The organism is Enhydrobacter sp., assembly GCF_030246845.1.
In the GTDB taxonomy this organism is placed as follows: Bacteria; Pseudomonadota; Alphaproteobacteria; order Reyranellales; family Reyranellaceae; genus Reyranella.
Genome location: NZ_CP126889.1, coordinates 5084488 through 5140894 on the forward strand (window position 1 = coordinate 5084488; position 56407 = coordinate 5140894).

52 protein-coding genes (2 of these 52 running past the window's edge) are annotated in these 56407 nt (G+C 67.7%); 28 read left to right on the top strand and 24 right to left on the bottom strand.

Annotated features, from left to right (window positions below):
- Nucleotides 1–485 carry the beginning of a cation:proton antiporter gene (locus OJF58_RS25290; protein ID WP_300780632.1) on the bottom strand. The gene continues 2026 nt to the left of window position 1, outside the view, so only the first 485 of its 2511 coding nucleotides appear in the window; its start codon is at nucleotides 483–485; the stop codon falls past the left edge of the window.
- Nucleotides 486–551: 66 nt separating this feature from the next.
- Here OJF58_RS25290 and ruvX point away from each other — a divergent pair, with 66 nt between their 5' ends.
- Nucleotides 552–1028: a Holliday junction resolvase RuvX gene (gene ruvX / locus OJF58_RS25295; RefSeq protein WP_300780633.1), complete on the top strand. Its 477-nt coding sequence runs from the start codon at nucleotides 552–554 to the stop codon at nucleotides 1026–1028.
- On the opposite strand, the gene OJF58_RS25300 is transcribed toward ruvX, so the two are convergent.
- A complete protein-coding gene (locus OJF58_RS25300; protein WP_300780634.1) occupies nucleotides 1029–1364 on the bottom strand; it encodes a hypothetical protein in 336 nt (111 codons plus the stop codon).
- 76 nt (nucleotides 1365–1440) lie between these two features.
- A complete protein-coding gene (locus OJF58_RS25305; protein WP_300780635.1) occupies nucleotides 1441–2091 on the bottom strand; it encodes a TIGR02466 family protein in 651 nt (216 codons plus the stop codon).
- 44 nt (nucleotides 2092–2135) lie between these two features.
- Between OJF58_RS25305 and OJF58_RS25310 the strand changes: the two genes are divergently transcribed.
- Both OJF58_RS25310 and OJF58_RS25315 read left to right on the top strand, forming a co-directional pair.
- On the top strand, nucleotides 2136–2732 hold the full coding sequence (locus OJF58_RS25310; protein ID WP_300780636.1) for a YceI family protein: 597 nt from the start codon (nucleotides 2136–2138) through the stop codon (nucleotides 2730–2732).
- Nucleotides 2719–3279 carry a cytochrome b gene (locus tag OJF58_RS25315; protein ID WP_300780637.1) on the top strand — a complete coding sequence of 187 codons (561 nt, stop codon included), beginning with the start codon at nucleotides 2719–2721 and terminating at the stop codon, nucleotides 3277–3279. Before OJF58_RS25310 ends, OJF58_RS25315 begins: the two co-directional genes overlap by 14 nt.
- 3 nt (nucleotides 3280–3282) lie before the next feature.
- Here the strand turns inward: OJF58_RS25315 and OJF58_RS25320 are convergent, their stop codons facing one another.
- Nucleotides 3283–4368 (bottom strand): citrate synthase/methylcitrate synthase, encoded by a 1086-nt coding sequence (locus OJF58_RS25320; protein WP_300780638.1) that lies wholly within the window; start codon nucleotides 4366–4368, stop codon nucleotides 3283–3285.
- 85 nt (nucleotides 4369–4453) lie between these two features.
- On the opposite strand from OJF58_RS25320, the gene OJF58_RS25325 reads away from it, so the two are divergent.
- The 13 genes from OJF58_RS25325 to OJF58_RS25385 all read left to right on the top strand — a co-directional run bounded on the left by OJF58_RS25325 (nucleotide 4454) and on the right by OJF58_RS25385 (nucleotide 20703).
- The gene (locus OJF58_RS25325; RefSeq protein ID WP_300780639.1) at nucleotides 4454–5659 is read left to right on the top strand and encodes a citrate/2-methylcitrate synthase; all 1206 of its coding nucleotides are present in this window, start codon (nucleotides 4454–4456) and stop codon (nucleotides 5657–5659) included.
- An 83-nt stretch (nucleotides 5660–5742) separates the two neighbouring features.
- Nucleotides 5743–6687, top strand: a complete 945-nt coding sequence (locus OJF58_RS25330; protein ID WP_300780640.1) for an aspartate carbamoyltransferase catalytic subunit — start codon at nucleotides 5743–5745, stop codon at nucleotides 6685–6687.
- Entirely contained in the window at nucleotides 6684–8033 is a 1350-nt protein-coding gene (pyrC, locus tag OJF58_RS25335) for a dihydroorotase (RefSeq protein WP_300780641.1), read from the top strand. Before OJF58_RS25330 ends, pyrC begins: the two co-directional genes overlap by 4 nt.
- Nucleotides 8034–8122: 89 nt before the next feature.
- Nucleotides 8123–8917, top strand: coding sequence for a hypothetical protein (locus OJF58_RS25340; RefSeq protein WP_300780642.1), 795 nt, complete (start codon nucleotides 8123–8125; stop codon nucleotides 8915–8917).
- A 9-nt stretch (nucleotides 8918–8926) separates the two neighbouring features.
- Entirely contained in the window at nucleotides 8927–9544 is a 618-nt protein-coding gene (plsY, locus tag OJF58_RS25345; RefSeq protein ID WP_300780643.1) for a glycerol-3-phosphate 1-O-acyltransferase PlsY, read from the top strand.
- Nucleotides 9545–9627: 83 nt separating this feature from the next.
- Nucleotides 9628–10803 carry an MFS transporter gene (locus OJF58_RS25350; RefSeq protein WP_300780644.1) on the top strand — a complete coding sequence of 392 codons (1176 nt, stop codon included), beginning with the start codon at nucleotides 9628–9630 and terminating at the stop codon, nucleotides 10801–10803.
- Between the two features lie 51 nt (nucleotides 10804–10854).
- A complete protein-coding gene (gene dprA / locus OJF58_RS25355) occupies nucleotides 10855–11910 on the top strand; it encodes a DNA-processing protein DprA (protein WP_300780645.1) in 1056 nt (351 codons plus the stop codon).
- A 50-nt stretch (nucleotides 11911–11960) separates the two neighbouring features.
- Nucleotides 11961–14648, top strand: coding sequence for a type I DNA topoisomerase (gene topA / locus OJF58_RS25360; RefSeq protein WP_300780646.1), 2688 nt, complete (start codon nucleotides 11961–11963; stop codon nucleotides 14646–14648).
- Nucleotides 14641–16887 (top strand): ribonuclease R, encoded by a 2247-nt coding sequence (gene rnr, locus OJF58_RS25365; RefSeq protein WP_300780647.1) that lies wholly within the window; start codon nucleotides 14641–14643, stop codon nucleotides 16885–16887. Before topA ends, rnr begins: the two co-directional genes overlap by 8 nt.
- Nucleotides 16888–16910: 23 nt before the next feature.
- Nucleotides 16911–17315: a DUF983 domain-containing protein gene (locus tag OJF58_RS25370; protein WP_300780648.1), complete on the top strand. Its 405-nt coding sequence runs from the start codon at nucleotides 16911–16913 to the stop codon at nucleotides 17313–17315.
- A gap of 61 nt (nucleotides 17316–17376) precedes the next feature.
- A complete protein-coding gene (locus OJF58_RS25375; RefSeq protein ID WP_300780649.1) occupies nucleotides 17377–18951 on the top strand; it encodes a S41 family peptidase in 1575 nt (524 codons plus the stop codon).
- A gap of 100 nt (nucleotides 18952–19051) precedes the next feature.
- Nucleotides 19052–19219: a 50S ribosomal protein L33 gene (gene rpmG, locus OJF58_RS25380; RefSeq protein WP_296383948.1), complete on the top strand. Its 168-nt coding sequence runs from the start codon at nucleotides 19052–19054 to the stop codon at nucleotides 19217–19219.
- Nucleotides 19220–19338: 119 nt separating this feature from the next.
- The gene (locus OJF58_RS25385) at nucleotides 19339–20703 is read left to right on the top strand and encodes an IS1182 family transposase (RefSeq protein WP_300778177.1); all 1365 of its coding nucleotides are present in this window, start codon (nucleotides 19339–19341) and stop codon (nucleotides 20701–20703) included.
- Nucleotides 20704–20810: 107 nt separating this feature from the next.
- Here the strand turns inward: OJF58_RS25385 and OJF58_RS25390 are convergent, their stop codons facing one another.
- Both OJF58_RS25390 and OJF58_RS25395 read right to left on the bottom strand, forming a co-directional pair.
- Nucleotides 20811–22256, bottom strand: a complete 1446-nt coding sequence (locus OJF58_RS25390; protein ID WP_300780650.1) for an aldehyde dehydrogenase family protein — start codon at nucleotides 22254–22256, stop codon at nucleotides 20811–20813.
- Nucleotides 22257–22333: 77 nt separating this feature from the next.
- Nucleotides 22334–23605, bottom strand: a complete 1272-nt coding sequence (locus OJF58_RS25395) for an alkaline phosphatase family protein (protein ID WP_300780651.1) — start codon at nucleotides 23603–23605, stop codon at nucleotides 22334–22336.
- 71 nt (nucleotides 23606–23676) lie between these two features.
- Here OJF58_RS25395 and OJF58_RS25400 point away from each other — a divergent pair, with 71 nt between their 5' ends.
- A complete protein-coding gene (locus OJF58_RS25400) occupies nucleotides 23677–24783 on the top strand; it encodes an LLM class flavin-dependent oxidoreductase (RefSeq protein WP_300780652.1) in 1107 nt (368 codons plus the stop codon).
- 17 nt (nucleotides 24784–24800) lie between these two features.
- Here the strand turns inward: OJF58_RS25400 and OJF58_RS25405 are convergent, their stop codons facing one another.
- On the bottom strand, nucleotides 24801–26045 hold the full coding sequence (locus tag OJF58_RS25405) for an MFS transporter (protein WP_300780653.1): 1245 nt from the start codon (nucleotides 26043–26045) through the stop codon (nucleotides 24801–24803).
- A gap of 72 nt (nucleotides 26046–26117) precedes the next feature.
- On the opposite strand from OJF58_RS25405, the gene OJF58_RS25410 reads away from it, so the two are divergent.
- Entirely contained in the window at nucleotides 26118–27143 is a 1026-nt protein-coding gene (locus OJF58_RS25410; RefSeq protein WP_300780654.1) for a patatin-like phospholipase family protein, read from the top strand.
- A 98-nt stretch (nucleotides 27144–27241) separates the two neighbouring features.
- Nucleotides 27242–28144: an ROK family protein gene (locus OJF58_RS25415; RefSeq protein ID WP_300780655.1), complete on the top strand. Its 903-nt coding sequence runs from the start codon at nucleotides 27242–27244 to the stop codon at nucleotides 28142–28144.
- A gap of 150 nt (nucleotides 28145–28294) precedes the next feature.
- Here OJF58_RS25415 and OJF58_RS25420 read toward each other — a convergent pair whose 3' ends face one another.
- The 3 genes from OJF58_RS25420 to OJF58_RS25430 are packed head-to-tail and all read right to left on the bottom strand — an operon-like array spanning nucleotide 28295 to nucleotide 31584.
- Nucleotides 28295–29770: an AMP nucleosidase gene (locus OJF58_RS25420; protein WP_300780656.1), complete on the bottom strand. Its 1476-nt coding sequence runs from the start codon at nucleotides 29768–29770 to the stop codon at nucleotides 28295–28297.
- 48 nt (nucleotides 29771–29818) lie between these two features.
- Nucleotides 29819–30637 carry a DUF1849 family protein gene (locus OJF58_RS25425; RefSeq protein ID WP_300780657.1) on the bottom strand — a complete coding sequence of 273 codons (819 nt, stop codon included), beginning with the start codon at nucleotides 30635–30637 and terminating at the stop codon, nucleotides 29819–29821.
- On the bottom strand, nucleotides 30631–31584 hold the full coding sequence (locus OJF58_RS25430) for a DUF1849 family protein (RefSeq protein WP_300780658.1): 954 nt from the start codon (nucleotides 31582–31584) through the stop codon (nucleotides 30631–30633). Before OJF58_RS25430 ends, OJF58_RS25425 begins: the two co-directional genes overlap by 7 nt.
- Before the next feature lie 172 nt (nucleotides 31585–31756).
- On the opposite strand from OJF58_RS25430, the gene OJF58_RS25435 reads away from it, so the two are divergent.
- Nucleotides 31757–32737 carry a D-glycerate dehydrogenase gene (locus OJF58_RS25435; protein WP_300780659.1) on the top strand — a complete coding sequence of 327 codons (981 nt, stop codon included), beginning with the start codon at nucleotides 31757–31759 and terminating at the stop codon, nucleotides 32735–32737.
- On the opposite strand, the gene OJF58_RS25440 is transcribed toward OJF58_RS25435, so the two are convergent.
- The 5 genes from OJF58_RS25440 to aspS all read right to left on the bottom strand — a co-directional run bounded on the left by OJF58_RS25440 (nucleotide 32694) and on the right by aspS (nucleotide 38801).
- Nucleotides 32694–33242, bottom strand: coding sequence for a hypothetical protein (locus OJF58_RS25440; protein ID WP_300780660.1), 549 nt, complete (start codon nucleotides 33240–33242; stop codon nucleotides 32694–32696). The genes OJF58_RS25435 and OJF58_RS25440 overlap by 44 nt on opposite strands.
- A gap of 67 nt (nucleotides 33243–33309) precedes the next feature.
- Nucleotides 33310–34341: an ABC transporter permease gene (locus tag OJF58_RS25445; RefSeq protein ID WP_300780661.1), complete on the bottom strand. Its 1032-nt coding sequence runs from the start codon at nucleotides 34339–34341 to the stop codon at nucleotides 33310–33312.
- Nucleotides 34342–34354: 13 nt separating this feature from the next.
- Nucleotides 34355–35875, bottom strand: coding sequence for a sugar ABC transporter ATP-binding protein (locus tag OJF58_RS25450; protein WP_300780662.1), 1521 nt, complete (start codon nucleotides 35873–35875; stop codon nucleotides 34355–34357).
- Between the two features lie 5 nt (nucleotides 35876–35880).
- A complete protein-coding gene (locus OJF58_RS25455) occupies nucleotides 35881–36900 on the bottom strand; it encodes a sugar ABC transporter substrate-binding protein (protein WP_300780663.1) in 1020 nt (339 codons plus the stop codon).
- 95 nt (nucleotides 36901–36995) lie between these two features.
- The gene (gene aspS / locus OJF58_RS25460; RefSeq protein WP_300780664.1) at nucleotides 36996–38801 is read right to left on the bottom strand and encodes an aspartate--tRNA ligase; all 1806 of its coding nucleotides are present in this window, start codon (nucleotides 38799–38801) and stop codon (nucleotides 36996–36998) included.
- A gap of 126 nt (nucleotides 38802–38927) precedes the next feature.
- Between aspS and rnd the strand changes: the two genes are divergently transcribed.
- Nucleotides 38928–40085, top strand: coding sequence for a ribonuclease D (gene rnd, locus OJF58_RS25465; protein ID WP_300780665.1), 1158 nt, complete (start codon nucleotides 38928–38930; stop codon nucleotides 40083–40085).
- A gap of 13 nt (nucleotides 40086–40098) precedes the next feature.
- Here rnd and OJF58_RS25470 read toward each other — a convergent pair whose 3' ends face one another.
- Both OJF58_RS25470 and OJF58_RS25475 read right to left on the bottom strand, forming a co-directional pair.
- Nucleotides 40099–41604, bottom strand: a complete 1506-nt coding sequence (locus OJF58_RS25470) for a Ppx/GppA family phosphatase (protein ID WP_300780666.1) — start codon at nucleotides 41602–41604, stop codon at nucleotides 40099–40101.
- 72 nt (nucleotides 41605–41676) lie between these two features.
- The gene (locus OJF58_RS25475; RefSeq protein ID WP_300780667.1) at nucleotides 41677–43836 is read right to left on the bottom strand and encodes an RNA degradosome polyphosphate kinase; all 2160 of its coding nucleotides are present in this window, start codon (nucleotides 43834–43836) and stop codon (nucleotides 41677–41679) included.
- A 122-nt stretch (nucleotides 43837–43958) separates the two neighbouring features.
- Here OJF58_RS25475 and OJF58_RS25480 point away from each other — a divergent pair, with 122 nt between their 5' ends.
- Nucleotides 43959–44486 (top strand): histidine phosphatase family protein, encoded by a 528-nt coding sequence (locus OJF58_RS25480; protein WP_300780668.1) that lies wholly within the window; start codon nucleotides 43959–43961, stop codon nucleotides 44484–44486.
- On the opposite strand, the gene OJF58_RS25485 is transcribed toward OJF58_RS25480, so the two are convergent.
- From OJF58_RS25485 to OJF58_RS25505, 5 genes are read right to left on the bottom strand one after another with little or no spacing between them, the layout of a single operon-like run.
- Complete coding sequence (locus OJF58_RS25485; protein ID WP_300780669.1) at nucleotides 44483–45262, bottom strand: SDR family oxidoreductase; 780 nt, start codon at nucleotides 45260–45262, stop codon at nucleotides 44483–44485. The two genes, OJF58_RS25480 and OJF58_RS25485, sit on opposite strands and share 4 nt — an antisense overlap.
- Before the next feature lie 11 nt (nucleotides 45263–45273).
- Entirely contained in the window at nucleotides 45274–45738 is a 465-nt protein-coding gene (locus OJF58_RS25490; protein WP_300780670.1) for a DUF2147 domain-containing protein, read from the bottom strand.
- Complete coding sequence (locus tag OJF58_RS25495) at nucleotides 45735–46442, bottom strand: DnaA/Hda family protein (protein WP_300780671.1); 708 nt, start codon at nucleotides 46440–46442, stop codon at nucleotides 45735–45737. Before OJF58_RS25495 ends, OJF58_RS25490 begins: the two co-directional genes overlap by 4 nt.
- A 15-nt stretch (nucleotides 46443–46457) precedes the next feature.
- Nucleotides 46458–47540 carry an AI-2E family transporter gene (locus tag OJF58_RS25500; protein ID WP_300780672.1) on the bottom strand — a complete coding sequence of 361 codons (1083 nt, stop codon included), beginning with the start codon at nucleotides 47538–47540 and terminating at the stop codon, nucleotides 46458–46460.
- Nucleotides 47541–47562: 22 nt separating this feature from the next.
- Nucleotides 47563–48642: a DUF2066 domain-containing protein gene (locus tag OJF58_RS25505; RefSeq protein WP_300780673.1), complete on the bottom strand. Its 1080-nt coding sequence runs from the start codon at nucleotides 48640–48642 to the stop codon at nucleotides 47563–47565.
- Nucleotides 48643–48701: 59 nt separating this feature from the next.
- Here OJF58_RS25505 and purM point away from each other — a divergent pair, with 59 nt between their 5' ends.
- From purM to OJF58_RS25520, 3 genes are read left to right on the top strand one after another with little or no spacing between them, the layout of a single operon-like run.
- Nucleotides 48702–49793 (top strand): phosphoribosylformylglycinamidine cyclo-ligase, encoded by a 1092-nt coding sequence (gene purM / locus OJF58_RS25510; protein WP_300780674.1) that lies wholly within the window; start codon nucleotides 48702–48704, stop codon nucleotides 49791–49793.
- Nucleotides 49781–50431, top strand: a complete 651-nt coding sequence (gene purN / locus OJF58_RS25515) for a phosphoribosylglycinamide formyltransferase (RefSeq protein ID WP_300780675.1) — start codon at nucleotides 49781–49783, stop codon at nucleotides 50429–50431. Before purM ends, purN begins: the two co-directional genes overlap by 13 nt.
- Before the next feature lie 46 nt (nucleotides 50432–50477).
- Complete coding sequence (locus OJF58_RS25520) at nucleotides 50478–50684, top strand: aa3-type cytochrome c oxidase subunit IV (protein ID WP_300780676.1); 207 nt, start codon at nucleotides 50478–50480, stop codon at nucleotides 50682–50684.
- Nucleotides 50685–50751: 67 nt separating this feature from the next.
- Here the strand turns inward: OJF58_RS25520 and ndk are convergent, their stop codons facing one another.
- Nucleotides 50752–51174: a nucleoside-diphosphate kinase gene (gene ndk / locus OJF58_RS25525; RefSeq protein WP_300780677.1), complete on the bottom strand. Its 423-nt coding sequence runs from the start codon at nucleotides 51172–51174 to the stop codon at nucleotides 50752–50754.
- 123 nt (nucleotides 51175–51297) lie between these two features.
- Here ndk and OJF58_RS25530 point away from each other — a divergent pair, with 123 nt between their 5' ends.
- The gene (locus OJF58_RS25530; protein ID WP_300780678.1) at nucleotides 51298–53163 is read left to right on the top strand and encodes an ABC-F family ATP-binding cassette domain-containing protein; all 1866 of its coding nucleotides are present in this window, start codon (nucleotides 51298–51300) and stop codon (nucleotides 53161–53163) included.
- 2 nt (nucleotides 53164–53165) lie between these two features.
- Here OJF58_RS25530 and OJF58_RS25535 read toward each other — a convergent pair whose 3' ends face one another.
- Entirely contained in the window at nucleotides 53166–54389 is a 1224-nt protein-coding gene (locus tag OJF58_RS25535) for an MFS transporter (protein WP_300780679.1), read from the bottom strand.
- 137 nt (nucleotides 54390–54526) lie between these two features.
- Between OJF58_RS25535 and OJF58_RS25540 the strand changes: the two genes are divergently transcribed.
- Together OJF58_RS25540 and OJF58_RS25545 are read left to right on the top strand one after the other, a co-directional pair.
- Nucleotides 54527–55564, top strand: coding sequence for a cyclase family protein (locus OJF58_RS25540; protein WP_300780680.1), 1038 nt, complete (start codon nucleotides 54527–54529; stop codon nucleotides 55562–55564).
- Between the two features lie 6 nt (nucleotides 55565–55570).
- Nucleotides 55571–56407, top strand: the 5' portion of a protein-coding gene (locus OJF58_RS25545) for an FkbM family methyltransferase (RefSeq protein ID WP_300780681.1). The gene runs 243 nt beyond the window's last position; 837 of the gene's 1080 nt are visible here — the first part of the coding sequence; its start codon is at nucleotides 55571–55573; its stop codon lies beyond the right edge, outside the window.

Here is a 56407-nt window from a genome sequence, read left to right on the forward strand (position 1 = left end):
CGCTTGGGGGCGCCGACATCGCGGAAGATGCCGATCACCGCCGCCGGGTCGGTGGTCGACACGATCACCCCGACCAGCAGGCAGATCAGGATGTCGTAGCCGGTGGCGAGATGGACCACGCCGGCCACGCCGCCGATGCACACGAGCACCGCCACGATGGCCAGCAGCAGCACCGCCGACATCTCGTCGATCAGACGGCGTACGTCGATCGTGAGGCCGGCGGTGAACAGGAGCGGCGGCAGGAACAGCGGCAGGAAGAGATCGGTGCCCACCTCTATCCCCGCCAGGCCCTTGAAGGCGTCGCCCAGGACTCCCTCCGCCTCGCCGCGGAGCGCGATCCAGTCGCCGATCAGGCCAAGACCGAGGCCGGTGACGGCGAGCAGCACCGTGTGCGGCAGGCGCAAACGTTCGGCCAGCGGCACCAGCAGGCTGACGATCGTCAGCACCATCGCGAGCGCGAGGAGCGCGTAAAGGACAGCAGTCACGCCACAAACTTACTTGAAGCGCCGGCCTTGTCGACCCGCCAGCGCACAGCGCCTATAAGGCGCGCCATGCCGATCGTCGACTTTCCGGAACTCAGGGCGTCGCTGGTGCGCGACGGCCGTCTGATGGCGTTCGACGTGGGGACCAGAACGATCGGCGTGGCGACTTCCGACGTGCGACGCACGCTCGCCACGCCGCTTCTCGTCCTCAAGCGCTCCAGGCTCGCGGCGGACCTCGAGCGTCTGGCCGACCTCTCCGGCAAGCACGAGGTGAAGGCGCTCGTGCTTGGTCTGCCGCTCAACATGGACGGCAGCGAGGGGCCGCGCTGCCAGTCGGTGCGCCAGTTCGCGGCCAATATCGCAGCCCACGGGCCGCCTGCCCTGGCCGCCCTGCCCATCGTCCTGCAGGACGAGCGGCTGAGCACGGCGGCGGTAACGCGGGGCATGATCGAGGACTACGACATGAGCCGCGCCAAGCGCGCCGAACGGGTCGATGCCGCGGCCGCCGCCTGGATCCTCGAAAGCGCCCTCGCCCGCCTCGCGTGATCACTTGACGACGATTTCGTGGGTCAGTTCCTCGCTGCCCTCGGCCGAGCGGACATCGAACTCGATCTCCCATCGTCCCGGCGCCAGAAAGGACAGGCCATCCACCCGATATCGGCCGTCGGCGCCGCCACTCACCTTGAGGTGCTGGCTCGGAGTCTTCGCGTCGAGGCGCTCGGCCCCCACCTTGACCAGTTCGGCCGCATCGCCCGATTTCGTGCAGACATTCATGATGAGGGAAACCGGCTCGCCCACCTCGATCGGCATCGGGTCGGGCCGAAACGCGATCATGTAGCGCTCGGAAAACACCACCCAGCCGGTTCCGTGCCCCAGATCCATCGGACAGTCGGCTTTGGCCGTCGCCGCGCCGACCAGGGCCGCGCAGAACGAAAGACTCGCAACAAGACCACGCATTTCAACTTTTCTTAGCACCTGCTCTCGCCGGCGTCGTCACCCATGTGTAGTTGAAGCTGATGGAGACGCGCTCGCCGGCATAGCGCGCGGGCGGCACCTCGTGGCGCAACCAGCTCTCGAACAATATGAGATCGCTGGACCGCGCAGCCATGCTGACGAAAGAACGCATGGCCCGGGGCGCATCCGCGCGTCGCGGCGGGGCCGCCATCAGACGCGATAGCCGCGGATCCTCGAACTTGAGCGCGCCCGCCCCTTTCGGCACCACGACATAGTAGGTGCCGCTGATGAACGATGCGGGGTGCAGATGCAAGGAATGTCCGATGCCGCCCGGCATCCGGTTCAGCCAGCAGTCGGACATCGCCACGCGCCGGCGCGAGAGATCATACTGCAGCGATCGGACAAAAAGGGCGACATGTCGATCGATGTGGCGTCGCAGCCTGTCGAACAGCGGCGAAACCAGATGCAGCCGATCGAGCGATCCGTAAGAAGTGTAGCCGCCGACATAGTGCTTCGCCGACCACCGCCGGCCGGCCATGTCCGATGCGGCGATCGCCTCGCACTCGTCGTGGAGTCTCTGATCGAAATGTGCGTTCGCAGCGGAGGTCAGCGGAGCGCGATAGACGAGTGTCGGAAATAGGGCATGGATCGCCATGACGTGATTATCCGTGATGAGGGGACCGCATGCTATGGTTTCGCATGTCACGCGCTGCAACGATCGGACGCCGCCGCGTCCTCCTGCTGGGAAGCGCCCTGGCCATTGCGTCGCCAGGCCGTGCGGCGTGGGCGCTCGAACAGCTCAAGATCGGCAGCGAGCGCGGCACGATCGACTTCTCGATCGGCGACTCCAAGCTCTTTCGCACCACGGGTTCGTTCAAGGACTGGCGCGGCATGATCGATGTCGACCGTGCCGATGTCTCGAAGAGCCGCGTCGACGTGCGGGTGAACACCACGAGCATCGAGATGCTCGACAAGCAGCAGACCGACATGCTGAAGGGCGCCGATTTCTTCGACGTGGACAAGTTTCCCGAGATGATTTTCAAGTCGACGAACATCGAGCGTGTGAGCGAGGACAAGCTCAAGGTCATGGGCGACATCACCCTGCGTGGCATCACGAAGCCGATGCAGCTCGACGTCGAGGTGGCCGACCGCCGGCCGGACGCGCCGCCGGGGACGCGCTATGCGCGCTTTCTCGGCCAGGGACAGATCAAGCGGTCGGAGTTCGGCATGACGAAGTTCGTCGATGTCGTGGGCGACACGGTCGACATTTCCATCCGCGCCGATGCCTGGCGCTGAGGCGCACGGGCAGCGGCCGACCCTCGGCTATCGGCCGGTCGCCAAGGGGCTGCACTGGATCACGGCGGCGGCGGTGTTCGGCCTTCTCGCGCTCGGCCTTTGGATGACCGACCTGCCCATCGGGCTCACCAAGCTCGAGGCCTATGCCTGGCACAAATGGATCGGCCTCACCGTGTTCCTTCTCACCGTGGCACGGCTCATCTGGCGCTGGCATGCGCCACCGCCGCCTTTGCCCGACGCCGTCACCCGATGGGAGCGCCGGCTGGCGCCGGTCTCACACGCCGCACTGCTCGTTCTGCTCGTGGCGCTGCCGATCACCGGCTGGCTCATGAGCTCTGCAGGGGGCGTCGAGATCTTCTGGTTCGGCCTCGTGCCGCTGCCGAACCCGGTGCCCCGCGATGCCGGCCTGTTCGAGCGCCTGCGGACCGCCCATCACTGGCTGGCCTGGACGCTCATGGCCGTTCTCGCTCTCCACGTCGCGGCGGTGATCCGCCACGACGTCCTGCGCCGCGACGGCGTCTTCCGCCGCATGTGGCCGTCGCGATAGCCGCTACTGCGGCCGTGGACCGATGTAGTTCGATTGCGGGCGGATGATGCGCCCACCCTTCTCCTGCTCGAAGATGTGGGCGCACCAGCCCGCGGCCCGACCCACCGCGAACAAGGCGGTGAAGGCCTCGCGCGGCACGTCCAGGGCTTCGAGCAGCAGTGCGGTGTAGTATTCGACGTTGGTCTCGAGCCGCTGCCCCGGCTTGTGGCGGCGCAGGGCCGCGATCGCGCCCTTCTCGACCGCCGCGGCAAAGGCCAGCCGTCCCGCCGTCGACGGCAACGTCGCCACCGCGGCCTTCAGCACATCCGCCCGCGGGTCGCGCACCTTGTAGACACGGTGGCCGAAACCCATCAGTCGCACGCCCTTGGCGAAGGCGTCGTCGAACCACGCTTCGGCCCGCGCGGCATCGCCGATCTCGTCCAGCATGTCGAGCACCGGCCCCGGCGCGCCGCCATGCAACGGGCCCTTGAGGGCGCACAGGCCCGCGAGCACCGCCGAGATCAGGCCGGCGCGGGTGGAAGCGACGACGCGGGCGGTGAAGGTCGACGCATTGAATCCATGATCCGCCACCGTGGCGAGATAGGTGTCGAGCCCCTTCTCGAAGACGGCCCCGGCGCGCTGGCCGCGCAGCATGCGCAGAAAATCCTGCGCCGTCGTGAGCGCGGGATCGGGCGCGATCGCCGACAGGCCGCGGCGCGCGTTGAGCAACGCCGTCAGGAACACGGGCATCGCGCCACAGACGAGATAGTGATGAGGCATCGGATCGGAGTCCGCCAGCATGCCGATCCCGACGCGCAGCGCTTCGATCGGGCTCAGCGCCGCCGTCGCCGCCAGCAGCCGCGGCACATCGGCGAAGGCCCTGACCCGCGCGGCGGCCAGGCCCTCGCGGACGGCCGTCTCGTCGCCGCCGCCCTCGCCATGGCCTGTCCACAGCAAGGCGGCGACGCCTTCGAAGCCGCGGTGCGCGACCAGCTCCTCGAGGCCGTGCCCGCGGACGACCAGCCGGCCCGCCTCGCCGTCGACCTCGCTCATCACCGTATCGGCCACGATCACGCCATCGAGGCCACTGTCCACGCGTGTCTGCAGCATCTGGATGTCCCTTTCCCAATCCGCAAGGAACATCCGGTCGCACAAATATATTGTCAATATTGATTGGCCTCATCAATAATAAATCATGAGCACCGAATGGATCAGCTCCGCCGAGGCGGCGCGCCGATTGGGGATCTCTCCGGCCACGCTTTATGCCTATGTCAGTCGCGGCCTGCTGCGATCCGAGGGAACGTCGGGACGTCGCGAGCGCCGGTATCGGGCCGACGATGTCGCCCGGCTGAAACGGCGGCGCGCCGTCGGGCGCAAGGCCGAATCGATTGCCGCCAACGCCCTGGACTTCGGCACCCCGGTGCTGGAGTCGTCCCTCACATTCATCGAAGGCGGTCGACTCCATTATCGTGGTCACGATGCCGCCCGGCTGGCGCGCAGCCATTCGCTGGAGCAGGTCGCGCAGCTCCTGTGGGAGTGCGACGATCGGCCTTTCGACGCCGGGAACCTGCCGGCTCCGTCGGCCGCATTGCGCACCGCCTGGAGTGCCACCGCGACGCTCTCCACGGTCGATCGCTGCCTGATCCTGCTGCCGGCGGCGGCGCGCTGGGACCATCCGAGCTGGGTCGAGGACCGCGCCGCCATGCTGGAGACGGCGGTTCGCATCCTGCGCCTGCTGACGGCTGCCGTGACGACGGAGCCGGCCTCGGCCCTGCCCGTCCATGAGCAACTCGCTGCGGCATGGCAGGTGCCCGCCGGCCACGTGCCCTTGATCCGCGCGGCGTTGGTCCTGTCGGCCGATCACGAGTTCAACGCCTCGACCTTCGCCGCCCGCGTCGTCGCCTCGACCGGCGCCCACCTCTATGCCGCCACGACGGCGGGACTCGCGGCCATCAGCGGGCCGCGGCACGGCGGCCTGACGCGGCGAGTCGCGAGCCTCTTTGCCGAGGTCGCGGCAGCAGACGACCCGGAGTCGGCACTGGTCGAGCGCGCAGGCGGCGACGCTCGCCTTCCCGGCTTCGGCCATCCGCTCTATCCCGATGGCGACGTGCGCGCGGCGACATTGTTCGCCCTCCTGCGCGAGATCCTGCCGCACTCGCCCGAGCTTGCCCTTGCCGAGCGGCTTGCCACGATCGGCGCACGGCTGGCGCGCGCCGAGCCCAACATCGACTTCGCGATGGCGACGCTCGAGCGCGTCCTCGACCTGCCGAAGGATTCCGCGCTCGCCCTGTTTCTTCTCGGCCGCACCGTCGGATGGATCGCCCACGCCCTGGAGCAGGCGGCGAGCGGCGCTCTCATCAGGCCGCGCGCCCGCTATATCGGGCCACGGCCTGCGGCATGAGCGTTATCCACCAGAGCGCCGCCTTGCAGCGGCGCGCCGCGCGTGCTTAACGTCGCGCTTTAGTGACAAACAAACGCGCGGGCGTGCCGAGGTTGCCCCACCTGCTCGGCATCGAAGGTCTGTCGCCCGAAACCATTTCGGGCCTGCTCGACCTTTCCGAAAGCTACATCGAGCAGAACAGATCCCTCGACAAGCGGCGGGACCTGCTGACCGGCCGCACCGTGATCAATCTCTTCTTCGAGAACTCGACGCGGACCCGCACCAGCTTCGAGGTTGCCGCCAAACGGCTGGGCGCCGACGTCATCAACATGGATGTCGCCACCTCTTCGGTGCGCAAGGGCGAGACCCTGCTCGACACCGCCATGACGCTGAACGCCATGCGGCCGGATGCCATCGTCGTGCGGCACAGCGAATCGGGGGCCGTCAATCTCCTGTCGCAGAAGGTCAACTGCACCGTCATCAACGCCGGCGACGGCCAGCACGAGCACCCGACCCAGGCGCTGCTCGATGCGCTGACCATTCGCCGCCGCCGCGGCCGCCTGGAGGGGCTGCTGGTGGCGATCTGCGGCGACATCCTGCACAGCCGCGTCGCGCGGTCGAACATCCATCTGCTGCAGATCATGGGCGCCCGCGTGCGCGTGGTCGGGCCGCCGACCCTGATGCCGACCGACATCGACAAGATGGGCGTCGAGGTCCACTACAACATGAGGACCGGCCTCAAGGACGTCGATATCGTCATGATGCTGCGCCTGCAGACCGAGCGCATGCAGGGCTCGTTCGTGCCGTCGATCAGCGAATACTTCCGTTTCTTCGGCCTCGACAGCGAGAAGCTCAAGGTGGCGAGGCCCGATGCGCTGATCATGCATCCCGGCCCGATGAACCGCGGCGTGGAGATCGACTCGGAGGTGGCCGACGACCTCGACCGCAGCGTCATCCACGAGCAGGTCGAGATGGGCGTCGCCGTGCGCATGGCCTGTCTCGACGCCCTGATCGGCGGCCGCCGCAATGCCATGGGAGCCGCGGCATGAGCGGCAATGTCGCCCGCGGGCTGCCACCGCATGCCGGGTCGACCGCCTACATCAATGCCCGCGTCATCGATCCCACGGCGGACACCGAATATGTCGGCGCCGTCCTGATCAGCGACGGCAAGATCGCCGACTTCGGTCCCAATCTGTTCGCCTCGGGCGCGCCCTACGGCATCCAGTCGGTCGACTGTCAAGGTCTCTACCTCGCGCCGGGCATCGTCGATACGCGCGTACACACGGGCGAGCCGGGCGAGGAGCACAAGGAGACGCTCGACAGCGCAGGCGTCGCCGCAGCAGTCGGCGGCATTACCTCCATGGTGCTGCTGCCCGACAACGAGCCGCCGTTCGACGATGCCTCGTTGATCGAGTTCGTGGCGCGGCGCGCGCGCCAGATCAAGCTCGCCAACATGTACGCCTTCGGTACGCTGACCGTCGGCCTCGAGGGCAAGGAGCTCGCCGAGATCGGCTTGCTGGCCGAAGCCGGCGCCGTCGGCTTCACCGACGCCGACCACGCCGTGGGCAACGCCCAGGTGATGCGCCGCGCGCTCTACTACGCCAAGGCCTTCGACGCCCTGATCGTCCACCTGCCGCAGGAGCCGACGCTTTCGGGCGGCCACATGAGCAGCGGCGTGATGGCCACGCGCCTCGGCTTGGCCGGCAACCCGCCGCTCGCCGAGGTGATGATGGTGGAGCGCGACATCCGCCTCGTCGAGATGACGGGCGGACGCCTGCATCTCGCCAAGATCTCCACCGCCGAATCGGTGAAGGCGATCGCGGCGGCCAAGGCGCGCGGCCTGCGCATCACCTGCGATACCGCCGCGCCCTACTTCGCCCTGAACGATCTCGCCGTCGGCGACTACCGCACCTTCGGCAAGCTGGTGCCGCCGCTGCGCAGCGAGGCCGATCGCGAGGCGATCGTCGAGGGGCTGAAGAGCGGCGTGATCGACGCCATCGTCTCGGACCACCGGCCGCAGGACCAGGACAGCAAGCGCGTGCCCTTCGCCCAGGCCGAACCCGGCGGCATCGGCCTCGAGACCCTGCTGCCGGTGTCGCTCGAGCTGGTGCACAACGGCCATCTCAGCCTGCCCCGGCTATTCCAACGCCTGTCGAGCGCGCCGGCCCGGCTGTTCAACCTGCCCGGCGGCCGGCTCGCCAAAGGCGCGCCGGCCGACCTCGTCCTGTTCGATGCCAACTACGCCTGGAAGATCGATCGCGCCGATCTCTGGAGCAAGACCAAGAACACGCCGTTCGACGAGCGGCCGGTCCAGGGCCGGGTGATGGCCACCATCGTCGGTGGACGCACGATCTATCGCAACGACGACTTCGCCCCCGCGGCAGTCGCGGCCTGAGCGCGCGGCGCGGCCGTCGAGCGCTCGAATTGCCTCGAAACGGCCACTTGGTCTGCTATGGTCGGGCCGTTGGTACAGCAAGGCTTGCGATGAACTTTCGACACTCTCTCTTTCTCGGCGCCGCCTTGGCGGCTGTCGCGAGCGCGGCGCACTCCCAATCGCGGCAATCTTCGGGTCAGGACCTGCTTGACCAGCTCACCCGCCACATCCAGCTTTGTTCCGAGATCACCGACACCCAGCAACGGCTGGCCTGCTACGACAAGGTGCAGAACAATGTCGGCGGCATGCCGACACCCGCGCCGTCCGCGCCGCAGGCGACCAACCGGCCGCCCCCCTCGCCCACGCCCCTGCCGCCCCAACCCGCTCGGCCGCCCTCGAGCGACTCGTACAGCTCCACGCCGCTCACGCCGCCGCCCTTGACGACGCCCGGCGGCGGCGTGGCGACGCTTGGTGGATCGGCAGGTCAGTCCGCACCTTCACCGTCCGGCTACGATCCGGATCGCGCCTTCGATCCCAACAATCCGACGTCGAGCTATGGGCCGGCCGACAGCACCATGCCCAAGCCGCAACCCCAGGTGCGCCGCACCGGCCCGCGACCGTTGCCGCATTTCTCCCAGCCGATGCCTCTGGTGACGCTCGCCGCGAACAACCTGACCTACGGCCCGTCGCGCTACTGGCAGGTCTCGATCACGGTCACATCGAACACGCCGAATACCGTCAACACGCAAGTCCAGTGCACCTTCCGCAACGCCGGTCGCTCGGTGGGCGATGCCTATTTCGGGCCGGTGGCGATCGCGCCGGGCGAGCAGATCTCGACCGAGCTGATCGGTCCACCGACCTCGACCTATGTCGACTCGACCAATTGCAAGGTGTTGAGTCCCTGAGATCGCATCATGCAGTGGTACGGCTTCCTCGTCGTCCTGCCGTTCCTCGTCGGCTACCTGCTGGGCTCGATCCCGTTCGGCCTGCTGCTGACCAGGGCCGCCGGGCTGGGCGACATCCGCTCGATCGGATCCGGCAATATCGGCGCGACCAACGTGCTGCGAACGGGCCACAAGGGCCTCGCCGCGGCCACCTTGTTGCTTGATGCCCTGAAGGGTCTGGCAGCGGTTCTCATCTGCGGCGTTCTCGGACCACTGACCGCCATCGCCGCAGCGCTCGGCGCGGTGCTGGGACACATGTTTCCCGTGTGGCTGTCGTTCAAGGGCGGCAAGGGCATGGCCACGGCGCTCGGTGTCATGTGGGGGCTGAGCTGGCCCGTCGGCGCCATCGCCTGCGCCGCGTGGCTGCTGCTGGCCGCTCTGTTCCGCTATTCCTCGCTGGCGACCCTGTTCAGCATCGTGGTCGGCGCAATCGCCGCGTGGTTCCTGGTCGACTGGCAGATCGCATTGGCCATCACGGCGCTGGTGCCGCTGGTATGGATCCGTCATCACGCCAACATCCGCCGCCTGCTCGACGGCAACGAACCCAGGATCGGCCAGAGCAAGACGAGCGCCAATCCGGCCGTGTAGTCCGGCCGCACAGCGAAGCCGACGATTCCCGCCCGATTGCTCCGGCCCGGTCCGGCCGATATAGGGTCGCGCGCTCCGGCGTCATGACCGTCCCCTCCGCTTCCCGCGCCCTGCCCTGGGCCCTGATCGGCGCCGCCTGCCTCGGTTCCTTTGCCGCAACCTCGAGCGGCACGACACGCGCGCCGTTCCTGCTCGAGATGGCGCACGATCTCGATGTCAGCATGCCGCTCGTCGCCAATCTCGTGTCGATGACGGCGACGGCCTGGGGCGTCACCTCGGCGGCAGCCGGCTACCTGTCGGATCTGGTCGGCCGCCGGGCGCTCCTGGTCGCCGCGCTGATCGCGCTGGCCCTTGCCATGTGCGGCCAGGCGAGCGCCGGCAGCTTTCTCTGGGTCGCGGTGTGGGCAAGCGGCGCGGGCGGTTGCGCCGGCGCCTTCACCGGCGTGGTGTTCACCGAAGTTTCCTCACGCGTCGAGGACCGCCAGCGCGGCCGCGCGCTCGGCTGGGTGATGGGCGGCCAGTCGCTCACGCTGGTGGTCGGCGTGCCGCTCGCTGCCTGGGTCGGGTCGGCGATCGGCTGGCGCGGCTGGAATGTCTGCGTCGGCGGCCTCGCCTTCGTGGCGAGCCTCGCTTTGCTGCTCACGGTTCGCTCCGGCAGGCGGCCTGTCACACGCGCCGAACAGCGGCCGGCCTTGCGCCGCGCGCTCTCGCCGCGCGTGCTCGCGCTGCTGGGCACGGGCATTGCCGAGCGCATCTGCTACGGGTTGGCTGCCGTCTATTTCGCGACCTTCCTGCAGGCGGTCTATGGACTTTCCCTGGCGGCGACGGCCATCCCCCTCGCGGTGTTCGCCCTCGGCAACGTGCTGGGAACGATCCTCGGCGGTCAGCTCGCCGACCGGCTGCGCGATCGGCTGCGGACCTTCGCCATTGCGATGGCCATGTCGGGGCTCGCGGCGCTGGGACTCTTCATGTGGCACCCCGCTCCGGCGATCTCGGTCGCCCTGGGGTTCCTCTATGTGATGCTGAATGCCCTGGGTCGGCCGTCCTACATGGCGTCGCTCGCCGCCGTGCCGGACGAGGTCCGTGGCACCGTGCTCGGCCTGAATGGAACCTCGGCCAGCCTCGGCTGGATTTGCGCGGCAGGCTTGGGCGCCGTCATGATCAGCACCGTGGGCTTCGAGGGCTTCGGCCCGCTCGGCGCCGTGCTCGGCGTGCTGGGCACGATCGGCGCGCTGTCTTGCCGACGGATGTCTTCGTGACACAACTTTCGATTGTTTTACTTGTTTGCATTATCGTTTTAGGATCGAGCCATGTTCGATGGCCTTTCTGTTCCCGCGCTCGATCCGGCTGAACGCCGCGCCCGGCTGCGCCTGGCGCGAACACCGCGCATCGGTCCGGTCTCCTTCCACGAGGCGCTGGCGCATTTCGGAGCGGCGCGCGCCGCCTGCCACGAGATCCGCACCGTGCCCGAAGCGGCAATTGCATCGGAAGAGCAGGCGCTGGCGGAGCTCGGCGGCCGGTTTCTGGTGTTCGGCGACGCCGACTACCCGGCGGCGCTCGCAGCCTTGCCCGATGCGCCGCCAGTGCTCTCGGGCGTTGGCGACATGCGCCTGCTTGGCCGCCCGACGCTGGCCATCGTCGGCGCGCGCGATGCCTCGATGGCCGGACGAAGGTTCGCCGGCGATCTCGCCGGCAATCTGGGCAAGGCGGGATTCGTGATCGCCTCGGGCCTCGCCCGGGGCATCGACGCGGCCGCGCACGACGCGGCACTGGCTACCGGAACGGTCGCGGTGATGGCCGGCGGCGTGGACCAGGTCTATCCACCGCAGAACGCGCGCCTGCAGCAGGCGATCGCCCGTCAGGGCCTGCTGCTGAGTGAGGCGGCCATGGGCGCACCGCCGGTCGCCCGCGCCTTTCCCCGCCGCAACCGTATCGTCAGCGGTCTTTCCGCAGGCGTGATCGTGATCGAGGCGGCCGCCCGCTCGGGATCGCTGATCACGGCGCAGCGGGCGGCCGAGCAGGGACGCGAGGTCTTTGTCGTTCCCGGCTCGCCCCTCGATCCGCGCTATGGCGGCTCCAATAACCTTATAAGGGACGGGGCTATCCTGGTGCGGGACGTCAACGATATTACAAGTGTGTTCGGTCGGCCTCAGTCGTTCGCCCAACCTCCTGAGAAACCAGTACAAAATGGCGATGGCAGGGACACGGCAAAGGTGGTCGAGGCGCTGGGCGCCGTACCCACTCCGGTTGACGAACTGGTACGCCGATGCCAAGTGTCCGCCGCCACCGTGGCGGAGATCCTGCTGGCCCTCGAGCTGGAAGGTCGCCTGGAAAGGCACCGGGGTAACCGCGTATCTCTGATATGAATCAGCGATCTAGCTCCGGTCATTAAGGTTTTACTGGAGCTTGTTCGACGATGAATGTGCTGGTCGTCGAGTCGCCTGCCAAGGCCAAGACCATTGGGAAGTATCTCGGCCCCGGCTACACCGTCCTGGCCTCCTATGGTCATGTCCGCGATCTGCCCGCCAAGGACGGCTCCGTCCGGCCCGACGAGGATTTCGCCATGGACTGGGAGGTCGATGCGCCTTCCCAGAAGCGGCTCGACGCCATCGCCAAGGCCGTCGGCAAAGGCGGCAGGCTCTATCTCGCCACCGACCCCGATCGCGAGGGCGAGGCGATCTCCTGGCATGTGAAGGATGTGCTCGGCCGGAAGAAGGCCCTGCAGGGGGTAGACGTCAAGCGCGTCACCTTCAATGCCATCACCAAGCAGTCCGTGCTCGACGCCGTCGCCCATCCGCGCGAGCTCGACCAGCCGCTGATCGACGCCTATCTGGCGCGCCGCGCCCTCGACTACCTCGTCGGCTTCACCCTCTCGCCCGTGCTGTGGCGCAAGCTGCCGGGCAGCCGCTCGGCCGGCCGCGTGCAGTCGGTGGCGCTGCGCCTGATCTGCGAGCGCGAGGCCGAGATCGAGGTCTTCCGAAGCCGTGAATACTGGACCGTCGACGCGATCTTCGGCACATCGAAGAAGCAGACGCTGAAGGCCCGCCTCACCCATCTCGATGGCCGCAAGCTCGACAAGTTCGATCTCGACTCCGCCGAGCGCGCCGAGGCGGCCAAGCGCGAGATCGAGCGCCGGGCCTTTGCCGTCTCGGCGATCGAGCGCCGGCAGGTGCGGCGCAACCCGCCGCCGCCCTTCATCACCTCGACCCTGCAGCAGGAGGCGTCGCGCAAGCTCGGGCTGGGCGCGGCGACCACCATGCATATCGCCCAGAGACTCTATGAAGGCGTGGATATCGGCGGCGAGACGGTCGGCCTCATCACCTACATGCGGACCGACGGCGTCCAGCTCGCGCCGGAGGCGATCGGCCAGACGCGCCGCCTGATCGAAAGCCGATACGGCGCCGATTACCTGCCGGAGAAGCCGCGCCTCTACTCGTCGAAGGCCAAGAACGCCCAGGAAGCGCACGAGGCGATCCGGCCGACCGACCTCTTCCGCACCCCGCAGGACGTGGCGCGCTATTTGGACCGGGACCAGCTCGGCCTCTACGAGCTCGTCTGGAAGCGCACGGTCGCGAGCCAGATGGAAAGCGCCGTGCTCGACCAGGTGACGGTCGATATCGCCAGCGGCGACAAGAACGTCGGCCTGCGCGCCACCGGCTCGGTGGTGCGGTTCAACGGCTTCCTCACGCTCTACGACGAGGGCCGCGACGACAAGCCGGAGGACGAAAACGGCAACGCGATCCTGCCTGACGTCGTCGAGAACGAGGCGCTGGAGCGCCGCGAGGTCATCCCGGAGCAGCATTTCACCGAGCCGCCGCCGCGCTACTCGGAAGCGAGCCTCGTGAAGAAGCTGGAGGAGCTCGGCATCGGCCGACCGTCGACCTATGCCTCCATCATCGACGTGCTGCAGCGCCGCAAGTACGTCCGGCTCGAGCGCAAGCGCTTCGTGCCGGAGGATCGCGGGCGCATCGTCACCGCCTTCCTGCAGACCTACTTCCCGCGCTACGTCGAGTACGACTTCACGGCCCATCTCGAGGAGGAGCTCGACGACATCTCGGGCGGCCGGATCGACTGGCGGCAGGTGCTGCGCGACTTCTGGAGGGAGTTCTCGTCCGCCGTCGGCGAGACCAGGGATCTGCGCGTGAGCGAGGTCCTCGACAAGCTCGACGAGGAGCTGGGGCCGCACTTCTTTCCGGCCAACGACAATGGCGGCAAGAGTCCGCGCGAATGCCCGTCCTGCGGCACCGGCCGGCTCGGCCTGAAGCTCGGCAAGTTCGGCGCCTTCATCGGCTGCTCGAACTATCCGGCATGCCGCTTCACCCGCAAGCTCGGCATCGTCGATTCGGAAGCCGATGCGGCATCCGGCGCCAATCTCGACAAGCCGAAGCTGCTGGGCATCGATCCCGAGACCGGCAAGGAAGTGACCCTGCGCAACGGCCCCTACGGTCTCTATGTCCAGCTCGGCGAGCCGGAGGGCAAGGAGAAGCCCAAGCGCCAGTCCCTGCTGCGCGGCATGACGCCCGACGACGTGACGCTCGAGAAGGCGCTGGCGCTGCTGGCGCTGCCGCGCGAGCTGGGGCCGCACCCGGACGACAGCGAGCCGATCGTGGCCGGGGTCGGCCGCTTCGGCCCATACGTGAAGCACGGCAAGAAGTACAAATCGATCCCGGCCGACGAAAGCGTGCTCGATATCGGCATGAACCGCGCCGTGGCGCTGCTGGCCGAAGCCAGGCAGGCGCGCGGTCGCGCCGCGGCCAAGCCGGTCCGCATCGTCGGCAGCCATCCCGGCGATGGGCAGCCGATCGAGCTCTACGAGGGCCGCTACGGGCCCTACGTGAAGCATGGCGGCGTCAACGCCACCGTGCCGCGCGACATCAAGCCGGAAAACCTCACCGTCGAGCAGGCGGCCGGGCTGCTGGCCGAGCGCGCTGCCAAGGGCGGTGGAAAGAAGGTGAAGGCAGCCCGGCCGAAGAAGGTTGCGCCGGCCGCGGCGAACGATACCGGGCAGAAGCCGGCGCCAAAGAAGACAGCCGCGCGGAAGAAGGCCGCCCCCAAACGCAAGGCCAAGGCCGAGACGCCACCCCGCACCGGCACCGATGGCTAAGGGTCGCATCCCGACCCGTGACGAACTGCTGACCTTCATCAGGGAAAGCGCGACACCGGTCGGCAAGCGCGAGATCGCCCGCGCCTTCGGCCTGAAAGGCGACCAGCGCATCGAGCTCAAGGATCTGCTGCGCGACCTGCGCGACACCGGCGAAATCGCCGCCGATCGCGCCAAGACGTTCAAGGATCCGGGTGCGCTCACCGACGTCGCCGTGCTGGAGATCGTCAAGGTGGACGAGGATGGCCACCTGCTGGCCGTGCCGCGTCGCCACGACGAGGAGAAGGACGGCCCCGCCCCGCGCATCGAGATCGATCCCCACAGCGGCCGTGGCGGTCCGGCGCCCGCCGTCGGCGATCGCGTCCTCGCCTCGCTCAGGCGCCGCGGCAAGGCGGCCTACCAGGCCCGAATCATCCGCCGCCTCGGCAGCGGCCCGAAGAAGATCCTGGGCCTCTACGAGGAACCGGCGGGCCGCGGCGGTCATGGCACGGTGACGCCGACCGACCGCAAGCTGCGGCGCGAATTCGACGTCCGGCCGGCCGACCGCAACGGCGCGCGGCCGGGCGATATCGTCTGGATCGAGGAGGTCGGCGGCCACCTCTCGCGCCGGGCCCGCGTCATCGAGCGCATCGGCCCGATGAGCGACCCGCGCACCGTGAGCCTGATCTCGATCGCCGCCAACGACGTGCCGATCGACTTCCCGCAGGCGGCGCTCGACGAGGCCGAGCGCGCCCGCGCGGCGCCCTTGGGCAGCCGCCTCGACCTGCGCGAGCTGCCGCTGGTCACGATCGACGGCGAGGATGCGCGCGATTTCGACGATGCGGTCTATGCCGAGCCGGACCCCGCCCATCGCGGCGGCTGGCGCCTGTTGGTCGCGATCGCCGATGTCGCCTGGTACGTGCGATCCGACAAGGCGCTCGATCGCGCCGCCTATCGTCGCGGCACCTCGGTCTATTTCCCCGACCGGGTCGTGCCGATGCTGCCCGAGGCCCTCTCCAACCACTGGTGCTCGCTGATGCCGCGCCAGGACCGGCCGGTCCTGGTGGCCGAGATGTGGATCGACGGCGACGCTCAGCTCAAGCGCCACCGTTTCCACCGCGCCATGATGCGCTCGGCTGCCCGCCTCACCTACACGCGCGTGCAGCGCGCGATCGACGGCGTGCCGGACGAGGAGACCGGCCCGTTGCTGGAGCCCGTCATCAAGCCGCTCTACGGCGCGTTCCGCGTCCTTCTGGCGGCGCGCGAAAGACGCGGCGCGCTCGACCTCGACCTGCCGGAGCGGCTGGTCAGACTGGGCGAGGATAGCCGCATCGCCGAGATCGGCGTGCGCGAGCGCCTCGACAGCCACCGGCTGATCGAGGAGTTCATGGTGCTGGCCAACGTGGCGGCCGCGCAGGCGCTGGAGCAGCGCCACGCCCCTTGCCTCTATCGGGTCCACGACCAGCCCGATCCGGCCAAGCTCGAGGCATTGCGGGAGTTCCTCGCCACCCTCGGCATCGCGCTGCCCGCGGGCTCCCGCCTCAAGCCCGGCGATCTCAACCGCGTGCTGCACGCCGCCGCCGACAAGCCGGTGGCCCGGCTGGTGAACGAAACGATCCTGCGCAGCCAGAGCCAGGCGGTCTACGCCCCCGGCAACCTCGGCCATTTCGGTCTGGCGCTCGCGCGCTATGCGCATTTCACCTCGCCGATCCGCCGCTTTCCCGATCTGATCGTGCACCGTGCGCTGATCGCCGCGTTCGGACTGGGCGACGGCGGCCTGCCCGAGGCGGATCGCGGCCGCTTCGAGGAGTTCGGCGAGCATCTCTCGATGTGCGAGCGCCGGGCGGTCGCCGCCGAGCGCGCAGCGCTCGACCGCTATGTCGCGGCCTACATGGCCCAGCATGTCGGCGCCTCCTTCCCCGGCCGGGTCACGTCGGTGACGCGGTTCGGCCTTTTCCTCTCCCTCGACGGGACGGGGGCCGACGGGCTGCTGCCGATCCGCAGCCTGGGTCCGGAATTCTTCCGACACGAGGAAGGCCGGCAGATGCTGATCGGCGAGCGGACCGGCGAGAGCTTCGGGCTGGGCGACCGGCTGCGCGTCAAGCTGGTGGAGGCCGATGCCGCCACCGGCGGCCTGCTGTTCGAGCTTGTCGATGTGATCGAGCGTGTCGAGCGTCACGCCCTGCCGCGCGGCCGGCGCCCGCGTCGTCCGGTCGCGCACGGAAGGCCCGCTCGGGACAAACGGTCGCGACGACGCCGGTGAGCCGAACCCCCATCTTGGCGCCCATGGCCGCGATACACGCTCCCGTTGCTTTCCTGACCGCATTGAAGCGCGGTTGGCGAGGCCTCTGTCCCCGTTGCAGCGAAGGCGCCCTGTTCGGAGGATTCCTGAAGATGCGCAGCCATTGCCCGGCCTGCGATCTCGTGTTCGAGCCCTACCGGGCCGACGACGCCCCCGCCTATTTCACCATCCTCGCGGTCGGCCATATTATCGTCCCGCTTGTCCTCGTGCTGGAGCGCTACGGCAACCAGCCGCCGCTCTGGTTCCACGCGCTGCTGTGGCTGCCGCTCTCCGTCCTGCTTGCATTGCTCCTGCTGCCGCGCATCAAGGGCGCACTGATCGCGCTGCTGTGGGTCCATCGCATGGCGGCGCCCAAGCCCTCGACCGACGGACCGGATCTTTCTTCCTGATTTGCACGATGAACACATTCTATTGGCTTGCCTCTGCCGCCGCTTGTCGTAGGGTAGCCGCGTGTCGTTGACTCGTTTTTTCCGGCTGGCGCTGTCCCATGCGACAGCCGCATTGTTCGCCGCCTCGCTGGTCGCTTCCTGCGGAACGACCAACGCCTCCACACCTCCTTCAGATGCGGCTTCTTCCGAGGTCAGTCCCGAGCGGGTCGTCGCGCAGGCCTATCGCCTGATCGCCGAGCGGCACCTCAGCGCGCCCGACTTCCGCAAGATCTCGCTCGAGACCTACCATGGCTTCGCCAGCGCCGATCCCGCGCTGTCGCTGCGCACCGACGGCCAGATCTACACGGTGACGCGGGACGGCAAGGAGATCGTGTCCCGCCGGGCGCCGGCCGATCCGGCCGACGGCAAGGCCTGGGGCGCGATGCTGGCCGACCTGTTCTCGGCCTCGGTGGACGCCTCCCCGGTGCTGAAGAACACCGACCGCAACGCCCTCACCAAGGGGGCGATGGTGGCCACGACCAAGCAGCTTGACAAGAATACGCGCTACGCCGATCCCGAGGAGGCGCGCGACAATCGCTTCCAGCGCGACGGCGGCGGCGGCATCGGCATCACGGTCCAGCGCACCGACGACAAGAAGGTCATGATCATCGCCGTCCAGGACGGCTCGCCGGCGGGCACCGGCGGGGTTCGCGCCGGCGACCAGATCCTCGAGATCGACGGCGAGAACATGGTCGACAGCCCGCTGATCGACGTCGTCCACAAGCTGCGCGGCCCCGTCGGCGCGCCGGTCTCGCTCACGGTCCTGCGGCCGAGCGACGGCCAAAAGCTGACGATGTTGCTGCAGCGCGGCCGGATCATTCCGACCACGGTCACCTACGAGCGCGACGGCAACATCGCCCTGATCCATCTCACCGGCTTCAACACCGCCACGACCGACGCGCTTGCTCAGGCGATCGACAAGGCGCACGCCGACATCGGCCCCGAACTGGCCGGCATCATCATCGACATGCGGGGCAACCGTGGCGGCCTGCTCGATCAGGCCGAAGGCGTGGCCGAGCTGTTCGTCGGCGACGGGGTGATCTTCTCGACCAAGGGGCGCCATCCCGACAGCCAGCACACCTATCGCAGCGAGAGCCACGCCTGGGCCAACGAGCTGCCGGTGGCGGTGCTGATGAACGGCAACTCGGCCTCGGCCGCGGAGATCGTCGCCGCGGCCCTGCAGGACCGGGGACGGGCCGTCGTCATCGGCACGACCAGCTACGGCAAGGGTACGGTGCAGACCGTGGTCCGGCTGGTGAACCAGGGCGAGCTGATCCTGACCTGGTCGCGGCTGGTGGCGCCATCGGGCTACACCTGGAACGAGCTCGGGGTCATGCCCAATGTCTGCAGCGCCAAGGTGACGAGCCCCGACACGCTCGGACCATCGGCCGTCGACGCGAACCGGGCGCTGCTGCGGCAGTGGCACGCCGAGCGCGATCCGAGCGCTCAGGAGGTGGCCCACATGCGCAAGGTATGCCCGCCCGCCGAAGAGACGTCGGGGCGCGACGTCGAGATCGCGAACCGCCTGCTGCGCAACCCGAAGCTCTATGCCGAGGCCGTGCGACTGGGCGCGATCGACCAGGCGTCGGCCCGCTGACGGAGCCGCTTGCGGGCACCGATGCGCTTGACAGCCGGCGTGCGCCGACTACCTTGCCGGCCTTCCCGGAATTCGCCCACGGGGCTTAAGGACAAAGACCATGGCCAAGCCGACCTCGATCCTCATCAAGATGGTGTCCAGCGCCGACACCGGCTTCTACTACGTGACCAAGAAGAACCCGCGCACCAAGACCGAGAAGCTCGAGCTCAAGAAGTACGACCCGGTGGCGCGCAAGCACGTGGTGTTCAAGGAATCCAAGATGAAGTGACCGGCCGATGCCGCGATAGATTCCCTGCTTCGCTCGGGATCAGAAAAGCCGCCCTTTCGGGCGGCTCAGACCGCTGACAAACCCCTGGCATTTGCCAGGGGTTTTTGATTCAAGGCGGTATGCTGAAGAAGGCGCTACCGCAACAGATCGAACTCGAACTCGTGGCGATCGAGGGTCTGGTTCCGAAGGATCACCTGCTCCGCAAGATTGAAGCGGTGATCGATTTCTCGTTTATCCATGAGCGTGTGGCGGGGCTTTACTGCCCCGACAATGGGCGCCCGCCGCTGGATCCGGTGGCGATGTTCAAGGCCCTGTTCATTGGCTACCTGTTCGGGATCCGCTCCGAACGGCAGTTGGTGCGCGAGATCGAGGTCAACATCGCCTATCGCTGGTTTTTGGGGCTGAAGCTGACCGATCCGGTATTCGACGCCTCGACGCTGTCGCAGAACCGACGCCGGCGCTACAACGACACGTCGGTCGCGCAGGACATCTTCGATGCGATCGTGGAGCAGGCGATCCGTCACGGCCTGGTCGATGGCACGGTGCTGTACACCGACTCGACGCACCTGAAGGCCAACGCCAACAAGAACCGCTATGACGTTGCCGTGGTCGCCAAGTCGCGTTCGGACTATTGGGATGCGCTTGATGCAGCGATCGGGGAGGATCGTGCCGCGCACGGCAAGAAGCCGCTGAAGGACAAAGCGCGCCAGCCGATCGAGAAGGAGACCAAGGTCTCACGCACCGATCCGGAGAGCGGCTACATGGTGCGTGACGGCAAGCCGAAGGGCTTCTTCTATCTCGACCACCGCACGGTCGATGGTCGCCTGGGCATCATCACTGACACCTATGCGACGCCCGCCAACGTGCATGATTCCATCGTGTATCTCGGCCGCCTCGACCGCCAACGCCGCCGCTTCGACTTCAATGTCGGCGCCGTCGGCCTCGATGCCGGTTATGCGACCACTGGCATTGCCAAGGGCTTGGAGGAGCGCGGTGTACTGGGCGTGATCGGCTATCGCCGACCGACGCCGCCGCGATCCGGCATGATGCCGAACAAGGCCTTCCACTATGAGGCAGAGGTGGATGGCTATCGGTGTCCGCAGGGCCAGCTTCTCACCTACGCCACCACCGATCGCACCGGATATCGACACTACACCAGCGATCCGGCCATTTGCAGAGCCTGCCCGTTGCTCGCTTCCTGTACGTCCAGCGCCAACGCAACGCGCCTGATTACCCGTCATGTCTGGGCCGAGGTTCGCGAGCGCACCGACGCTCATCGGCTGACCCCTTGGGGCAAGCGCATCTACAAGCGACGCAAGGAGACGGTCGAACGCTCCTTCGCTGATGCCAAGCAACTCCACGGCCACCGCTATGCCCGCTTCCGTGGTCTCCTCGCCGTGGCCTGCCAGTGCTTGCTGGCTGCCGCTGCCCAGAACATCAAGAAAATCGCTCTCGCAATGGCGCCTATCCCCGTTCCGGCCTGATCCGATCAAATTCCAACACCATCAACAAAAAACCCCGCTGAAAAATCGACGGGGTTTGTCAGCGGCCTGAGCCGCCCTTTCGGGCGGCTTTTTCATGCTGCGCGGGACTATGCGGCCTTGGGCGCCCAGCCCATCACCGCCTTGACCTCGAGGAATTCCTCGAAGCCGTGCTCGCCCCATTCCCGGCCGTTGCCCGACTGCTTGTAGCCGCCGAAGGGCGCGCCGAAATCGGGGCCGGCACCGTTCAGATGCACATTGCCGGTCCGCAGCCGGGCGGCGACCTTGCGGGCGCGGTCGATATTGCCCGACTGCACATAGCCCGACAGGCCATAGGCGGTGTCGTTGGCCTGGGCGACCGCGTCGTCCTCGCTGTCGTAGGCCAGCATGGTGAGGACCGGACCGAAGATCTCCTCCCGCGCGATGGTCATGTCGTTGGTGACGTTGGCGAACACCGTCGGCCGGACATAGTAGCCGCGGTTCATGTTCTCGGGCCGGCCCGGGCCGCCGGTCACCAGGGTCGCGCCTTCCTCGATTCCCTTCTGGATGAGCGCCTGGATCTTGTTGAACTGCACCTCGCTCACCACCGGACCGATCGTGCCGGGCCCGGCATCGGGGGTCGCCGGGTCGACGACCTTGACCTTCTCCGCGGCCGCCTTCGCGATCGCGATGGCGGCGTCGTTCTTGGCGCGCGGCACGAACATGCGCGACGGCGCATTGCAGGACTGGCCGGAGTTCAGCATCATGCTCATCACGCCGGCAGAGACGGCCTTGGTGAGATCGGCGTCGTCGAGCACGATGTTGGCCGACTTTCCGCCCAGCTCCTGCGCCACGCGCTTCACCGTATCGGCGGCCGCCTTGGCAACCGCGATGCCGGCCCGGGTCGAGCCGGTGAAGGACATCATGTCGATGCCCGGATGGGTCGACATCGCCTCGCCGACCGTGGGGCCGTCGCCGTTGACCAGGTTGAACACGCCCGGCGGCACCCCCGCCTCGTGCAGCACGTCGGCAAACAGCATGGCGTTCATCGGCGCCACCTCCGACGGCTTGAGGACGACCGTGCAGCCCGCTGCGAGCGCCGGCGCCACCTTGCAGGCGATCTGGTTGATCGGCCAGTTCCAGGGGGTGATGAAGCCGCACACGCCGACCGGCTCCTTCACGATGGCGGTCGTGCCGTGCATTTCCTCGAATTTGTAGCTCTTCAGGATCTTCACGGCCTCGTTCAGATGGCCGAGCCCTGTCGCCGCCTGGGCCGCCTTGGCGAGCCACAGCGGGGCGCCCATCTCCTGGCTGATCGCCTCGGCGATCGCCTGGAACTTGCCCTTGTAGGCCGCGATGATCTTCTCGAGGAGCGCAATCCGTTCCTCGCGCGTCGTGCGCGAATAGCTTTCGAAGGCGCGGCGTGCGGCGGCGACGGCCTTGTCGACGTCGGCCCTGGATCCGAGCGAGACGCGCGCGAACGGCTCCTCGTTGGCGGGATTGATGACGTCGATCGCCTTGGGCGCGACCGGATCCACCCACTTGCCGTCGATGTAGAACTGAAGCCGTTCCTGCATGGCCGTCTCTCCTCGATCTGTCGTCCTTGCCGCATGTTAAGCACCTCACGCCGAGGTGGATAGAGGGTACGGGACGATCAGCTTTTCAGCCGCAGCGGCTCTCCGTCGAAGCCTTCGACGGAGAGCCCGAGGAATTGGACGACGGTCGGCGCGATATCGGTGAGCGAGGTCGCGCGGCCGGCCGTTCCCGACAGCCGGCCACCGTCGTTCGCCAAGAGGAAGGGTCTGGTCTCGTCGGGTCCCCAGCCGCCATGCTGGCCGCTGCCGATGGCGGCCGGCTTGCCAGGCTCGGCGACGACCCAGCGCCGGCCGCGCACGCCATGAGCATTGGGTTCATCCTGCCGCGCCATGTTGACCGCGGCAACGACGCCGTCGCGCGCGGCATGGCCACGTCCGGCAAGCCCGGCCTCGACCACGACCCCGGCGGCCCACGGCGCCCGCCGCATCTCGTCGAGCACGGCGAGCAGCGGCGCCCGGCCGCGATCCGTCGCATAAAGCAGCGCCGCCGTTCCCTGCCCGGCCACCGCCACCTCGCCTGCTTCCAGCTCCGCGCCGAGGCCACGATCGGCCAGCCAGGCGGCGACATCGATGCAATCGCCGATTGTCTCCTGGCCGTGATCCGAGCCGATCAGCAGGAGGATGTCCTCGCCCGCGCTGCGCAGCCGCTCGACCGTGCGGAAAACCTCGAGCACACAGCGCTCGGCCTGCCCGAGCGCCTCGTGGTGCGCCGGCGAGCCGAGCGGCGCGCCATGGAGCGTCAGGTCCGGATTGGCGAGCCACAGCATCGCGACCGCCGGCCGCCGATCGCACAATACCTCGGTGCAAAAGCGCCCGGTCATCGCCCAGTCGCCGGCGAGATCGTGGCTGACCTCCAGCGCATCGGCGCCCGCGATACGCTCGCCGCCGGGCGCGTAGGAACCGGCCCGGTGATAGACATAGCCGAAATGGTCGGGATCGAGGAAATAGGCCGCGCCTGGCGAGACGTTCGAGAAGGCGACGAAGCCACCCTCGCCGGCCACCCGCTCGGCAAGCGAGGGGACGAGCAGCGTGCGCCCGGTGGCCCGTCGCAGATGCATGCGGAAGTCCGGATGGCCGACGTCGCGCACGACGATCCTGCCCTCCTCGATCAGCCCCATGCGATTGCCGTGCAGGCCGTGGCGCGCCGGCTGGCAACCCGTCGACACCGATGCGGCGGACACACGCGTCACCGAAGGAAACACCGCGCTGTGCGCCTCGCACCAAAGACTCCTGCGGGCGAGATCGTGCAGGACGGGAGTCTTCTCTTGCCGTATCCAGTCGCGGCCGAGGCCGTCGCAACAAACGAATACCGCGCGGCGAGATTTCGTCATCGTCAAATCAACCCTTGCGAAGCTTTGGGGATGGTAGTCGACTTCCTGGAGAAAATACCCAGGAGGAAACGATGCAGTTCGGATATTTCACGATGCCGTCGCACCCCCCGGAGAGGCCGCTCAAGGACGGCCATGAATGGGATCTGCAGGTGATCCGCTGGCTCGACGAGCTCGGCTTCACCGAATGCTGGATCGGCGAGCATCACACCGCGCCGTGGGAACCGCATCCGTCGCCCGACCTCCTGGTGGCGCAGGGCCTGATGCAGACCAGGAACATCCGTCTCGGCCCCGGCGGCTTCCTGCTGCCCTACCATCATCCGGCCGAGCTCGCGAACCGGGTCGCCATGCTCGATCATATTTCGGGCGGCCGTCTCAACTTCGGCGTCGCCGCGTCCGGGCTGCCGAGCGACTGGGCGATGTTCAACGTCGACGGCATGTCGGGCGTCAATCGCGACATGACGCGCGAGGCGCTCGACATCATCCTGAAGATGTGGAGTGCCACGGGGCCGTTCGACTACAAGGGCAAGTACTGGCACGTCACCAACCCCGATACGATGTTCGGGTTCCTGAAGCCGCACATCAAGCCGATGCAGACCCCGCACCCGCCGATCGGCGTCGCCGGCCTGTCCAAGAACTCCGACACGCTGAAGCTTGCCGGCGAGAGGGGCTTCCTGCCGATGAGCCTCAACCTCAATCCGGCTTATGTCGGAAGCCACTGGGAGTCGGTCGAGATCGGCGCCGCCAAGACCGGCCGCACGCCCGATCGCGGCGAGTGGCGCATGGTGCGCGAGGTCTTCGTCGCCGACACCGACGAGGAAGCCATGCGGCTCTCCGTAGGCTCGATGATGGGCCGCATGATGCGGGAGTACTTCCTGCCGCTGCTCGCGCAGTTCGGCTTCTTCGAGTACCTGAAGCACGACCAGAGCGTGCCCGATTCGGATGTGACGCCGGAATACTGCGCGCACCACAACTGGATCATCGGCTCGCCCCGCACCGTGATCGAGAAGATCGAGAGGATCTACGACGAGGTCGGCGGCTTCGGCCAGCTCCTGGTGTTCGGCTTCGACTATGCGAACCAGCCCGAAGCCTGGCGCCATTCGCTCGAGCTCCTGTCGCGCGAGGTGATGCCCAAGGTGCAGCATCTCAAGCCGAAAACGCAGAAGATGGCGGCGGAGTAGCCAGCCGGGCGAACGACCTAGCGACGCGGCGGCGACGCTTTCCTCGAAAGCAGCGCCGCCGCCGCGAACCCCGCGGCGGCCACCAGCATGATCGCGGCCAGGCCCCACAGCACCGGCGTGTAGTTGGCGAACGCGCTCCAGGCGAGCGACGCCAGGATGGGACCCGCCGCGCGCATGACGTTGGTCGGCATGGTGAGTGCACCGCTCACCACGCCATAGCCCTCGGGGCCGATGAACTCGGGGACCGCCATGCCGCGCAGGATCGTCACCAGCCCGTTCGCCACGCCGTAGATGATGGCGAACAGGATCAGGCCGTAGACGTCACTGATGCCGGCCGCCAGCATCGACATCGCGACCGGGAAGGCGAAATAGATCAGTGCGCCGAGCTGGATCGCGGTGATGTGACGCTGGCCCGCCATCAACAGCACGCGCCCCACCACCTGCATCGGCCCGATCAGGGCGATGATCGCCATCACCACGCCGATCTCGACATGGCGCTCGGCCAGCAGCGGGATGAGATGGAAGCTCATGGCCGAGAAGGCGAGCCCGTAACCGGCGAACGCCACCACCAGCCCCCAGAAGGCGGGCACGCGCACGGCGGCGGCCAACGGACCCTTGCCCGAGGGAGTGACGCTGGCGGAAGTCGCATGCGCGATCGGCACCGCCTCCTCCCGCGGCCCCGGCACGAACAGCCAATGGATGAAGAAGGCGACGCCGAGATTGATGGCCGCGAGCACCAGCAGCGTCGGCCGCCACTCGATGCGATCGATCAGGAGCTGGGCGAAGGGAATGCCGAAGGTGCTGGCGAGGCCACCGATGAAGGTCATCACCATGATGGCCTGCCGGAAGCGCGGGCCGTAGACGCGGGTGATCACCGCGAAGGCGGGTTCATACAGCGTAACCGACTGGCAGGCGCCGAGACCGATCCAGACGAGGTAGAACACCGGCAACGACTGCGTGCGCGACCAGACGAACATCATGGCCGCCGCCAGCAGCGAGCCGCCGGTCATCAGCTTGCGACCATGTCCGCGATCGATCCATGCCCCCACCGGGATCGAGCAAAGACCGGCGACCATCAGGCCTGCCGACAAGGCGCCGAACAGGTCGTTGCGCGACCAGCCGAGTTCCTTCTCCATCGGCGCGACGAACAACGGGAAGGTGTAGTAGACGAGGCCCCAGGTGATGAGCTGTCCCGTCGACAGGACCCACAGGATGGTCGATGGGCGCTTTCGCCACGGCCCTTTCGCGCCGCGGTCCGTCAATATCGCCCCGAGTCTCGCTTGCCCGTCCATGTCACGAAAGCGTAACGCGGCGTCGCCGCAGAGGACAGCCGCATGAATCCTATCAAGCGCATAAATCTCGCTTTGCAGGGCGGCGGCTCGCACGGCGCCTTCACCTGGGGCGTGCTCGATGCGCTGATCGAGGATGGCCGGCTTTCTTTCGAGGCGGTGAGCGGAACCAGCGCGGGCGCCATGAACGCCGCCATCGTGCTGCAGGGCTGGGCGAAGGGTGGGCCGGACGGCGCGCGCAAGGCGCTGGCCGACTTCTGGACCGAGCTCGGCACCTTCGCGGTGGCGAGTCCGATCCGGCGCACGCCGCTCGATCGCCTTCAGGGCAACTGGAATCTCGACGAGTCGCCCACCGTGCTGTGGGCCGACGTGATCCAGCGCACGCTCTCGCCCTGGCAGCGCAACCCGCTCAATTTCGATCCGTTGCGTGACCTCCTGCGCAAGCATTTCGACGAGAAGGCGGTGCGCGCCTGCAGCGACATCAAGGCCTTCGTCGCCGCCACCAACGTCGAGACCGGCAAGGTGCGGATCTTCAAACGCGAGGAGCTGTCGATCGACGCCCTGCTCGCCTCGGCCTGCCTGCCCAACGTGCACGATGCTGTGGTGATCGACGGCGTGCCCTACTGGGACGGCGGCTATCGCGGCAACCCGCCGATCTGGCCGTTCATCTATGAGAGCGAAACGCGCGACGTGGTGCTCGTCGAGCTCGACCCGGCCGTGCGCAAGGGCGTGCCGAGGTCCAATGCCGAGATCGCCGACCGGCTGAACGAGATCACCTTCGGCGGCGCGCTGATGGCCGAGATGCGCGCCATCGCCTTCGTGCAGGACCTGATCCGGCAGGGCGCCATCACCGGCACCTTCGGCACCCGCCTCAAGATGATGCTGATCCATTCCATCAATGACGATGCGTCGCTTGCGCCGCTCGGCGCGGTGAGCAAGTTCAACATCGAGCCCGACTTCCTGGAGCATCTGTTCCAGCTCGGCCGCGCCGCCGCAACCCGCTGGCTCGCCTCCACCTTCGACTCGATCGGCGTCGAGACCAGCATCGACATCGCCGCCCGCTTCCTGTGAACCAACGTTGTTCCAATATTCAGTAACACAGATTGTTGGATCGACGGGATCCACTGGAATAGCTCGACATCTCGACATTCAGTTGGATTATTCGCTCCATGCGCATTGGTATAGATCTCGGCGGCACCAAAATCGAAGCGCTGGCCATCGACGAGGCGGGCGCCGAAAGGGCCCGCCTGCGTGTGCCGACGCCCGCCACCTCCTACGAGGACAGCGTGAAGGCCATCGCCGGGCTGGTCGGGGAGCTGGAGCGGCGCGTGGGCGCGCGCTGCACCGTCGGCGTCGCCCATCCCGGCGCCGTCTCGCCCGCGACGGGCCTCATCAAGAACGCCAACTCGACGCGGCTGAACGGCCGGCCGCTGCCGGCCGATCTCGAGCGCGCGCTTGGCCGCGAGGTACGCCTGGCCAACGACGCCAACTGCTTTGCCGTCTCCGAGGCCAGCGACGGCGCGGCGGCCGGCTGCGGCATCGTCTTCGGCGTCATCCTGGGCACCGGCGTCGGTGGCGGCATCGTGATCGACGGCCGGCCAGTGACGGGGGCGCAGGCGATCGCCGGCGAATGGGGCCACGCGCCTCTTCCCCTGCCGCGCGACGACGAACGCCCCGGACCGCCGTGCTACTGCGGCCGCCGCGGCTGCATCGAGACGTGGCTGAGTGGCCCGCGCCTGCAGGAGCAGTTCGCGCAGCGCACCGGCCGGCAGATGCGGGCGACGGAGATCGCGGCGGCTGCCGACCATGGCGACGCCGAGGCGGCGGCGCAGATGGAGCTCTACTGCGATCGTCTGGCGCGTGCGCTGTCGGTCGTCATCAATATCGTCGATCCGCACGCGATCGTGCTGGGCGGCGGGCTGTCGAAGATGGAGGCGCTCTACCGGCAAGTGCCGGCGCTGTGGAAGCGCTACGTCTTCTCCGAGCCGGACTTCATCGCGACCCGCCTGCTGCCGCCGCGCTACGGTGACTCGAGCGGCGTGCGTGGTGCGGCCTGGCTGTGGCCTGCCTGATACCCTCGCAGATGGCTCATTTGCGTGATTCTGAGCACTCCATTTGTGTCATCCCGAGCGGACGCGAGGGATCCTTGACCGGCGCCGCGAAAGATCCCTCGCCGCGCCCGCGATGACACCAATGAATGTCCTGACGGCGCGGCGTCGTTGTCATCTGAACGGCGGCTCGTCGAAGCTGCGCAGCTTGCGCGAATGCAGGGACGCCAGCTCGCTGCGCAACAGGTCGATCGCCTCCAGGCCGATCTGCAGATGCTCGCCGACCGCGCGCTGATAGAAGCGCGTGGCGGCGCCCGGCAGCTTGATCTCGCCGTGCAGCGGCTTGTCCGACACGCAGAGCAGCGTGCCGTAGGGCACGCGCAACCGGTAACCCTGCGTCGCGAGCGTGGCGCTTTCCATGTCGACGGCGATGGCGCGGCCATGGCTGATGCGCTGCCGTTCCTGCGACCACCTGAGCTCCCAGTTGCGGTCGTCGTAGCTCACGACCGTGCCGGTCCGCAGCCGCCGTTTCAGCGCATCGCCGCGTTCGCCCGTCACGCGCGCGGCCGCCTCCTGCAGCGCCATCTGCACCTCGGCCAACGCCGGCACCGGCACTTCCGGCGGCACGAGATCGTCGAGGATGCGATCACGCCGCATGTAGCCGTGCGCCAGCACATAGTCGCCGATCGTCTGCGATTGCCTCAGGCCGCCACAGTGCCCGATCATCAGCCAGCAATGCGGACGCAGCACCGCGAGGTGGTCGGTCGCATTCTTGGCGTTGGAGGGTCCGACGCCGATGTTGCAGATCGTGATGCCCCCGCGATCGTCGGATCGCCTGACGCTGTAGGTCGGCATCTGGAAGCGGTGCCACGGCGCCGCCGCCAGCACCGCCGCGGCATCCTCGCTTGCATCGCCGCGCCGGACGACGGTGCCGCCGGGCAGCACCAGTTCGACATAGGGACCGTCGGGCTGGCGCAATTCCTCCATCGCCCAGGCCAGGAACTGGTCGACGTAGCGCTGATAGTTGGTGAACAGGATCCAGGGCTGGATGGTGCGCCAGTCGGTGCCGGTGTAGTGCGTCAGCCGCCGCAGCGAGAAGTCCACCCGCACGGCGTCGAAAAGGGCCAGCGGCCGGGGCCGGCTCTTCTCGAAGATCCATGTGCCGTCGGCCACCTCGTCGCCGACGCTGATCAGCACGGGCGTCGGGAAATGATGGGCAAGCTCGGCGACGGAGAGGTCGCCGTGAATGAACTCGTCGCCCTCCTCGGTCACGAAGGGATAGGGGATTTCCTGCTCGCTGACACGAACCTCGATGGCGGCGCCGAACTCCTCGACCAGCGGCCGCAGCTGCTCGAGCAGATAGCGACGAAAGAAGGCCGGCTGGGTGACGGTCGTCGCATAGAGGCCAGGCACCTGGAACTTCGCCCAGGCGCGCCGCGTGAAATGGACGGTACCCGACGGCCGCCAGTCGACCCGGAGCTCGGGGTAGCGAAACCGGCGCCGCTCCTCCGCAGTGGGCGGTATGCCCGATGCCGTGAAACGCGCCAGGGCGTCGCGCAGGGCGTTGCATGCCGTGGCGTGGAGGCGCTCCAGCCGGTCGACCGCCTGCTCGGGTGTGAGTGTATCCCGGCCGATGCTGTTCGGCGTCATCTGCGCGATCTCCTCGACGGTCGAGCTGAAGAGGTGCCCGGCGGCAGCCTATTTGCAATGGGGCCTGGGCAGCGGCTCGAGCCGTGAAATCCGATATTCGATGCCGCCATCGCCTTCTTCGTGCGTGCCATAGAGCTCGATGCCGTTGTCGAGCGTCAGGCTGCTCATCTCGAACGCCGCCGGCTCGCCGTCCTTCCCGGCATCGGCATCGAAGAAGCCGCCGCGATAGTAGATGCGGGAATGACCCTGGACGATTCCCTTGCCTTCCTTGGGAACCTTGAGGTCCGCCAGTCGCCGCGGGACCTTGCCGATCACGACGTTCACCGACTGCGGCGGCTTGGGCTTCTCGCCGAAGAAGAACAGCGCGTCGAAGCCGGTGTCGTGGGCGAGCGCGTGCCTGATCGTCGCGCGGGTCATGGCCATGGGAAACATCGTGCCCGCCGGCAGAGCGACCGACTGCCCCTCGGGGTCGCTGAAATGTGCTTCGCCCCGACCGTCCTCGCCCAATATCGCCTCGCCGCGGACCAGGCTCGTCTGGCGCCCGTTGGCGCTCGACCGATGCTCGAAATGCAGCGTCCGTCCATCGCGGCTTTCCGTCATCTGCGAGAGCTGCTCGGTCACGACCGACGCCTTGCGACCGTCCAGCTCGAGGCGCAGGCGCTGGTTCATGACGTAGCCGTCGCACGTCAGCTTCAGCTCGAAGGCATAGGTGCCGGCCGTAAGCTCACCGGGCTTGCCGTGATCGAGCATGGCCACATCGTAGGCCGCGCGATGCGGCTGCAACTCCTGCGCGTCGGCGGAGCCCGCTGCGGCAGTGATTGCCGCCGTGAGCGCGGCCGTGAGCAGCGCGCGGCGGACGGTCAGCATTTGGGCCTCGGCAGCGCCTGGATTTGCGCGAGATGGGCGTCGACGGCGAAGTCGCCATAGTCGAGCAGCATCGAGCGGGCGATGCCGTTGCCCAGGAGGTCGAGCGCCAGCTCGTACTCGGGCTGCGCACCCTGGTCGCCGTTCGCGAAGAAGGCGAAACGGACGCCCCAGGCCGGCTGGTTGCGCAGCAAGGCGACATCGCCTCGAATGGAGGGCGTTCCCGACCTGGAGCGCGACGGGCGGCCGATCACCGCATTCACCAGGAACGCACCGTCGAGGCGGGCCCCGTCGAACACCTTGTACGATACGGTCTTGTCGCCGTCGCGCGCATGCTTGAGCACGAGCGCGAGATGCGTTGTCGGAAACAGGGTGCCGGCGGGCAGCTCGAAGCTCCGCGCCTCCGGCAGGGTGAAGCTCGCCCGCCCCTTGCCGCCCAGGGAATCGAGATCGGCGCTGCCGCGCAGTTCCTCCTCGACCTCGTCGTTCTGGACGTTGCGCACGCTGAACCGCAATTGCAGGCCATCCTTGGTCTCGTAGCTTATGAAGCTCGAGTCGGTCTCGAACTCCTCGCCGTCGCTGCGCAGGAAGGTCAGCTTGATGCGTTGCCGGGTCTCCCAGGCATCGCAGGAATCGACCATCTCCAGCACCATGTTGCCGTTGACCTCGACGATGCCGCTGTTGGGCCGCGCGACGGCGAGCTTCATATCGTACGTTGCCCGATTCGGCACCAGCACGGAATCCGCCGGCAGCGCCGGAATCTGCACCGGTTGCGAGGACGGCGGCGCGGCGTCCGGCTGCGCCGCCTGCGGCTGCCCGGACTGCGGTTGCCCGGGCTGCGGCGGAGATGGCGCCGGCTGGGTCTGTGCCGGAGCCGGCGGCGGCTGTTGCGGCTCCTGCGCGCGGGCGGCAGCGCTTATCCACAAGCCCAGCACGAGAAGTGCGCTCACGGCGGCAATCGTGACCACCGTCTGGACGCGAGAACAGCGAAAACTATACGTGGTCAACGGGGCGATTGAGCAGGACTAGGCCTTGTAGCCGGGCAGGCAAGCGTAATATCCATGCGCTTGAATTTCCAGAATGATCGGCTGCGGCAGGGCTGCACAGGAAGGAATATCGTCCATGACTAACCGCAAACCTCGTGTGCTGGCGACGCGGCATTTTCCACCCGACGTGGAGGCGCGCCTGTCGGCCAATTTCGACGCCGTCCTGAACCCGGACGACCGGCTGTTCGAGGGCCCCGCGCTCGCCAAGGCGAGCGACGGCTGTGACGCCATCATGTGCGCCGCGGGAGATCCGCTGAACGCCGAGACGATCGCCCGCCTTTCGGGCTCGATCCGGATGATCGCCACCTTCTCGGTCGGCTACGAGCATGTCGACGTCGCGGCGGCGGCCAAGCGGAAGATCGCGGTGAGCAACACGCCCGACGTCCTGACCGACGCGACCGCCGATATCGCCATGCTCTGCCTGCTGGGGGCCGCTCGCCGCGCCCACGAGGGCACGACGATGCTGCGGACCCATCATTGGGTCGGCTGGAGCCCGACCCAGCTCATGGGGGTGCACGTCACCGGCAAGCGGCTGGGCATCCTGGGCATGGGCCGGATCGGCCAGGCGATGGCCGACCGCGCACGGGCTTTCCGCATGACCATCCACTACACCAATCGCAGCCGGCTACCGCCCGAGCTCGAGAAGGGCGCCCTCTTCCATCCCGATGCGGACGCCATGCTGCCGCACTGCGATTTCCTGTCGATCAATGCGCCCCTCACGCCCGCCACCCGCAAATGGGTCAACGCCGAGCGCATCGCCCGCCTGCCGAAGGGTGCGGTCGTGATCAACACGGCAAGGGGCGGCGTGGTCGATGACGATGCGCTGATCGCGGCGCTGAAAGGCGGGCACCTCGCCGCCGCCGGACTCGATGTCTTCGACGGCGAACCCCGGATCCATCCCGGCTACTACGGCCTCGAGAACGCCTTCCTCCTGCCCCACATGGGCTCGGCCACCGTCGAGACCCGCAACGCGATGGGGTTCAAGGCGCTCGACAATCTCGAGGCCTTCCTGCTCAGGGGTCAGTCGCCGCCCGACCTGGTGCGCGTTTCTTCGTGACCCGCTTTCGCTTGGCCGCCGCATGCTCGACGGCCGGCTTCTCCGCCGGCGACGGCCGGGCCACGGCAGACGGCGACGGTGTCTGCTCGGCGAGCGTGACGGAGGAAGCCGCCGGCGCTGCCTCCGTGTTCGGCTTGGCATAAGCCTGCGGGTTCCAGCTCGTCGGCGGCGCATCGGCGGCGGCACGAAGCGGCGGCGAATACTCGACCCCTGCCTCGCCCGGCTGGCGGAAGGGCTCGCTGTAGTTCACATCGTAGGGATCATGGTCACCGTCGCGCGGGCGGCAGACGTCCTGGTCGCGAAACATGCGCCACATGGCGCAATCCTGCTTCGACACCATGGAGACGAAGTGATCGGCCATCGTCTTGTCGGTCTCGGCCAGCGAGACGCCGTCGGCTCCGTAGCCGGCCGCCGTCAGGGCCAGCGGCGCAGCGCAGGCGCCGGTCAGCAGCGGCAAGCCGAAGGCCACGGGCAGGATCAGGAACCGGAGCCGAGGGAAGCTCATGAATTTCCTTAAGAACTCATTATAATATATTGAACTTATTATATTTTGTACCTTTGGTCAAACACCCTCACCCGGCTCGTTCGCTCTCCCGTACGGCCTGGACGTAGACGTTGATGATCAGGGCGCCCAGCAGGATCAGCCCGCGGATCAGGATCTTGAGGAAGCTGTCGATTTCGACGTGGTCGAGGCCATTGTTGAGCACGCCGAGGATCAGGAGGCCGATGATGGTATTGCCGATGCCGCCCCGGCCGCCAAACAGGCTCGTGCCGCCCACGACCACCGCCGCGATGGCATCGAGCAGATAGCCGTCGAACTCGTTCTGCTGCGCACTGCCGAAATGCGCCACGCCCAGCATGCCGGCGACGCCGGAGCAGACGGCCGAGATCACCATGACGGCGCTCAGGATCAGCTTGACGTTCACGCCGGAATATTCCGCCGCCTCGCGGTTGCCGCCGACCATGTAGACGTAGCGGCCGAACCGCGTGTAGGTGAGCACGATATGTCCGCCGATCAGGAAGACGGCGAGCACGATGATGATCCACGGGATGCCACCGATCGATCCCGCCCCCATCGTCGCCACGAACGACGGCACGGCATAGGCGATCTGGCCGCGGACCAGCAGGGCGCAGATCCCCGCTCCGATCTGCATCATGGCGAGCGTCATGATGAAGGACGGGATGCCGATCGCCGTCAGGCCGATCGCATTGACGAGTCCCAGGAAGGCGCAGGCGGCAAGCGCCAGCGCAATCGCCGCCGCCCCCGGCAGAGGCACGTTGGCGATGTTCACGTACGATTCCTGAAGCGTGAAATAGGCGACGACAATGCCCGTGGCGTTGGCGATCGCCGCGACCGACAGGTCGATCTCCGCGCACAGGATAACGAAGGTCAGCCCGACCGCGATCACGCCGGCCACCGAAATCTGGGTCAGGATGTTGGCGGCATTGTCGAGTGTCGCAAAGGACGGGCTCGCGACGCCGAAGAAGACCAGCAGGACGATGAGCGTCGCGAACGGCGCGATGTTGCGCATCTGGCCGCGCACGAAGGCGCCCAGCCGCGAGCCGAAGGGCGATCCTGCCTTGACGTCGGACGACGTCGTCATGCCCTACCCTCCCTCATGCGGCCTCCAGCAGCCGGTCCTTGCTGATCGTCTCGCCGGCGAACTCGCGGACGATCCGGCCCTTTTTCATCACCACGATCCGGTCGGCGAGCGACAGCACGGTCTCGGGCTCGGTCGACATCACGACGATGCCCAGCCCCTGCTCGCGCAGGCCGCGGACGATGCGCACGACATCCTCCTTGGCGCCGACATCCATGCCGCGCGTCGGCTCGCTCAGCACCAGCACCTTCGGCGGCCAAGTCAGCCACTTGGCCAGCGCCACCTTCTGCTGGTTGCCGCCCGACAGGCTGCCCAGCGGCGTCTCGACCTGCGGCGGCCGGATGGAAAGCGATTCGGCGTGGCGCCGGGCGACTTCCTTCTCCACCGAAGGCTTCAGCCACAGCCGTGCGATGCGGCCGAGAACGCTGATCGACATGTTCTTGTATACCGGCTCGCCGTAGAACAGCATGGAGCGGCGGCTTTCCGGCACGAAGGCGACGCCGGCGCGGCGCGCATCGGCAGTGTTGCGCAGGCGCAGCGCCCTGCCCTCCATCTCCAGCCGTCCCGTCTTCGGCCGCAGCTTGCCGAACATCGCGCGGGCAAGCTCGATCTGGCCGCACCCCATGAAGCCGTAGACGCCCAGCACCTCACCGGCCCGGACGTCGATGGACACGTCCGCGAAGGCGCGGCCGACGCCGAGGCCGCGCAACGCCAGCACGACGGGGGCGTCCGGCCGGCTGTCGAGCGACACGGCGCCGGTGTAGCTTTCCTCGAGATCCTCGTGGCCGCGGCCGATCATGCGCTCGATGACCCAGCCCTTGTCGATGCCGGCTGCGGTTTCGGTCACGACGCGCCGGCCGTTGCGAAAGATCGTCACCGTATCGGAGATCGCGAGGATGTCGTCGAGAAAATGCGAGATGAAGACGATGCTGCGGCCGCTCGCGCGCACCGCGCGCAAGACGTCGAACAGGCGCCGCACTTCTGGCGGCGACAGCGCCGAGGTCGGCTCGTCGAGGATGACGATGCGGGCGCCGGAGAAGAGCACGCGCGCAAGCTCGATCAACTGCTGCAGGCCGATCGCCAGCGAGCCCATGCGGGTGCGCGGATCGACATCGATGCCGAGGCTCGCGAGGTGATCGCGGGCCCCGGCATACATCGCCCGCCAGTCGATCATGCCCCCCCTGGTCGGCTGCTTGCCGAGGTAGACATTCTCCGCGACGCTGAGATCGGGAACGATGCTGAGTTCCTGGTGCACCATGCCGATACCGGCGGCCAGGGCGTCGCGCGCCGACCGGAAATGCAGCTCCCGCCCGTCGATCGCCATGCGGCCCTGGTACTGGGTGTGCACGCCGGCGATGATCTTCATCAGGGTCGATTTGCCTGCCCCGTTCTCCCCGACCAGGCCATGGATCTCCCCCTGCCGCAGCGTGAAGTCGACCTCGCGCAAGGCCGCGACGCCGCCGAACGACTTGGAGATGCCCCGCATGACCAGCCGCGCCGGAGCCTCCCCCGGCACGGCCACCGACTCGACCGACATGGCGTTCAGATGAGGAAGTGGTCTTCCATCCAGAGCATGCCGGCCGCGTTCGCCTTGGTCACGACCGGGCCGTCGGTGACGATGTTCTTGGGAATGCCACTGCCGGTCTTCTCGCCCGCAGTCACGGCCGCGACGCCGGCGATGATGGCGCCGCCATGGATGCGGCAGGAAGGATTGCGCACGGTCGCGAACATGCGGCCGTCCTCCACCGCGTTGATGGCCGGCGGCATGGCATCGACGCCGCCGATCAGGATGTCGGTGCGCTTGTGCGCCTTCATCACGTTGTAGGCGGCGAGCGCCATGTCGTCGTTATGGAAGAAGGCGGCATCGATCTTCGGATACTTGGTGAGATAGGTTTCCCACAACCGCGCCGTCTTGGATACGTCCCAGTCGGCCGGCTGGGTGTCGAGCACCTTGATGTCGGGATACCGCTTGACCACCGACTCGAACCCCCTCGCGCGGCCCTGCGCGCCGGTGTGGCCGAGGGCGCCCTGCGTCATGATGATATTGCCCTTGCCGCCGAGCTTGGTGACCAGCGCCTGGGTGACGGAGGCGCCCATGAACTCATTGTCGGGGGCGAGGAAGGCATGGACGTTGATCTTGTCCAGGGGTGCGATCAGCGTATCCATGTCGATCACGGGGATGCCGGCATCGATCATCTTCTGCACCGGCTGGGTGAGCGTGCCGATGCCGAACGCCTGGATCGCGACGAAGTCCCACTTCTGGGAGGCCATGTTGTCGATCGCCGCGCGCTGCTTCACGGCATCGAGCTGGCCGTCGAACCAGGTGACCTCGACGTTGAACAGCTTGCCCCAATACTCGGCTGCAGACTTGCCCTGGGCGCACCACGTCGCCTGCAGGCCGGCATTGGAAAAAGCAGCCTTGAGAGGCTTCTCCGAGCGTCCGGCCGCGATGCCGGCCGCCATGGCCGGGCTGATCCCGAAGACGCCGAGCGCCGCTGCCGCGCCGCCCGCCGAGGCGACAGTGAGAAAATCACGCCGGCCCTTGCCCAATGTGTCCGTCATCGCTTCCTCCTTGATCGACCGGTCGTGCGCCGGCATTCGCCAAAGTTTGGCAGCGAGCGTAAGGAGCGGCAAGCGCCGCTCTCGCAGGACGGCGGCTATTCCTTCTTCGGTTGCGGCAGCTTGAGTGCAATGTGCAGCTCGCGCAGCTTCTCGGCCGGCACCTCGGTCGGCGCGTCCATCATCAGATCGACCGCCTGCTGGTTCATCGGGAAGGTGATCACCTCGCGGATGTTGGGCTCGTCGGCCAGCAGCATCACGATGCGATCCACGCCGGGCGCGGCGCCGCCGTGCGGCGGCGCACCGTACTTGAAGGCGTTCAGCATGCCGCCGAAGCGATGCTCGACCTCCTCGCGGCTGTAGCCCGCGATCCCGAAGGCCTTGTACATGATCTCCGGCCTGTGGTTGCGGATCGCCCCCGAGCAGAGCTCGATGCCGTTGCAGACGATGTCGTACTGCCACGCCTTGATGGTGAGCGGATCCTGCGTCTCGAGCGCCTCCAGCCCGCCCTGGGGCATCGAGAAGGGATTGTGGCTGAAGTCGATCTTCTTCAGCTTGTCGTCGTACTCGAACATCGGGAAGTCGACGATCCAGCAGAAGCGGAACTCGTCTTCCGCGATCACGCCCAGCTCCTGGCCGATCTTGCCACGGGCCTGGCCGGCGAACTTCCAGGCCGCCTCCGGCTGGTCGGCGACGAAGAAGATCGCGTCGCCGTCCTCGGCGCCGGTCAGCGACTTCAACTTCTCCAGCCGCTCGCCGGCCACGAACTTGGCGATCGGGCCCTTCCCGGCGCCGCTCTCGAGCACGACGTAGCCGAGACCCGGCTTGCCCTCGCCCTGGGCCCAGCCGTTCAGCTTGTCGAAGAAGCTGCGCGGATGGCCCGCGGCGTTGGGGGCGCGGATGGCGCGAACGACGCCGCCCTTGGCGACGATGCCGGCGAACACCTTGAAGTCGGAGCCGGCGAACACCTCGCCGACGTCGGAGATCCTGAGCGGATTGCGCAGGTCCGGCTTGTCGGTGCCGTAGGTCAGCAACGCCTCGGCATAGGGAATGCGCGGGAACGGCAGCGGCGTCACCTTGCGCGGCATGTCGCGGTCGAACGAGGCGAATTCCTGGAACACGCCGCCCAGCACCGGCTCGATCGCGGCAAACACGTCCTCTTGGGTGACGAAGCTCATCTCGAAGTCGAGCTGGTAGAATTCACCCGGCGCGCGGTCGGCCCGCGCATCCTCGTCGCGAAAGCAGGGCGCGATCTGGAAATAGCGGTCGAAGCCCGACACCATCAGGAGCTGCTTGAACATCTGCGGCGCCTGCGGCAGCGCGTAGAACTTGCCGGGATGAAGGCGGCTCGGGACGAGGTAGGAGCGCGCGCCCTCGGGACTGTCGGCGGTCAGGATCGGCGTCTGGAACTCGGTGAAGCCCTGCTCGATCATGCGCCGCCGCAGGCTCGCGATCACCTGGCTGCGCAGCATGATGTTGCGATGCAGCTTGTCCTTGCGCAGGTCGAGGAAGCGGTACTTGAGCCGCAGCTCCTCCGGCGTCGTGTCGTTCTCCTGATAGACCGGAATGGGCAGCGGCTCGGCCATCGACTGGACGATCATCTCCCCGGCGTCGAGCTCGACCTCGCCGGTCGCCAGGCGCGGGTTCACGGTGGCCCTGTCGCGGGCCACGACCTTGCCGCTGACGGTGATCACGCTCTCGTTGCGGACGGCCTCGGCGCTCTTGAAAACCGGGCTCGACGCATCGACCACGATCTGGGTGACGCCGTAGTGATCGCGCAGGTCGATGAACAGCAGATGGCCATGGTCGCGCTTGCGCTGGACCCAGCCCGAGAGGCGAGCCGTCTGGCCGACATGCTCCAGCCGCAATTGGCCGCAGGTGTGGGTTCTGTAAACGGAAGACATCACGGATATTCCGGGCTTTAACGGGGCGGCAAAAGGCACGGTTCGCCGTGTCAAGTCAAGCGATCGGGCCTTTCCGTGTGCGGCAACTTTGCCCCGGGGCGCGGCGGGGTCTATAGATCGTCCCCAATGAAGCTCATCACCACGACGGACGAGTTGGCGGCGTTCTGCAAGCCCCTGGCGGATGCCGAATTCGTCACCGTCGACACCGAGTTCATGCGCGAGCGCACCTACTGGCCCAGGCTTTGCCTGGCTCAGGTGGCGGGCCCGGAAGACGCTGCGGCGATCGACGCGCTGGCGGCCGACATCGACCTGTCGCCGCTGGACGAGCTGATGGCCAATCCGAGGGTGCTCAAGGTCTTCCACGCCGCGCGGCAGGATATAGAGATCTTCTATCTGCGCATGACCCGCGTGCCGCAGCCCCTGTTCGACACCCAGGTCGCCGCGATGGTCTGTGGTCACGGCGAGGCGGCGTCCTACGAATCGCTGGCGACCAAGCTCGCCAAGGCCCGTATCGACAAATCGAGTCGCTTCACAGACTGGAGCCGTCGCCCGCTCAGCGAGCGACAGATCGCCTACGCCCTGTCCGACGTCACGCATCTCAGGGTGGTGTACGAGAAGCTGCGCCGGCAACTCGAAAAGAACGGCCGCCTGCCCTGGATCGCCGAGGAGATGGCGGTGCTGAACGATCCGGCCACCTATCGCGCCGATCCCGACCTCGCCTGGCGGCGGCTGAAGCCGCGCGGCGCCTCGCCGCGGCTTCTCGGCACCCTGAAGGAGGTCGCGGCCTGGCGCGAGCGCACCGCGCAGCGCATCGACATCCCGCGCCAGCGCCTCCTGCGCGACGAGCAGCTTCTGGAGATCGCGAGCCACGCCCCGAAGTCGGTCGAGGAGCTGGCCATGACGCGCGGGCTCGGCCGCAACTTCGCCGAAGGCTGGCAGGGCCGCGAGGTCCTCGAAGCTGTCGACAAGGCCCGCCGGATGCCGGAATCCGAGTTGCCCTCGCGCGACAAGCCGCCCGAGCAGCTCCGCGCCCCCGGCGCCGTGGTCGATCTCCTGCGCACGCTGCTGAGGCTCAAGGCCGAGCAGGCCGGCGTCGCCGCCCGCCTCGTCGCGAGCGCCGACGAGCTCGACCGCCTGGCCGCAGGCAAGCGCGACGTGCATGCCCTCACGGGCTGGCGGCACGAGATCTTCGGCCGCGACGCCATCGATCTCGTCGAAGGCCGCCTCGCCCTCGCCCTCGAGGGCGAGCACGCGAAGCTCCTGCCGGTGGAGAAGTCGAAGTAGGCGCGCGGCGCCCTCAGCCCGAGACGATCGCCGACTTGAGGTTGAAGGCTTCGGCCGCGCTTTCGAGACGGCGCGCGGTGACCTCGCCCAGGCTGCGCTTGAGCTGCCAGGGCACGACGAGCCGCAGGTCGCGCTCGGTGCGGCGCAGCGCGATCTGCGGCAGGAGGCCGGGCGCGCCACCGGAGAGGTTATAGGCGAGCCTGAGGCAGGCGCCGAGCCGGCGGGCGAAGGATCGGCTCTTGCCGTCGGTCAGCCTGAGCGCCGTGTCGAGCATGGCCGACCTCGGATCGCTCTTGTAACGGTAGGTGAGCGTCATCGCGAGCACGGCGCGCTCGCGATGGCTCATGCCGGGCGCCGGCAGATGGAGCACGCGCACATAGGCCTGCTCGGCGCGATAGTCGGGATGGTCGTTCCAGGAGATGTCGCTGAGGTGGCAGGCGGCCGTGCGCAGGATGCGCTCGACGTCGCTTTCGCCTGCGAAGACCGGCGTGAGCCAGTCGAAGATCTCCATGGGCGAGAGGTCGAAGCGCCGCCAGCCGGCCCCCTGCTCCTCGGCGAAGGCGATCAGCGGATGGCGCGCCTGCTCCTCGGCGCCGAGGCGCGAATAGTAGAAGCCTTCGCGCAAACCGAAGGCCGAGAAGACCACGTTGCGCGGCTTGAGCGCGGCCAGCAGCCGGTCGAGCGCGAGGCAGGCGAGCGGCAGCGTGTCGACGCGACGGCGCGACACGCCCGGCATCTTCTCCAGCGACTTGGGGCTCTGCACCGCGATCAGCCGCGCGACGGCGCGCACATCGTCGGCCGGAACGTCGTAATGATGGATGATGTGCAGGGGATAGCCCGCCTGCTCCATGTGCAGCCGCGCGAAGGAGCGCCAGGCGCCGCCGACCGCGTAGAAGGTCTTGCCCGTCTCCTCGCGCAGCCAGCGGACATTGTCGATGGCGTCGACCACGATCTTCTTGGGATCCCCCTTGCCCGACGACATCAGCCGGAGCGGCCCGATGGGCAAGGTGCTCGAGGCGCCGATGCGGTTGCCGCCCAATGCCACCAGCTCGAGGCTGCCGCCGCCCAGATCGCCCATCACACCCGCCGCGTCGGGCATGCCGCAGATCACGCCGTAGCCGGAATAGCGCGCCTCGTCCTGGCCGCTCACGACATGGGCCTTGATCTCCGGCCGGCGCTCGATCTCGCCCATGAAGTCGGCGCCGTCGGCGGCGTCGCGCACCGCCGCGGTCGCCAGGAGATCGAGCGACGTCACCTTCATGTTCTGGGCGAGCGTCACGAAGCGGTCGATATTGGCGAGCGCAAGCTCGACACCGGCGGCGTTGAGCCGGCCCGTGGCGTCGAGCCCGCGCGCCAGCCCGCACAGCACCTTCTCGTTGAAGACCGGCAGCGGTGCCCGGCTGGCGCGCTCGTAGACGACCAGTCGGATGGAATTGGAGCCGACGTCGATGATGGCGACGCGGCCCTCTCCGATGCCGCCGTCCCCGACCCGAGCGTGTGCGGTCTGTTGGCCGTCCATGCGCGCTCCGTCTAGCCGAAACCGGGTGGATTTGCAGCGACAAATACGGCCGGCTAGACGCCGCTTGCAGGATCAGGAACTGAGAACCAGCCGCGGCACGGCGCCGCTCAGCCGCATCGCGCTTCCCCGCCCGGAAAGCGAGGGATTCGTCATGAAATAGTGATGGGCGATGAAAGGTTCCTTGCCCGGCTGCGGGCGGACGTAGCTGCCGTCCGGCGTCATGAGCCAGCTCTGGCCGTCGTCCTTGAGATTGGCGACCATGATCTGATCGAGGACCTGCTCGTGGACGGTCGGGTTCTCGACCGGGCACAGGAGCTCGACCCGCCGGTCGAGATTGCGCGGCATCCAATCGGCCGACGAGATGAACACCTTGGCCTGCGCCGACGGCAGCGCCACGCCGGCGCCAAAGCACACGATGCGCGCATGTTCCAGGAAACGGCCGATCATGCTCTTGACGCGGATGTTCTCGCTCAGGCCCGGCACGCCCGGCCTGAGGCAGCAGATGCCGCGAACCACGAGATCGATCTGCACCCCCGCCTGCGAGGCGGCGTAGAGCCGGTCGATCAGCCGCGGATCGACGAGGGAATTGAGCTTGGCCCAGATCGCCGCCGGCTTGCCGGCCGCCGCGTTGGCGATCTCGTCGTCGATCAGACCGTAGAGGGTGGACCGAAGGGTGACGGGCGCGAAGGCGATCTTCTCCATCTTCTCCGGCCGCGCGTAGCCGGTCATGAAGTTGAAGAGGCGCGCGGCGTCACGGCCCATCGCCGGATCGCAGGTGAAGAACGAAAGATCGGTATAGATGCGCGCCGTGATCGGATGGTAGTTGCCGGTGCCGAAATGCACGTAGGTGCGGATCGATTGCGCCTCGCGGCGCACCACCATCGACACCTTGGCGTGCGTCTTGAGGTCGATGAAGCCGTAGACCACCTGCACGCCGGCGCGCTCCAGGTCGCGCGCCCAGCGGATATTGGCCTCCTCGTCGAAGCGCGCCTTGAGCTCGACCAGGGCGGTGACGGTCTTGCCCGCCTCGGCCGCGGCGATCAGCTCCTTCACGATCGGCGAATCGGCGGAGGTACGGTAGAGCGTCTGCTTGATCGCCACCACCGCCGGATCGCGCGCCGCCTGGCGCAGGAACTGCACCACCACGTCGAAGCTCTCGTAGGGGTGATGGACCACGATGTCCTTGGCGCGGATGGCCGCGAAGCAATCGCCGCCGAAGTCGCGGATGCGCTCGGGGAAGCGGGCGATATAGGGCACGAACTTGAGATCGGGCCGGTCGTCGACGATCACCGCCTTGACGTCGCCGATATTGAGCATGCGCTCGAGCTCGAAGATATGGACTGTGTGGCCCGCGATCTCGAGCTGGTCGAACAGGAAGCCCCGCAGCTCGGCCGGCATCGCCGCGTCGAGCGTGATCGAGATCAGGTCGCCGCGGCGCCGGCGCTTCAGCGCGCTCTCGTAGAGCAGGACCAGATCCTCCGACTCCTCGTTGATCTCGACGTCGCTGTCGCGGATCAGGCGGAAGAAGCCGCGCGCCATCACCTCGTAGCCGGGGAAAAGCCGCGGCAGGAAGATCGCGATCAGCTCCTCGAGCGGCAGGAAGCGGATCGCCGCGCCCGGCAGCCGCACGAAGCGGTCGACCTGCGACGGCAACGGCAGGAGTGCCATCAAGGGGCGCTTGTCGTCCTTGCGCTGCAGCTTCAGGAGGGCGGAGAATCCGCCGTTGGGAATGAAGGGGAACGGATGGGCGGGATCGATCGCGAGCGGCGTCAGGATCGGGAAGACCTGATCGATGAAGTACTGCTCGAGCCACACCCGCTCGCGCTCGACCAGCTCCGAGGCGTTGAGGACGGCGATGCCGGCGCCGCGCAGCTCGCCCTGCAGAGTGGCCCAGGCCTGCTGCTGCTCGGCCATCAGGATCGAGGCGCGCTCGCGGATGGCGGCGAGCTGCTCGGCCGGCGTGAGCCCGTCGTCGCTCAGCAATGTCGCCCGATTGGGCAGCATGTCGACGAGACCCGCCACCCGCACCATGTAGAACTCGTCGAGGTTGTCGGCCGAGATCGAGAGGAAGCGCACGCGCTCCAGCAGCGGATGGCGCGGATTGCTGGCCTCCTCGAGGACGCGCGTGTTGAAGGCGAGCCACGACAGCTCGCGGTTGATGAAGCGCCGCGGGCTGTCCGCCGTGATGACGGAGATCTGCTCGTCGCGCGCGGAGGCGTTGAGGGCGTCCATGGCTCGCCGGGGGCCGGTCCGTTGCTGTTTGCCTTATGCACAGAGACGGTAACGCCACCACATGACGGTGTCATGGCAATTAGCTAGTCTTTTGTTTCAAAAGGATTTTTCGAGACAATTCCGTGAAGACCCTGCTCCTCCTGCGCCATGCCAAGTCGGCTTGGGGCCATCCGGGACTGGCCGATCATGACCGTCCGTTGAACGACCGGGGCGAGCGGGCGGCCGAGCTGATGGCCGGCCATATCGCGCGCAAATGTCCCCGGCCCGATCTCATTCTCTGCTCCACGGCGGTGCGGACGCGGCAGACGCTGGCGCCGCTGGTCCACCGGTTGGGTACGCCGGCCCCGCCGATTGCCTTGGAGAAAGGTCTCTATCTCGCCTCCGAGGCCGCCCTGCTGGCGCGGCTGCGGGCCCTGCCGGACGAGGTCGGCACGGTGCTGCTGATCGGCCACAACGAGGGGATCGGCCAGCTCGCGGAGGCCTTGGCCGGCCGAGGCCCGCCGCTTCTGCTCAAGGCGCTGTGGCAGAAGTTCCCGACCGGCGCCCTGGCGGTCCTCCACAGCCGCATCGAGCGCTGGTCCGATCTTTCCGCAGGAGCGACGGAGCTGATCGCCTTCGTGCGCCCGCGCGAGCTCGAAGGCGACGGTTAGTACGTGCCCGGGTACTGGCCGCCGTCCAGCAGCAGGTTCTGGCCGGTGATGTAGCCGGCATGGGCGCTGCAGAGAAATGCGCAGGCCGCGCCGAATTCGTCGGGCGTGCCGAAGCGCCCCGCCGGATGGACCGCCTCGCCGGCCTTGTACTCGTCCTCGTAGCTCCTGCCGCTCTTCGCGGCGCGGGTCCGGTAGGTTCCGCGCAGCCGGTCGGTCGCGAACTGCCCGGGCAGCAGGCCGTTGATGGTGACGCCGTGCTTCACCGTGACCCGCGCCACGCCCGCCACGAAGCCGGTCAGGCCGGAGCGCGCGCCGTTGCTGAGACCCAGGATATCGATCGGCGCCTTCACCGAGCTCGAGGTGATGTTCACGATGCGCCCGAAGCGCCGCTTCATCATGCCGTCGACCGTCGCCTTGATGAACTCGATCGGCGTCAGCATGTTGGCGTCGATCGCCTTGATCCAGTCGTCGCGCGTCCAGTCGCGGAAATCGCCGGGCGGCGGCCCGCCGGCGTTGTTGACCACGATGTCCGGCTCGGGACAGGCCGCCAGCACCTGCTTGCGGCCGGCCTCGGTCGTGACGTCGACCGCGACCGGCGTCACCTTCACGCCGGTCTTCTTGCGGATCTCCTCGGCCGTCGCCTCGAGCTCGGTCTTGGTGCGGGCATTGATCACGAGGTCGACGCCCTCCTGCGCCAGCGCCATCGCGCAGCCCTTGCCCAGCCCCTTGCTCGCCGCGCAGACGATCGCCTTGCGGCCCCTGATTCCCATATCCATCGCTTCACTCCCTATCGGTCGACTCGCGTCCATACCTGCGTCTCGCCGAACATGGGCGAGCCGACATAGCCGCGCAGGCGCAGCCTGCCATCCGGCTGCAGGTTGATGTTGGCGTTGTAGATCTTGCCGTTCTCTCCATTGTAGATCCGGCCGTCCTCGTAGGCATTGGGGTCCGAGGTCTTCCTGAATCCCCAGATCAGCGGCATGCCGATCACCTTGCGGCTGCGCAGCGCCGGGTCGGCATTGCGATAGTCGGTCGCCATGTCGGGCGCCACGACCTTGCCGTCCGGACCCTTGGGATCGATCAGCCCGACGATATAGCCGCAGATCGGCCCGCTCGCCGCGTCCGTGCATGGCGCGATACGTACCTTGGCGACGCCCGAGGCGGTGAGCCAGGTGCCCATGACCGAAGGTGCCTGCGCCGAGGCATTGACAGCCGCCGTGCAGAGCACCGCCGCGAGTGCGACCCTTTTCATGTCTTCCCCCCCTCTGCCGGCGGCCAGGCCGCCGACAATTCCGCAAGAACATCGGCGGCGAGCCGGCGATCGATCTCGCGGCTTTCGACCAGCGCCCGGCGATCCAGCGCCGCCACCACGTGCCTTGCGGCGTCGGCCGACCGCTCCATGTGCGAGACCAGATAGTGCACGACGCCCGGACCGGCATGCAATTGCCGGTCGGCGAGCTGCTTCAGGATGATCGAGCCCAGCAGGTCGTCGTCCGGCGGCGCCACCGCGACCGCAGGCGCCGCGCGCAGCCGCGACGCAAGGTCGGGCAGGGTGATCCGCCAGTGCGCCGGCGGATGCTCGGCGATCAGCAGCAGCGAGCCGCGTCGCTCGCGCATCAGGTTGTAGAGGTGGAACAGCGCGCGCTCGGGCGCCCGCTCGGCCCGCTCGATGACGAGGGTGCCGGACGCGTCCGCCAGGGCCGTCAGATCGGCCACCGTCTTGCCGTCGAGGTCCCTGCCTTCGATGATCGCGGCGCGCGCACGCGCGGCCCAGATGCGCCCCAGATGCGTCTTGCCGCAGCCGGCCGGCCCGCTCAGCGCCAGCGCCGGCGCGGGCCAGTCCGGCCAGCGATCGATCCAGGCGAGAGCTTCGCGGTTGCCGGCGGCGACCACGAAATCCTGGCGCGCGTAGGTCGGCGAGGGCAGCGTCAGATCGAAGGTGAGCTGGTTCGCCATGGCGATGTCACCGGGCTATTCGGGGTCGGCGCCGCGATAAAGGGCGCTCGCATGGTAGCGCTGCAGGAGGAAGCGCGCGATCACCCCGATGACGGCCGCGATCGGCACCGCCACCAGGACGCCGACGAAGCCGAACAGCGATCCGCCGGCGAGCAGGGCGAACATGATCCAGACCGGATGAAGGCCGACCCTGTCTCCGACCAGCTTGGGCGACAGCACGTTGCCCTCGAGCAAATGGCCGATCAGGAACACCGCCGCGACCTTGCCGACAGAGATCCAGTCCGGCGGAAACTGCGCCAGCGCCATGCCGATCGCCATCGTGGCTCCCACCAGCGTGCCGACAAAGGGAATGAAGGAGATCAGCCCCGCGATCAGGCCGATGACGAAGCCGAACTGAAGACCCACCAGCGACATGCCGACGCCGTAGATCGTGCCGAGGCAGAGGCAGACGAGGGCCTGGCCGCGCACATACCCGGCGACCGCGGCGTTGGACTCGCGGGCGAGCTTGCGCACCGTGTCGGCGTGGTCGAGCGGCAGCGCGTTGTCGATGGCGGCCAGCACCTTCGGCCAGTCGCGCAGCAGGTAGAAGGTCACGACGGGGGTCAGGAACAGCAGCGCCAGGAGGTTGATGACGGCGACGCCCCGCTGGGCCACGCGGCTGGCCACGTCGCCCAGGAGGGCGAGCGCCTGTCCCGCCCACTTCGAGGCCTCGTTCTGGATGTCGAGCAGGCTCAGCGGCTCAAGGCCGAGCTTGGAGCGCAGCGGCTCGATCATCGGCTGCAGCCGCGTCGCGGCATTGACGATGTATTCCGGCGCCTTGCCCACCAACGCCTCGACCTGGCCGAACACCGGCGGCACGATGGCGAAGGTCGCGCCGATCATGATCAGCGCGGCCAGAATCGTCACCGCCGTCGTGGCCAGGGTGCGCGACAAGCCGTACCGCTGCAGGCGGGCCACCACCGGATCGAAGAAATAGGCGACCACGGCGCCGACCACGAACGGCAGCAGGATGTCGTTCAGCAGCCACAGCGCCAGCACGACCAGCGCCGCGCCAGCCGCCCAGAAGCGCCAGCGGCCGTTGGCAGCCGTCCGGCTCATCGCAAATGTCCGTGCACGTGGATCAGCGGGACTGCAGCCGCCATTGATCTCCATCCTGGACGAGCTGCAGGCCGACCTGGGAGAGGGTCTGCTGCAACTGCTCGGGTGTCCCGAGATAATCGAGATGCAGATCGGCGCGATCGGCCTCCAGCGTGCGGACCGAGACCCCCTTCACCGCCGGCACCGACGCCAGCCGTTGACGGATCTGCACCCAGTCGCCGAGCGACCGGATCGGCACCGTCACGTCCATGGCCGCCTGCGCGTCCGGCCGGACGACGGCAATGCTGCGCCATTGCTCGGCAAGATTGGCATGCATGCTCTTGGCCGCATCCGCCAGCCCCTGCGCGTCCTTCACCGTTACCTTGGGAATGTCGCTGCGGGCGCCCGTCTGGGTGTCGTAACGCATGCCGCCCACGGTGAGCGGGCCCGACTGCTTGTCGCCCTCGACGATGGCCACGATGATCGTCGGCATATGATAGCGCGCGTTCAGCCGCGACAGCGCCGAGACATCGCCGACATAGGCCTCTTCGACCGACAGCGCGTTCTGGTCGAGCTGGTCGCCGCGCACGACCGTCACCGGCACGGCGCTGCCGGACGTATCGAGCGCCTTCCAGGCGTCGCGCCAGGCATTGTTGTCGTCGAGTGGTTCCACGCCGTCGTTGTCCTTCCACAGCGGGATCACCAATGCCGGACGCGCCACCGTCTCGACGACACCGACCCCCGACTGGCCGAGCCATGCCTTGACCTGCTGGTTCGCGAAGATGACGTTCAGCGTCGCCTGATAGCGATTGCCCGCCACGCGCTCGCGCACGAACTCGACGCTGCGCACGAGGCTCTGCAACCGGCTGTCGTCGAGCGGCGGGACCTTCGCGCGATCCTCCGGCGCGACCATCTGCTCGACGAGCATCCTGGCCGCCTTTCGCTCGGCCTCGAGGATCCCCTGGTCGCGCGCCTTCACGGCGTCCGTGCCGGTGATATCGACGTCGACACCCGAGATCGTATAGGTGTTGCCGTTCGCGACTTGCGCCTGCGCCATCCCGATGGCGGCGACGGCCGCCAGCGAAAGGACGAGGATCGTGGAAAACCAGCGGGCTGGCAGCATTGCGGGTGTCCGGTTTTTGGCTATGTTCGCGCCATCTATCTAGCACGAATGAGCCTGGCTTGAAGCCTGACGCGCCCGGACACAATCGCCCGCCCCTCACCTACAAGGATGCCGGCGTCGATATCGACGCGGGCGACGCGCTGGTGGAGCACATCAAGCCGCTGGCCAGGAGCACCCATCGTCGCGGCGTCATGGGCGGCCTGGGCGGCTTCGGCGGCCTGTTCGATCTCAAGGCGGCGGGCTTTCGCGACCCGATCCTGGTCTCCGGCACCGACGGTGTCGGCACTAAGCTCAAGGTCGCGATCGAAGCGGGGATTCCCGACACGGTCGGCATCGATCTCGTGGCGATGTGCGTCAACGACATCGTGGTGCAGGGCGCCGATCCGCTGTTCTTCCTCGACTACTATGCCACCGGCCACCTCGAGATCGAGACCGGCCGACGCATCGTCGCAGGGATCGCCGAGGGCTGTCGCCGCGCCGGCTGCGCGCTGATCGGCGGCGAGACGGCGGAAATGCCGGGCATGTACGCCGAGGGCGACTACGATCTCGCCGGCTTCGCCGTGGGCGCGGCCGAGCGCGAGCAGCTTTTGCCGCGCGCCGACATCGCTGCGGGCGACGTCGTCCTGGGGCTGGCGGCAAGCGGCGCCCATTCCAACGGCTACTCGCTGGTGCGCGGCGTCGTGAAGCGCAGCGGACTTGCCTTCGATGCGGCGTCGCCTTTCGGCAGCGGCTCGCTCGGCGAGGCCCTGCTCGAGCCGACGCGGATCTACGCCAGGCAGCTTCTGTCGGCGATCCGCGCGACCGGCGCCATCAAGGGACTGGCGCACATCACCGGCGGAGGGCTGCCGGGCAACGTGCCGCGCTGCCTGCCGGACGGCCGGCGTGCCCGGCTCGATGCGCGCCGATGGACGGCGCCGGCCGTCTTCGGCTGGCTGCGCCAGGCCGGCAACGTGCCGGTCGCCGACATGCTGCGCACCTTCAACTGCGGCATCGGCATGGTCGTGGTGACGGCGAAGGACGACGCCGCGCGCGTCAGGCAGGCGCTGGTCGACGCCGGCGAGACGGTGGAGGAGATCGGCGTCATCGAAGCCGGCCCCGCCGCCGAAGCGGACTGCGTCGTCGAGCACGCCGACAGCCTATGGCGAAATTGAAAGTCGGAATCCTGATCTCGGGGCGCGGCAGCAACATGGCCGCCCTCATCAAGGCGGCCACGGCGCCCGACTATCCCGCCGAGATCGCCTGCGTGATCAGCAACGTCGCCGATGCGCCGGGCCTGGGCATCGCGCGTCAGGCCGGCATCGCCGCCATGGTCATCTCCCACAAGGACCATCCCGACCGCGAGAGCTTCGACCGCGCCCTGTCCTCGGCGCTCGAAAGCCATGGCGTCGAGCTGGTGGTGCTGGCGGGCTTCATGCGCATCCTGAGCCGCTGGTTCCCCGAGCGTTGGGCGGGCCGGCTGCTCAACATCCATCCCTCGCTGCTGCCCGCGTTCAGGGGGCGGCATGTCGAGCGGCAGGCCTTGTCGGCCGGCGTGCGCGTGAGCGGCTGCACGGTGCATCTGGTCGTTCCCGATCTCGATGCCGGCCCGATCGTCGCCCAGGCGGCGGTGCCCGTGCTGCCGAACGATACAGAGGAGACCCTTTCTGCGCGCATCCTGCGCCAGGAGCACCGCCTCTATCCGATGGTGGTGCGCTGGTTCGCCGAGGGCCGCATTGTCGAGACGAGCAGGGGCGTCGAGGTGAAGGACGTGCCGGCGGGCGCCACCCTGCTCTTCTCGGCCGAGCCCTAGTCGGCTATAAGATCGCCGAAATTCATAACTGACCCGGGAGATCCCGATGGCCGAAGCAACCCAGGAAGAATTCCGCGCCCACGAGGAAACCTATCAGGCTTTCAGCAAGCTCGTCCTGTTCATGATCCTCTGGCTCGTGCTGCTCCTGTCCACCATGGCGCTGGGCCTCATCGGCGGTGTTTCGATCCTCGCGCTGCTGATCGGGGTCGGCGGCACCTTGGCGCTGATCATCGGTTTTGCCGTCTATGGCTGACGGCTCCCCGAACGCGCAAACGAAAAGCGGCCCGACGGGGCCGCTTTCTATTTGAGCCGACTGTCTATCAGCCGACGATCTCGGTGCCCGAGAAGAAATAGGCGATCTCGGTCGCCGCCGTCTCCGGCGAATCCGACCCGTGCACCGAGTTGGCCTCGATCGACTCGGCGAAGTCCTTGCGGATCGTCCCCGGCGCCGCGTTGGCGGGATTGGTGGCGCCCATGATATCGCGGTTCTTCGCGATCGCGCCGTCGCCCTCCAGAACCTGCACCACGACGGGCCCCGAGGTCATGAAGGTGCAGAGGTCGTTGAAGAACGGCCGCTCCCTGTGCACGCCGTAGAACTCTTCCGCCTGCTTGCGGCTCATCCAGATGCGCTTTTGCGCCACGATGCGCAGGCCCTTCTCCTCGAAGCGGGCGTTGATCTTGCCGGTCAGGTTCCGGCGCGTCGCGTCCGGCTTGATGATCGAGAAAGTGCGTTCGACGGCCATGAATCCCTCTTGCCAGTCTCAGGTGAGCGGGTGGGCGCGCCTTATAAAGGCGGGGTTTGAGACCGGCAAGGCGGTCAATCGTCTTGGTTCGGCCCCGCTGCGCGTGGTAAAGGCCGCCGCTCCATGCTGCACGTCACCGACCTTTCCTTTCGCCACGGCGAGCGGGTGCTGTTCGATCGCGCCTCGGCGGCCATTTCCGACGGCTGGAAGGTCGGTCTCGTCGGCCGCAACGGCGCCGGCAAATCGACGCTGCTGAAGCTGATCCAGGGTGAGCTCGAGGCCGACGGCGGCAACATCAACCTGATGGGCCGCACGCGGATCGGCTCGGTGCCGCAGGATCCGCCGGGCGGCGATATCAGCGTCCTCGACGCCGTGCTTGCCGCCGATGTCGAGCGCACGCAGCTCCTGGCCGAGGCCGACGCATGCCACGACGGCCTGCGGCTCGCCGAGATCCATATGCGGCTGGACGAGATCGGCGCGGCGTCGGCGCCGGCGCGCGCAGCCTCGATCCTGAACGGCCTCGGCTTCGACAACGCCGCGCAAGGCCGGCCATGCGGCGAGTTCTCGGGTGGCTGGCGCATGCGCGTGGCGCTCGCCGGCACGCTGTTCAGCGACCCCGATCTCCTGATCCTCGACGAGCCTTCGAACCATCTCGATCTCGAGGCGCAGCTCTGGCTCACCGAGCATCTCAAACGGTTCGGCAACACGCTCCTGATGGTGAGCCACGACCGCGATCTGCTGAACGACGTGTGCGATCACATTGTCCACATCGAGCAGCAGAAGCTCGTCACCTACAGCGGCAACTACGACACGTTCGAGCGCACGCGCGCGGAGCGGCTGGAGAACGATGCGGCGCAGCAGGCCAAGCTGGCCGCCCAGCGCAAGCACATGCAGGCTTTCGTCGACCGCTTCCGCTACAAGGCGAGCAAGGCGCGCCAGGCGCAGTCCCGCCTCAAGATGATCGAGAAGCTGGGACCGATCGCCAGCGTGCCTGTCGAGGAGCGCATCGCCTTCAGCTTCCCGCCACCCGACCGGCTCGCCTCGCCGATCGAGACGCTGGACGAGGTGACGGTGGGCTACGGCGACGGCCCTCCCGTGCTGCGCAAGCTCGACCTTCGGCTCGACATGGACGACCGCATCGCGCTCCTGGGCCAGAACGGCAACGGCAAGTCGACCTTCATCCGCCTCCTCTGCGACCGGCTGGCGCCGCGCGAGGGCACGATCAAGCGCACTCCCAGGCTGCGCATCGGCTACTTCTCGCAGGACCAGGAGGAGGCGCTCGACTACGACGAGACGCCGTTCGATCACATGAACCGTGCGCTCGGGCCCGGCGCCGGCGAGGCAAAGGTGCGGGCCCAGCTCGGCCGCTTCGGCTTCTCGCGCGATCGGGCCGACCTCAAGGTCGGCGTGCTGTCGGGCGGCGAGAAGACGCGGCTCCTGCTGGCGCTCGCCACCCGCAACGCGCCGCATCTGCTCCTGCTCGACGAGCCGACCAACCATCTCGACATGGACGCCCGCGCCTCCCTGATCGACGCCATCAACGATTTCGAGGGCGCGGTCGTGCTGGTGAGCCACGACACGCATCTGGTGAAGATGGTGGCGGACCAGCTCTGGCTGGTCGCCGGCGGCGCCGTGCGGGCCTTCGACGGCGATATCGACGATTACCAGGCCAGGCTGCTGCGCGAGCGCGGCACCAGGCCGGTCAAGGAAGCCAAGCCCAAGAAGGAGAAGCGAGCGCCCGCTCCCGCGCCCGCCGAAAAGCCCAGGCGTGGCCACCTCAAGCGCACATTGGAGAAGACCGAGAAGCTGATTGCCGAGCTGAGCAAGCAGCGCGGCGAGATCGAGACCCGGCTCGCCGATCCCGCGACCTATTCGGGACCGCCGACGCTCGCTGCCGAGCTGCAGAAGGAAAAGGTGCGGCTGGAGCGCGAGCTCGCGCACGCCGAGCACGAGTGGCTGGTGGCGCAGGAGGCGTACGAGGCTGCGTGAGCCTATTCCGCGGCCGCCGCCACCGGCGGCGCTGCAGCCTGCCGGATCACCATCACGATTCCGGCGTTCACCACGTAAAGGGCGGTTGCGATCCAGAACATCATCGCCGGCTCGCCGAGACTCATGAGCTGGCTGAAGACCAGCGGCGCCAGGAACGAGCCGAGATCGAGGCCCGAGTAGACGAAACCGAACACCTTGCCCGATGCGCCGGGCGGCGTCGCGTGCCGCACGATCATGTCGCGCGACGGTCCGGTCGTGCCGCCGGCGAAGCCGGCCAGTGCAAGCACCAGGGGCAGCAGCCCCGCCGACACGCTCTCCGTCGCGACCGGCAAGGTGAACGCGGCGGCCACCAGGAGACCGATGGCGGCGACGCGCTCGTGCTGATGGACGCGATCGGCGAAATAGCCGCCGACCAAAGTTCCCGCTGCCGAGCCGATGACGAACACCATCAGGCAGAGGGCGGCGTAGTTTTCCGAGACGTCGAACATGCTCTTCCATGCCGGCACCGCGAACTGCTGGATGCCCACTGTGTTGGTCGACAGCAGCGCGAAATAGACCAGACAGAGCAGGATCGGCGCCTGCAGGAACAGCGTCTTCGCGGCAATCGCGCCGTCCCTCGCCGCCACCGCGCGCGCCTTGATGCGATGGTCGACGAGATCGGTTCGATGGACGAGCACGAGGACCGACAGCACCAGGCCGGGAACGGCGCCGATCAGGGCCGCACCGACCCAGCCGAACAGATGGTCGAGGAAGTACATCGCCGGCCCCGCCGCCCAGCCCAGCGAGCCGCCGAGGCCGTGGATGCTGAACGCCCGCCCGAGCCGCTTCTGGTTCACCGAGGCGTTCAGGAGCGCGAAGTCGGCCGGATGGAAGACGCAGTTGCCGAGACCGCCCAGCACGGCAATCGCGGCGAAGACGGGAAAGGAATGCGCCACCGAGAGCAGACCAAGCGTGAGGCCGAGCGCCGCGAGCCCGCCGGCGAGGATGGGTCGGGCGCCGAACCGGTCGACGGCGAAGCCGGCCGCCGTCTGGCCGAGGCCGGACACGCCGTAGAACAGGCTGCCCAGCAATCCCACTTCGGTAAAGGTCAGCCCGGCCGCGTCGCGCACGATCAGCAGCATGGTGACGAAGGCGAGCTGGTAGTAGTGGCTGGTGCCATGCGCCACGCCGATCAGGCTGATGACCCGGACATCGCGGCTGGCAGGGACGGCAACGGCTGCGGACATTCACCACCTCTCGTGCAGCGATCATAGACGATCCCGCCGGCAGCGAACTGCGGAATTGCGCGCAGGAGCCATGCAAGCGTAATGACGGGCGCGGCGAGCACGGGCTAGTGTCCCCGCGCACAGGAGGGAGAAACATCATGAAGCGCTGGAAGCATCGCCCCGAAGGTTCGACCTGGGGAGACTGGGGCGACGACGATCAGCTTGGCCGCCTCAATCTCATCACGCCGAAAAAGGTCCTGGAAGGCATCGCCGAGGTGAAGGAAGGCCTCTCCTTCTGCCTCAGCCTGCCGCTCGACCTGCCAGGCGGCAGTGTGCTCAATCCGCGCCGGCTGCCCCCGGTGCTGTCGCCGACCGGCGACGAGAACGGCTGGCGCTTCAACTTCCTCACCAACAAGATCAATCCGCTGTTCACGGACGTGACCAGCGACGACCGCGTCATCCTCACCCTGCAATACTCCACGCAATGGGACACGCTCGCCCATGTCGGCGGCATGTTCGATGCCGACGGCGACGGCGTGCCCGAGCCGCTCTACTACAACGGCTTCAAGGCCGGCACGGACGTGGTCGGCCCGCAACAGGACGCCGGCCGCGACGGCTGCGGCCATATGAGCTACGCCCACAAGCTCGGCGTTGAGAACATGGCGGCCAAGGCGATCCAGGGCCGGGCCGTCATGGTCGATCTCGAGAAGCACTATGGCCGGGACAACAAATACGTGAACTACGACGATTTCCGGCGCGTTCTGGAGGCCGACAAGGTCGTGGTCGAGCCCGGGGACATGCTGCTGCTCTACACCGGCTTCACCGACGAGATCGTCAAGATGAACAAGCAGGTCGATCCGGCGCGCTGCCACGCCATGTGCTGCGTGCTCGACGGCCGCGACCAGCGGCTCCTCCAGTGGATCACCGACAGTCAGATCTCGGCCCTGATCGCCGACAACTACGGCGTGGAGGCGGTGCCGGCCCGACCCGGTCCCGAGAACGCCGAGCATCCCTGGCTGCCCATCCACAACCATTGCCTGTTCAAGCTCGGCCTGAACCTTGGCGAGATCTGGTGGCTGAAGGACCTGGCGCTCTGGCTGCGCGACAGGAAGCGCTCGCGCTTCCTGCTGACGGCCCCGCCGCTGCGCCTGCCGGGCGCCGTCGGATCGCCGGCGACGCCCGTCGCGACCGTCTGATCGCGCATGGCTGCGTCGTCCTTTGCCGCGCTCGTCGCCAGGAGCCTGACGCAGCCCTTTGCGCTGGTCGATGTCGGATGCTCGGGCGGCATCGATCCCAGATGGCGGGTCTTCGAGCCCCGGCTGAAGGTGCTCGGGATCGATGCCAGCGAGGCCGAATGTCGACGCCTCAGCCAGCTCGAGCGCAATCCGGACGCTCACTACGTGCCGGGCTTCGCCGGCCTTCCGGAGGGCCATCCGCATCGCCACAAGACGTCGATCGGCTCGATCAGCGATCTCATCCTGCCGCGCCTCAGCTACATGCGCACACGCGAGATCCGGCAGGCCTGGCTTGCCGGCGCGTCGCACGAGGAGCGCATGCGCCAGAACGAATGGCAGACCACCGAGCTTGCGAGCACCACCCAGACGATCGTCGTGCCCGAGCTATTGGAGCAGCGCGGCTGGAAGGCCGTCGACTACCTCAAGATCGATATCGATCGCGACGATCTCGAAGTGCTGATGAGCTTCGAAGGCCGCTTCGAGCAATTCGGCGTGGTCGCCGTCCAGGTCGAGGTGATGTTCATCGGTTCGGATTCCGAGCTGCAGCACACCTTCCACAACACCGACCGGTTCATGCGACGGCAGGGCTTCGAGCTGTTCGACCTCGAGGTGCGGCGCTACTCGGCGCGTGCCCTGCCGAGCCGCTACATCTGGCCGACGCCGGCCGAGACCGAGTTCGGCCGGCCGTTCATGGGCGAGGCCTATTATGCGTTGGACCCGGTTGCCGCCAAGGGCGGCGACCGCACGCCCGACATCACGCAGTTCGCCAAGCTGGCCGCGATCTTCTCGCTCTGGAACGTGCCC

Bases quoted from the DNA above. Each gene is read 5' to 3' on its own strand.
- ruvX (WP_300780633.1), top strand. From the start codon at position 552: ATGCCGATCGTCGACTTTCCGGAACTCAGGGCGTCGCTGGTGCGCGAC.
- OJF58_RS25300 (WP_300780634.1), bottom strand. From the start codon at position 1,364: ATGGATCTGGGGCACGGAACCGGCTGGGTGGTGTTTTCCGAGCGCTAC.
- OJF58_RS25305 (WP_300780635.1), bottom strand. From the start codon at position 2,091: ATGGCGATCCATGCCCTATTTCCGACACTCGTCTATCGCGCTCCGCTG.
- OJF58_RS25310 (WP_300780636.1), top strand. From the start codon at position 2,136: ATGTCACGCGCTGCAACGATCGGACGCCGCCGCGTCCTCCTGCTGGGA.
- OJF58_RS25315 (WP_300780637.1), top strand. From the start codon at position 2,719: ATGCCTGGCGCTGAGGCGCACGGGCAGCGGCCGACCCTCGGCTATCGG.
- OJF58_RS25320 (WP_300780638.1), bottom strand. From the start codon at position 4,368: ATGCTGCAGACACGCGTGGACAGTGGCCTCGATGGCGTGATCGTGGCC.
- OJF58_RS25325 (WP_300780639.1), top strand. From the start codon at position 4,454: ATGAGCACCGAATGGATCAGCTCCGCCGAGGCGGCGCGCCGATTGGGG.
- pyrC (WP_300780641.1), top strand. From the start codon at position 6,684: ATGAGCGGCAATGTCGCCCGCGGGCTGCCACCGCATGCCGGGTCGACC.
- OJF58_RS25340 (WP_300780642.1), top strand. From the start codon at position 8,123: ATGAACTTTCGACACTCTCTCTTTCTCGGCGCCGCCTTGGCGGCTGTC.
- plsY (WP_300780643.1), top strand. From the start codon at position 8,927: ATGCAGTGGTACGGCTTCCTCGTCGTCCTGCCGTTCCTCGTCGGCTAC.
- OJF58_RS25350 (WP_300780644.1), top strand. From the start codon at position 9,628: ATGACCGTCCCCTCCGCTTCCCGCGCCCTGCCCTGGGCCCTGATCGGC.
- dprA (WP_300780645.1), top strand. From the start codon at position 10,855: ATGTTCGATGGCCTTTCTGTTCCCGCGCTCGATCCGGCTGAACGCCGC.
- topA (WP_300780646.1), top strand. From the start codon at position 11,961: ATGAATGTGCTGGTCGTCGAGTCGCCTGCCAAGGCCAAGACCATTGGG.
- rnr (WP_300780647.1), top strand. From the start codon at position 14,641: ATGGCTAAGGGTCGCATCCCGACCCGTGACGAACTGCTGACCTTCATC.
- OJF58_RS25370 (WP_300780648.1), top strand. From the start codon at position 16,911: ATGGCCGCGATACACGCTCCCGTTGCTTTCCTGACCGCATTGAAGCGC.
- rpmG (WP_296383948.1), top strand. From the start codon at position 19,052: ATGGCCAAGCCGACCTCGATCCTCATCAAGATGGTGTCCAGCGCCGAC.
- OJF58_RS25385 (WP_300778177.1), top strand. From the start codon at position 19,339: ATGCTGAAGAAGGCGCTACCGCAACAGATCGAACTCGAACTCGTGGCG.
- OJF58_RS25390 (WP_300780650.1), bottom strand. From the start codon at position 22,256: ATGCAGGAACGGCTTCAGTTCTACATCGACGGCAAGTGGGTGGATCCG.
- OJF58_RS25395 (WP_300780651.1), bottom strand. From the start codon at position 23,605: ATGACGAAATCTCGCCGCGCGGTATTCGTTTGTTGCGACGGCCTCGGC.
- OJF58_RS25400 (WP_300780652.1), top strand. From the start codon at position 23,677: ATGCAGTTCGGATATTTCACGATGCCGTCGCACCCCCCGGAGAGGCCG.
- OJF58_RS25410 (WP_300780654.1), top strand. From the start codon at position 26,118: ATGAATCCTATCAAGCGCATAAATCTCGCTTTGCAGGGCGGCGGCTCG.
- OJF58_RS25415 (WP_300780655.1), top strand. From the start codon at position 27,242: ATGCGCATTGGTATAGATCTCGGCGGCACCAAAATCGAAGCGCTGGCC.
- OJF58_RS25420 (WP_300780656.1), bottom strand. From the start codon at position 29,770: ATGACGCCGAACAGCATCGGCCGGGATACACTCACACCCGAGCAGGCG.
- OJF58_RS25425 (WP_300780657.1), bottom strand. From the start codon at position 30,637: ATGCTGACCGTCCGCCGCGCGCTGCTCACGGCCGCGCTCACGGCGGCA.
- OJF58_RS25435 (WP_300780659.1), top strand. From the start codon at position 31,757: ATGACTAACCGCAAACCTCGTGTGCTGGCGACGCGGCATTTTCCACCC.
- OJF58_RS25440 (WP_300780660.1), bottom strand. From the start codon at position 33,242: ATGAGCTTCCCTCGGCTCCGGTTCCTGATCCTGCCCGTGGCCTTCGGC.
- OJF58_RS25445 (WP_300780661.1), bottom strand. From the start codon at position 34,341: ATGACGACGTCGTCCGACGTCAAGGCAGGATCGCCCTTCGGCTCGCGG.
- OJF58_RS25450 (WP_300780662.1), bottom strand. From the start codon at position 35,875: ATGTCGGTCGAGTCGGTGGCCGTGCCGGGGGAGGCTCCGGCGCGGCTG.
- OJF58_RS25455 (WP_300780663.1), bottom strand. From the start codon at position 36,900: ATGACGGACACATTGGGCAAGGGCCGGCGTGATTTTCTCACTGTCGCC.
- aspS (WP_300780664.1), bottom strand. From the start codon at position 38,801: ATGTCTTCCGTTTACAGAACCCACACCTGCGGCCAATTGCGGCTGGAG.
- rnd (WP_300780665.1), top strand. From the start codon at position 38,928: ATGAAGCTCATCACCACGACGGACGAGTTGGCGGCGTTCTGCAAGCCC.
- OJF58_RS25470 (WP_300780666.1), bottom strand. From the start codon at position 41,604: ATGGACGGCCAACAGACCGCACACGCTCGGGTCGGGGACGGCGGCATC.
- OJF58_RS25475 (WP_300780667.1), bottom strand. From the start codon at position 43,836: ATGGACGCCCTCAACGCCTCCGCGCGCGACGAGCAGATCTCCGTCATC.
- OJF58_RS25485 (WP_300780669.1), bottom strand. From the start codon at position 45,262: ATGGATATGGGAATCAGGGGCCGCAAGGCGATCGTCTGCGCGGCGAGC.
- OJF58_RS25490 (WP_300780670.1), bottom strand. From the start codon at position 45,738: ATGAAAAGGGTCGCACTCGCGGCGGTGCTCTGCACGGCGGCTGTCAAT.
- OJF58_RS25495 (WP_300780671.1), bottom strand. From the start codon at position 46,442: ATGGCGAACCAGCTCACCTTCGATCTGACGCTGCCCTCGCCGACCTAC.
- OJF58_RS25500 (WP_300780672.1), bottom strand. From the start codon at position 47,540: ATGAGCCGGACGGCTGCCAACGGCCGCTGGCGCTTCTGGGCGGCTGGC.
- OJF58_RS25505 (WP_300780673.1), bottom strand. From the start codon at position 48,642: ATGCTGCCAGCCCGCTGGTTTTCCACGATCCTCGTCCTTTCGCTGGCG.
- purN (WP_300780675.1), top strand. From the start codon at position 49,781: ATGGCGAAATTGAAAGTCGGAATCCTGATCTCGGGGCGCGGCAGCAAC.
- OJF58_RS25520 (WP_300780676.1), top strand. From the start codon at position 50,478: ATGGCCGAAGCAACCCAGGAAGAATTCCGCGCCCACGAGGAAACCTAT.
- ndk (WP_300780677.1), bottom strand. From the start codon at position 51,174: ATGGCCGTCGAACGCACTTTCTCGATCATCAAGCCGGACGCGACGCGC.
- OJF58_RS25530 (WP_300780678.1), top strand. From the start codon at position 51,298: ATGCTGCACGTCACCGACCTTTCCTTTCGCCACGGCGAGCGGGTGCTG.
- OJF58_RS25535 (WP_300780679.1), bottom strand. From the start codon at position 54,389: ATGTCCGCAGCCGTTGCCGTCCCTGCCAGCCGCGATGTCCGGGTCATC.
- OJF58_RS25540 (WP_300780680.1), top strand. From the start codon at position 54,527: ATGAAGCGCTGGAAGCATCGCCCCGAAGGTTCGACCTGGGGAGACTGG.